55 protein-coding genes and 1 pseudogene are annotated in these 56668 nt (G+C 58.6%); 41 read left to right on the top strand and 15 right to left on the bottom strand.

The window, feature by feature from the left end; translation table 11 throughout:
• Positions 1–91: 91 nt before the first annotated feature.
• The 27 genes from ACQRAQ_RS05335 to ACQRAQ_RS05205 all read left to right on the top strand — a co-directional run bounded on the left by ACQRAQ_RS05335 (position 92) and on the right by ACQRAQ_RS05205 (position 29022).
• Positions 92–1573 (top strand): DUF1846 domain-containing protein, encoded by a 1482-nt coding sequence (locus ACQRAQ_RS05335; RefSeq protein WP_154515227.1) that lies wholly within the window; start codon positions 92–94, stop codon positions 1571–1573.
• 193 nt (positions 1574–1766) lie between these two features.
• Positions 1767–2150: a hypothetical protein gene (locus tag ACQRAQ_RS05330; RefSeq protein ID WP_154515229.1), complete on the top strand. Its 384-nt coding sequence runs from the start codon at positions 1767–1769 to the stop codon at positions 2148–2150.
• A gap of 180 nt (positions 2151–2330) precedes the next feature.
• Positions 2331–3992 carry a CTP synthase gene (locus ACQRAQ_RS05325; protein ID WP_427794152.1) on the top strand — a complete coding sequence of 554 codons (1662 nt, stop codon included), beginning with the start codon at positions 2331–2333 and terminating at the stop codon, positions 3990–3992.
• Positions 3993–3994: 2 nt separating this feature from the next.
• On the top strand, positions 3995–4936 hold the full coding sequence (gene xerD, locus ACQRAQ_RS05320) for a site-specific tyrosine recombinase XerD (protein ID WP_427727632.1): 942 nt from the start codon (positions 3995–3997) through the stop codon (positions 4934–4936).
• 464 nt (positions 4937–5400) lie between these two features.
• Positions 5401–5835 carry a division/cell wall cluster transcriptional repressor MraZ gene (locus tag ACQRAQ_RS05315; RefSeq protein ID WP_035137949.1) on the top strand — a complete coding sequence of 145 codons (435 nt, stop codon included), beginning with the start codon at positions 5401–5403 and terminating at the stop codon, positions 5833–5835.
• 20 nt (positions 5836–5855) lie between these two features.
• The gene (rsmH, locus tag ACQRAQ_RS05310; RefSeq protein ID WP_154515233.1) at positions 5856–6821 is read left to right on the top strand and encodes a 16S rRNA (cytosine(1402)-N(4))-methyltransferase RsmH; all 966 of its coding nucleotides are present in this window, start codon (positions 5856–5858) and stop codon (positions 6819–6821) included.
• Between the two features lie 90 nt (positions 6822–6911).
• A complete protein-coding gene (locus ACQRAQ_RS05305) occupies positions 6912–7382 on the top strand; it encodes a hypothetical protein (protein WP_427719178.1) in 471 nt (156 codons plus the stop codon).
• Positions 7383–7621: 239 nt separating this feature from the next.
• The gene (locus ACQRAQ_RS05300; protein WP_427794151.1) at positions 7622–9265 is read left to right on the top strand and encodes a peptidoglycan D,D-transpeptidase FtsI family protein; all 1644 of its coding nucleotides are present in this window, start codon (positions 7622–7624) and stop codon (positions 9263–9265) included.
• A 124-nt stretch (positions 9266–9389) separates the two neighbouring features.
• Positions 9390–10814 (top strand): UDP-N-acetylmuramoyl-tripeptide--D-alanyl-D-alanine ligase, encoded by a 1425-nt coding sequence (locus tag ACQRAQ_RS05295; RefSeq protein WP_427794150.1) that lies wholly within the window; start codon positions 9390–9392, stop codon positions 10812–10814.
• A 3-nt stretch (positions 10815–10817) separates the two neighbouring features.
• Positions 10818–11837, top strand: a complete 1020-nt coding sequence (gene mraY / locus ACQRAQ_RS05290) for a phospho-N-acetylmuramoyl-pentapeptide-transferase (protein WP_154515238.1) — start codon at positions 10818–10820, stop codon at positions 11835–11837.
• Positions 11838–11846: 9 nt separating this feature from the next.
• Positions 11847–13253, top strand: coding sequence for a UDP-N-acetylmuramoyl-L-alanine--D-glutamate ligase (gene murD, locus ACQRAQ_RS05285; protein WP_427794149.1), 1407 nt, complete (start codon positions 11847–11849; stop codon positions 13251–13253).
• A 9-nt stretch (positions 13254–13262) separates the two neighbouring features.
• A complete protein-coding gene (gene ftsW, locus ACQRAQ_RS05280) occupies positions 13263–14783 on the top strand; it encodes a putative lipid II flippase FtsW (protein ID WP_427794148.1) in 1521 nt (506 codons plus the stop codon).
• Entirely contained in the window at positions 14773–15888 is a 1116-nt protein-coding gene (murG, locus tag ACQRAQ_RS05275; RefSeq protein WP_427794147.1) for an undecaprenyldiphospho-muramoylpentapeptide beta-N-acetylglucosaminyltransferase, read from the top strand. The genes ftsW and murG overlap by 11 nt, the downstream gene beginning before the upstream one ends.
• A gap of 96 nt (positions 15889–15984) precedes the next feature.
• Entirely contained in the window at positions 15985–17403 is a 1419-nt protein-coding gene (gene murC, locus ACQRAQ_RS05270) for a UDP-N-acetylmuramate--L-alanine ligase (RefSeq protein WP_427727623.1), read from the top strand.
• A 5-nt stretch (positions 17404–17408) separates the two neighbouring features.
• Complete coding sequence (murB, locus tag ACQRAQ_RS05265; RefSeq protein ID WP_154515248.1) at positions 17409–18320, top strand: UDP-N-acetylmuramate dehydrogenase; 912 nt, start codon at positions 17409–17411, stop codon at positions 18318–18320.
• Between the two features lie 187 nt (positions 18321–18507).
• Complete coding sequence (locus ACQRAQ_RS05260) at positions 18508–19542, top strand: cell division protein FtsQ/DivIB (RefSeq protein ID WP_427794146.1); 1035 nt, start codon at positions 18508–18510, stop codon at positions 19540–19542.
• A gap of 200 nt (positions 19543–19742) precedes the next feature.
• Complete coding sequence (ftsZ, locus tag ACQRAQ_RS05255; RefSeq protein WP_427719199.1) at positions 19743–20894, top strand: cell division protein FtsZ; 1152 nt, start codon at positions 19743–19745, stop codon at positions 20892–20894.
• 210 nt (positions 20895–21104) lie between these two features.
• Positions 21105–21905 (top strand): polyphenol oxidase family protein, encoded by an 801-nt coding sequence (locus ACQRAQ_RS05250; RefSeq protein WP_427794145.1) that lies wholly within the window; start codon positions 21105–21107, stop codon positions 21903–21905.
• On the top strand, positions 21902–22738 hold the full coding sequence (locus ACQRAQ_RS05245) for a phosphate ABC transporter substrate-binding protein (RefSeq protein WP_154515256.1): 837 nt from the start codon (positions 21902–21904) through the stop codon (positions 22736–22738). Before ACQRAQ_RS05250 ends, ACQRAQ_RS05245 begins: the two co-directional genes overlap by 4 nt.
• 1 nt (position 22739) lies before the next feature.
• On the top strand, positions 22740–23666 hold the full coding sequence (gene pstC, locus ACQRAQ_RS05240) for a phosphate ABC transporter permease subunit PstC (protein WP_427794144.1): 927 nt from the start codon (positions 22740–22742) through the stop codon (positions 23664–23666).
• 3 nt (positions 23667–23669) lie between these two features.
• A complete protein-coding gene (pstA, locus tag ACQRAQ_RS05235) occupies positions 23670–24575 on the top strand; it encodes a phosphate ABC transporter permease PstA (RefSeq protein ID WP_427727613.1) in 906 nt (301 codons plus the stop codon).
• Positions 24576–24587: 12 nt separating this feature from the next.
• Entirely contained in the window at positions 24588–25391 is an 804-nt protein-coding gene (gene pstB, locus ACQRAQ_RS05230) for a phosphate ABC transporter ATP-binding protein PstB (RefSeq protein WP_089571588.1), read from the top strand.
• A gap of 92 nt (positions 25392–25483) precedes the next feature.
• On the top strand, positions 25484–26341 hold the full coding sequence (locus ACQRAQ_RS05225; RefSeq protein WP_427719211.1) for a phosphate signaling complex PhoU family protein: 858 nt from the start codon (positions 25484–25486) through the stop codon (positions 26339–26341).
• A gap of 120 nt (positions 26342–26461) precedes the next feature.
• Positions 26462–27199, top strand: coding sequence for a YggS family pyridoxal phosphate-dependent enzyme (locus tag ACQRAQ_RS05220; protein WP_427794143.1), 738 nt, complete (start codon positions 26462–26464; stop codon positions 27197–27199).
• Positions 27200–27259: 60 nt separating this feature from the next.
• Positions 27260–27988 carry a cell division protein SepF gene (gene sepF, locus ACQRAQ_RS05215; RefSeq protein WP_154515266.1) on the top strand — a complete coding sequence of 243 codons (729 nt, stop codon included), beginning with the start codon at positions 27260–27262 and terminating at the stop codon, positions 27986–27988.
• A gap of 15 nt (positions 27989–28003) precedes the next feature.
• Complete coding sequence (locus tag ACQRAQ_RS05210) at positions 28004–28291, top strand: YggT family protein (protein ID WP_427727642.1); 288 nt, start codon at positions 28004–28006, stop codon at positions 28289–28291.
• 62 nt (positions 28292–28353) lie between these two features.
• Positions 28354–29022: a DivIVA domain-containing protein gene (locus ACQRAQ_RS05205; RefSeq protein ID WP_427794142.1), complete on the top strand. Its 669-nt coding sequence runs from the start codon at positions 28354–28356 to the stop codon at positions 29020–29022.
• A gap of 167 nt (positions 29023–29189) precedes the next feature.
• Here ACQRAQ_RS05205 and ACQRAQ_RS05200 read toward each other — a convergent pair whose 3' ends face one another.
• The 3 genes from ACQRAQ_RS05200 to ACQRAQ_RS05190 form a co-directional block, all read right to left on the bottom strand.
• The gene (locus ACQRAQ_RS05200) at positions 29190–29720 is read right to left on the bottom strand and encodes a nitroreductase family protein (protein WP_427794141.1); all 531 of its coding nucleotides are present in this window, start codon (positions 29718–29720) and stop codon (positions 29190–29192) included.
• Positions 29721–30005: 285 nt separating this feature from the next.
• Positions 30006–30629, bottom strand: coding sequence for a DUF47 domain-containing protein (locus ACQRAQ_RS05195; RefSeq protein WP_427719219.1), 624 nt, complete (start codon positions 30627–30629; stop codon positions 30006–30008).
• Positions 30630–30695: 66 nt separating this feature from the next.
• Positions 30696–31745, bottom strand: coding sequence for an inorganic phosphate transporter (locus tag ACQRAQ_RS05190; RefSeq protein WP_427719222.1), 1050 nt, complete (start codon positions 31743–31745; stop codon positions 30696–30698).
• A gap of 249 nt (positions 31746–31994) precedes the next feature.
• Here ACQRAQ_RS05190 and ACQRAQ_RS05185 point away from each other — a divergent pair, with 249 nt between their 5' ends.
• The 4 genes from ACQRAQ_RS05185 (at position 31995) to ACQRAQ_RS05170 (ending at position 35105) form a co-directional block, all read left to right on the top strand.
• On the top strand, positions 31995–32333 hold the full coding sequence (locus ACQRAQ_RS05185; RefSeq protein ID WP_154515278.1) for a hypothetical protein: 339 nt from the start codon (positions 31995–31997) through the stop codon (positions 32331–32333).
• 80 nt (positions 32334–32413) lie between these two features.
• Positions 32414–33109 (top strand): Bax inhibitor-1 family protein, encoded by a 696-nt coding sequence (locus ACQRAQ_RS05180; RefSeq protein WP_427794140.1) that lies wholly within the window; start codon positions 32414–32416, stop codon positions 33107–33109.
• A 136-nt stretch (positions 33110–33245) separates the two neighbouring features.
• The gene (locus tag ACQRAQ_RS05175) at positions 33246–34361 is read left to right on the top strand and encodes a TIGR02452 family protein (protein WP_427719227.1); all 1116 of its coding nucleotides are present in this window, start codon (positions 33246–33248) and stop codon (positions 34359–34361) included.
• Between the two features lie 84 nt (positions 34362–34445).
• A complete protein-coding gene (locus tag ACQRAQ_RS05170) occupies positions 34446–35105 on the top strand; it encodes an SGNH/GDSL hydrolase family protein (protein ID WP_427719230.1) in 660 nt (219 codons plus the stop codon).
• 73 nt (positions 35106–35178) lie between these two features.
• On the opposite strand, the gene thiD is transcribed toward ACQRAQ_RS05170, so the two are convergent.
• Together thiD and thiC are read right to left on the bottom strand one after the other, a co-directional pair.
• The gene (gene thiD, locus ACQRAQ_RS05165) at positions 35179–36009 is read right to left on the bottom strand and encodes a bifunctional hydroxymethylpyrimidine kinase/phosphomethylpyrimidine kinase (RefSeq protein ID WP_154515288.1); all 831 of its coding nucleotides are present in this window, start codon (positions 36007–36009) and stop codon (positions 35179–35181) included.
• Positions 36010–36186: 177 nt separating this feature from the next.
• The gene (gene thiC / locus ACQRAQ_RS05160; RefSeq protein ID WP_427794139.1) at positions 36187–37521 is read right to left on the bottom strand and encodes a phosphomethylpyrimidine synthase ThiC; all 1335 of its coding nucleotides are present in this window, start codon (positions 37519–37521) and stop codon (positions 36187–36189) included.
• Positions 37522–37692: 171 nt separating this feature from the next.
• Between thiC and ACQRAQ_RS05155 the strand changes: the two genes are divergently transcribed.
• Positions 37693–38208, top strand: a complete 516-nt coding sequence (locus tag ACQRAQ_RS05155) for a hypothetical protein (protein WP_427794138.1) — start codon at positions 37693–37695, stop codon at positions 38206–38208.
• A gap of 40 nt (positions 38209–38248) precedes the next feature.
• Here ACQRAQ_RS05155 and ACQRAQ_RS05150 read toward each other — a convergent pair whose 3' ends face one another.
• Positions 38249–39058 (bottom strand): YaaA family protein, encoded by an 810-nt coding sequence (locus tag ACQRAQ_RS05150; protein WP_427747771.1) that lies wholly within the window; start codon positions 39056–39058, stop codon positions 38249–38251.
• Positions 39059–39161: 103 nt separating this feature from the next.
• Complete coding sequence (locus ACQRAQ_RS05145; RefSeq protein ID WP_427794137.1) at positions 39162–40559, bottom strand: aminopeptidase; 1398 nt, start codon at positions 40557–40559, stop codon at positions 39162–39164.
• Between the two features lie 166 nt (positions 40560–40725).
• Here ACQRAQ_RS05145 and polA point away from each other — a divergent pair, with 166 nt between their 5' ends.
• Positions 40726–43476 (top strand): DNA polymerase I, encoded by a 2751-nt coding sequence (polA, locus tag ACQRAQ_RS05140; RefSeq protein WP_427727593.1) that lies wholly within the window; start codon positions 40726–40728, stop codon positions 43474–43476.
• Between the two features lie 272 nt (positions 43477–43748).
• Here polA and ACQRAQ_RS05135 read toward each other — a convergent pair whose 3' ends face one another.
• Positions 43749–44576, bottom strand: a complete 828-nt coding sequence (locus ACQRAQ_RS05135; protein ID WP_427727591.1) for an HAD family hydrolase — start codon at positions 44574–44576, stop codon at positions 43749–43751.
• A gap of 553 nt (positions 44577–45129) precedes the next feature.
• Between ACQRAQ_RS05135 and ACQRAQ_RS05130 the strand changes: the two genes are divergently transcribed.
• From ACQRAQ_RS05130 to ndk, 4 genes are all read left to right on the top strand, one after another.
• Positions 45130–46356 carry an argininosuccinate synthase gene (locus tag ACQRAQ_RS05130; protein ID WP_427794136.1) on the top strand — a complete coding sequence of 409 codons (1227 nt, stop codon included), beginning with the start codon at positions 45130–45132 and terminating at the stop codon, positions 46354–46356.
• 234 nt (positions 46357–46590) lie between these two features.
• Complete coding sequence (locus ACQRAQ_RS05125; protein WP_427794135.1) at positions 46591–46761, top strand: hypothetical protein; 171 nt, start codon at positions 46591–46593, stop codon at positions 46759–46761.
• 118 nt (positions 46762–46879) lie between these two features.
• Complete coding sequence (gene argH / locus ACQRAQ_RS05120; RefSeq protein ID WP_427794134.1) at positions 46880–48310, top strand: argininosuccinate lyase; 1431 nt, start codon at positions 46880–46882, stop codon at positions 48308–48310.
• 385 nt (positions 48311–48695) lie between these two features.
• Positions 48696–49100, top strand: coding sequence for a nucleoside-diphosphate kinase (gene ndk, locus ACQRAQ_RS05115; RefSeq protein WP_055251725.1), 405 nt, complete (start codon positions 48696–48698; stop codon positions 49098–49100).
• Positions 49101–49277: 177 nt separating this feature from the next.
• Here ndk and rpiB read toward each other — a convergent pair whose 3' ends face one another.
• Positions 49278–49745 (bottom strand): ribose 5-phosphate isomerase B, encoded by a 468-nt coding sequence (gene rpiB / locus ACQRAQ_RS05110; RefSeq protein ID WP_427719257.1) that lies wholly within the window; start codon positions 49743–49745, stop codon positions 49278–49280.
• Positions 49746–50014: 269 nt separating this feature from the next.
• Between rpiB and ACQRAQ_RS05105 the strand changes: the two genes are divergently transcribed.
• Positions 50015–51337, top strand: a complete 1323-nt coding sequence (locus ACQRAQ_RS05105) for a serine dehydratase subunit alpha family protein (protein ID WP_427794133.1) — start codon at positions 50015–50017, stop codon at positions 51335–51337.
• Between the two features lie 366 nt (positions 51338–51703).
• Here the strand turns inward: ACQRAQ_RS05105 and ACQRAQ_RS05100 are convergent.
• The 6 genes and pseudogenes from ACQRAQ_RS05100 to ACQRAQ_RS05075 form a co-directional block, all read right to left on the bottom strand.
• Positions 51704–51874 (bottom strand): annotated as a pseudogene (locus ACQRAQ_RS05100) (helix-turn-helix transcriptional regulator); the annotation flags it as partial.
• A gap of 196 nt (positions 51875–52070) precedes the next feature.
• Positions 52071–52424: a hypothetical protein gene (locus tag ACQRAQ_RS05095; RefSeq protein WP_161159771.1), complete on the bottom strand. Its 354-nt coding sequence runs from the start codon at positions 52422–52424 to the stop codon at positions 52071–52073.
• 100 nt (positions 52425–52524) lie between these two features.
• The gene (locus tag ACQRAQ_RS05090; protein ID WP_427794132.1) at positions 52525–52941 is read right to left on the bottom strand and encodes a hypothetical protein; all 417 of its coding nucleotides are present in this window, start codon (positions 52939–52941) and stop codon (positions 52525–52527) included.
• Between the two features lie 136 nt (positions 52942–53077).
• A complete protein-coding gene (locus tag ACQRAQ_RS05085; protein WP_427794131.1) occupies positions 53078–53230 on the bottom strand; it encodes a DUF4368 domain-containing protein in 153 nt (50 codons plus the stop codon).
• Positions 53231–53235: 5 nt separating this feature from the next.
• On the bottom strand, positions 53236–53865 hold the full coding sequence (gene mobV, locus ACQRAQ_RS05080) for a MobV family relaxase (protein WP_427794130.1): 630 nt from the start codon (positions 53863–53865) through the stop codon (positions 53236–53238).
• 183 nt (positions 53866–54048) lie between these two features.
• Entirely contained in the window at positions 54049–54444 is a 396-nt protein-coding gene (locus ACQRAQ_RS05075; protein ID WP_002588752.1) for a replication initiator protein A, read from the bottom strand.
• 353 nt (positions 54445–54797) lie between these two features.
• On the opposite strand from ACQRAQ_RS05075, the gene ACQRAQ_RS05070 reads away from it, so the two are divergent.
• Genes ACQRAQ_RS05070 through ant(9) form a run of 3 tightly spaced genes read left to right on the top strand, consistent with a single transcriptional unit; the run spans position 54798 to position 56576 of the window.
• Entirely contained in the window at positions 54798–54980 is a 183-nt protein-coding gene (locus ACQRAQ_RS05070) for a hypothetical protein (RefSeq protein WP_427794129.1), read from the top strand.
• Between the two features lie 24 nt (positions 54981–55004).
• The gene (locus ACQRAQ_RS05065) at positions 55005–55775 is read left to right on the top strand and encodes a nucleoside phosphorylase (RefSeq protein WP_002578723.1); all 771 of its coding nucleotides are present in this window, start codon (positions 55005–55007) and stop codon (positions 55773–55775) included.
• Positions 55776–55799: 24 nt separating this feature from the next.
• Entirely contained in the window at positions 55800–56576 is a 777-nt protein-coding gene (ant(9), locus tag ACQRAQ_RS05060; protein ID WP_052084611.1) for an aminoglycoside nucleotidyltransferase ANT(9), read from the top strand.
• Positions 56577–56668 lie beyond the last annotated feature (92 nt).

The following is a 56668-nucleotide window of genomic DNA, read 5'->3' as shown; positions in this document are numbered from 1 at the left end:
CAAATTAGCTGCCCCGGCCTCGTCGGTGGGGGAGGGTCTGCTCCGCTATAATCGCCTAGGACATTAAATGGAAACGGGACGGGAGCCATACATGCGCCAGGGTTTCGACAACGCGAAGTATATCGAGCTGCAGGCTGCTCACATTAAGGAGCGCATCTCGCAGTTTGGCGGCAAACTGTATTTGGAGTTTGGCGGCAAGCTGTTCGATGACTATCATGCGAGCCGCGTGCTGCCGGGTTTTGAACCGGACAGCAAGTTCCGCATGCTCAAGAGCATTGCCGACGACGTCGAGGTCATCATCGCAATCAATGCGAACCATATCGAGAAGAACAAAGCCCGTGGCGACTTGGGCATTACCTATGACGAGGACGTCCTGCGTCTGGTCGATCTGTTCCGCGGGAACGGATTTGCCGTTGCCGCTGTGGTTATCACGCAGTATGCCGGTCAGCCCGCTGCCGACGTCTTCCGCAATCGTCTAAACGCGCTCGGCATTCCCGCCAAGCTGCACTATCCCATCGAGGGCTATCCGCACGATGTCGACCTGATCGTTTCTGATGAAGGCTACGGCAAGAACGAGTTTGTCGAGACCACGCGTCCGCTCGTTGTCGTGACGGCGCCCGGCCCTGGCTCGGGTAAGCTCGCCACCTGCCTGTCGCAGCTGTATCACGAGCACAAGCATGGCACCGCTGCCGGCTATGCCAAGTTTGAGACCTTCCCGGTCTGGAATCTCCCCCTCACGCATCCGGTGAACATTGCCTATGAGGCTGCCACGGCAGACCTCGATGACGCCAACATCATCGACTCGTTCCACCTTGAGGCATATAACAAGACCACGGTCAACTACAACCGAGACGTTGAGGCGTTCCCGGTTGTTCGCGCCCTGATGGAAAAGATCTTGGGCGAGAGCCCCTATCAGAGCCCCACGGACATGGGCGTCAATATGGTCGGTTTTGCCATTACCGATGACGATGCATGCCGAGATGCCTCCAAGATGGAGATCGTGCGCCGCTATTTTGCCGCGGTTGAAAGCGTGCGCCGTACTGGCGTGGGCGATGAGCAGGTCGACCGTCTCAAACTCATTATGAAAAAAGCCGGCATCGACAAGAACTATTCGCCGGCACGCTCGGCTGCTCTCACCAGGGAGCAACTGACGGGCGGTCCCGTGGGTGCCATGGTGATGCCGGACGGTTCGGTAGTGACCGGAAAGACCTCAACGCGTCTGGGTGCCGCGAGCTCGCTCATCATGAACGCGCTTAAGCATGTTTCGGGCGTCGATCTTGAGCTCGAGGTCATCAGCGATGAGGCGATTGAGCCTATCAGCAAGCTCAAGACGCATTTCCTTGGCAGCAAAAACCCGCGTCTCCACACCGACGAGACGCTCATGGCGCTCTCTATCACCTCGGCCACGAGCGAGACGGCTACTCGTGTTCTTTCGGGTCTTGAGCAGCTGCGCGGCTGCGACGCCTTCTTTAGCGTGATTATCTCGCCTACGGACGAGACGGTGCTGCGCAAGCTGGGCATTAACGTGTGCTGTGAGCCCAAGTTTGAGCGCCGCGGTTTCTTCCATCGCTAAGATTGAGATGAGACGCCGCATCGGAGTGCGCACCCGATGCGGCACTTAGGGGTTTTTAGGGCTTAATTTGCCGAAATTTAGGCCGTTTACCTGCCCAAAAGCGATTTGCGCGGTATACAATTACCTCAGTGGATACATCTTTTGCGGGGCTACCCATGATGGATGTTGCCGGCCATCGAGGGATGCGCCGGTCATGCGCGGTGCTTTTGATGCTCGTGCTCGGTTTGAGGAGGCTGCCATGGCGGGCAAGGGTCGTGCGAGTGTCAACGATATGAAGCGTGTCGAGGTGCTGGTGCTGATGGAGATTGCTCGGCAATCTAAGGGAAACGGTGTGCCGTACGGTTTCTCGCGCAAGACACTCTCCGAGTGCGTAGGGGTTTCGCCGTATCGTGCCCGCGCTGCAATCGACCGTTTGGATTCTGATGGCCTTATCGAGGTCGTTTCTCGTTATAACGATGATGGCGGCCAGCTTGCAAACGGCATATGCCTGACCGGGCGAGGCGAGTGGTACCTTAAGGGTGTTCGTGCCGGCATGCTTGTTCAAGATATGTTGAAGGATGAGACTGCCGATCGGTAACAACACGGCAGTTTCGACGAGCCTGCACCGCCCAAAGCTACTTGGGCGGTGTTTTGTTTCGAGATGGAGAAATGCGGGCATGCGGGTGAAAAATAGCGAGCGGCTTGCTTTTCGAGTATTACAATGAAGACCCGTAAGATGTGAATGGAAAACTTCTACGGGAAGCGCAGGTAATTCAATATGACCAAGCATGTGTTTGTAACCGGCGGCGTAGTTTCGTCCTTGGGTAAGGGCATCACCGCGGCCTCGTTGGGCCGTCTGCTCAAGTCACGCGGCTACAAGGTGACGATGCAGAAGGCCGACCCGTATCTGAACGTCGACCCCGGCACCATGAGCCCGTTTCAGCATGGTGAGGTCTTCGTGACCGAGGATGGCTACGAGTCCGACCTGGACCTGGGCCATTATGAGCGCTTTATTGACGAGAATCTTACCCGTGATTCCAACTTTACGACCGGCGCTATCTACAAGAGCCTGATTGCCCGCGAGCGTCGCGGTGACTTTTTAGGCGGCACCGTTCAGGTGATTCCGCACGTCACCAACGCCATTAAGGATAAGTTCCGCCGCATCGAGGAGCAGACCGGTTCCGACGTGGTCATCACCGAGCTGGGCGGCACGATTGGCGATATCGAGTCGCAGCCGTTCGTGGAGGCCATCCGCCAATACCGTAAAGAGGCCGGTCCCGAGAACGTCTGCTACATCCACGTGTCGCTCGTCCCCTATATCGCCGCCGCGCACGAGGTCAAGACCAAGCCCACGCAGCATTCGGTCAAGGAGCTTCGCAGCTTTGGCATTCAGCCCGACATCATTGTGCTGCGTTCTGATCACCATATCGACGATGCCATCCGTGGCAAGATCGCAAGCTTCTGCGACGTTGATACCGACTGCGTCTTTACCAACGAAGATTGCGCGAGTATTTACGATGTGCCGCAGCTGCTCGCCGAGCAGGACTTTGACCTGCGCATTTGCGAGCGCCTGGGCTTGGACCCGCGCGAGCGCGACATGAGCGAGTGGAACGAGTTCCTGCGCAAACAGAATCATGCCAACCACCATGCCGACAAGGTCAAGATCGCCGTTGTGGGCAAGTATACCCAGCTCCCCGATGCCTACCTGTCGGTCATCGAGGCCCTGCATCATGCAGGCGTTTTCTATGATCGTCATGTGGACGTGCAGCTGGTCGACGGCGAGAGCCTCGACGAGCAGAACGTCTCCGAGGTGTTAGGCGACGCATCGGGCATTTTGGTGCCCGGCGGCTTTGGCAAGCGTGCCCTGGAGGGCAAGATTCTTGCTGCCGAGTTTGCTCGCGAGCATAAGATTCCGTATCTGGGCATTTGTCTGGGCATGCAGGTCGCCGTGTGCGAGTTTGCCCGCAACGTGGTCGGCCTTGCCGGCGCTAGCTCCTCCGAGTTCGATCCGGACGGTCCGTTTAGCGTAATTGACCTGATGAGCTCGCAGGAGGACGTGACCGAGAAGGGCGGCACCATGCGCCTGGGCGCCTATCCGTGCAAGCTCGCTGCCGATACCCTTGCGCGCGAGGCCTATGGCGAGGAGCTTGTCTATGAGCGCCACCGTCATCGCTTTGAGTTCAACAATGCCTTCCGCGACCAGCTCGAGGACGCGGGTTTGGTTATCTCGGGTCTTTCGCCTGACGAGCGTCTGGTCGAGATGGTCGAGCTGCCGCGTGACGTGCATCCGTGGTATGTGGCCACCCAGGCCCACCCCGAGTTTAAGAGCCGTCCGACCAAGCCGCAGTCTCTGTTCCGCGAGTTCGTGCGCGCCTCGATTGGCCAGCACGAGGGTGTCGATCGCCTGCAGGTGACGCCCATGAACCTCGCGACGGACTAAGGGTGTCAGCGAACGAAAGACATACCGAAGATACTCCCTCGTTGCTCGATACGGTGACGGGGGAGTATCTTGATTACCTTGCGGTCGAGCGAGGCTTGGCGCGCAATACGATCGCGGCATATCGTCGTGACTTGACGACTTACTGTTCCTACCTGGAGCGGGCCGGTGTTGAGTCCTTTGAAGGCGTGAACCGTCAGATAATAGAGGGTTTTGTCGGTGATCGGCGCGACGGGGGCTACTCCGATGCCTCGGTGGAGCGTGCAGTTGCGGCCGTGAAAGGCTTGCATGCCTTTTTGGTTCGCGATGGGATCGTCGCCCAAAACCCGACGGCTGCACTGCGCCTGCCCAAAAAGGCGGAGCGCCTTCCGGAGTATCTTTCGGTAGGGGATGTCTCGGCGCTCCTCGACCAAGATTTCCCGGAAGGGGAGATGGGTTTGCGGGACCATGCCATTTTGGAAGTGCTCTATGGATGTGGCCTGCGCGTGAGCGAGTTGGTGGGGCTCGATGTGGGCGACGTTCATTTTGACGACGGCTTTGTGCTGGTGCGCGGCAAGGGCTCGAAGGAGCGGCTTGCCCCACTCGTGGGAAGTGCCGCACGGGCTATGGCTCAATATATTGCTGATGGGCGTCGGCGCCTGGCCGCTCATGCCCGCGGGTCAAAGACACCGGCAGTCTTTTTAAATAAGAACGGTGGTCGCCTGTCGCGTCAGAGTGTTCATGTCATATGCGAGCGATACGGGCGTCAGGTGGGACTGGTGGGGCTTCATCCTCATACCTTGCGTCACTCCTTTGCGACCCATATGCTTGCGGGCGGTGCCGACCTGCGCGTGCTACAGGAGATTTTGGGACATGCCGACATTTCGACCACACAGGTCTACACGCATGTCGACCGCACGCAGCTGACCGAGGTCTACCTGGCGGCTCATCCGTTGGCGCATCGCTAGCGACTCTTTGACCTGCATATTTACAACTAATGGGGGACGGACCCCAGGTTGTCGTGACGCGGTTTTGTGCGCGTATCGGCAATCTGGGGTCCGCCCCATCTTTTGTCTTGCGCCGATGCGCCGGTGGGTCGCGCGTGACGTTGGCGGGGAAGTTTGGGGGGGCGATGTGAACGGTGCGTAAAGGGACACAAAATTCGCCTCAAGGTCAACTTGAAGGTTGAGGTTGAAAGCCGGGCTGCTACAGATGGCATCCCGGCTTTGCTGTAAACACAACATATTGTGTTTTCGAACATATGAACGAGGGTGTTTTACAGCATATAGAGGGTGGAGTGGTGGGGTGTTATGGGGGAAGGTGTGGGGAAAGATGTTGAAAAATGGGGCAGTTCCCCATATTATTAATGACGTCGACAGGCGGGGTGGTTCCCCGCGTACGTGCCATCTGAGTAACCGAGGGGAGGGCGCACATGGGAATGACGGGTGCATACGAGCGCAATCTCGATGCAAAAGGTCGTCTGTCCCTGCCTGCACCCCTTCGCGAGGAGCTTGGAGAGCATGTTCGCGTGTTCAAAGCCCTGGATGTCGATGCTCTGTACGTGTTCTCTGCCGAGGCCTTCGATAAGTGGGTCGAAGGACTCTTCGCGGGTCGTGAGGGCCACGAGGGTTTTAACCCGCGTGACATCAACGACCAGAAACTCATGAGGGCGATCAACAAGCGCACCACCTCGATGGATGTGGACAGCGCCGGTCGTATCGGTCTTTCTGAGTCTCTCCGCAAGCAGGCGAACCTCGACCGCGAGGTCACGGTTGTGGGCAACTACGACCACCTCGAGGTTTGGGACCGTGCTACGGCCGATGAGGACGATGACGATGAGGCTCTGCTGGACCTCTTCTTCTCGTAAGGGCAAGGCATGAGTAACGGATGGAGCGTGGGATCTTGACACAAGAATATCGGCATGAACCTGTCATGCTCGGCGAAGTGCTTGAGTCGCTGCAGCTAAAGAGCGGATCTGTCGTCTGCGATTGCACCCTTGGCGGTGCCGGTCATTCGGTAAAGATGGCCGCGCAGGTGGGGGAGACGGGTCTTTTGCTTGGCGTCGATCAGGACGACATGGCCCTCGAGGCCGCTGGTGCCCGTCTGGACCGCGAGGTCCCCGGCGTCCCGCATCAGCTGCTGAAGGGTAACTTTGGCGACTTGGACGAGCTGCTTTGCTCGGCCGAGGTGCCCGGGGTCGATGGCTTCCTGTTCGACTTGGGCGTCTCGTCACCGCAACTCGATATCCCTGGCAGGGGCTTTTCGTATAACGAAGATGCCCCATTGGACATGCGGATGGATCCGGGTAACAACACCCTAAACGCAGCTGAGGTCATCAACACCTATAACGAACACGACCTCGCCCGGATTCTACGCGTCTATGGCGAAGAGAAGTTCGCCTCGCAGATCGCACGCGAGATCGTGCGTCGACGCGAGTCCGAACCGATTGAAACCACCGGTCAGTTTGTCGAGATCATCAAGGCTGGCATTCCGGCTGCCGCTCGTCGGCATGGCGGACACCCGGCCAAGAAAAGTTTCCAGGCCATTCGCATCGAGGTCAATCATGAACTCGATGTGCTCGAGAGAGGACTTGACGCCGCCACCAGGTGGCTCAACCCGGGCGGACGCATCTGCGTCATCTCGTATCACTCGCTCGAGGACCGTATCGTAAAGAATCACTTTAAGGAGATGAGCCAGGGGTGCACGTGTCCGCCGGAGATTCCGGTGTGCGTGTGCGGCAACGTGCCGATACTCAAGGTCATCACCCGCAAACCCTTGGTTGCCCAACCCGATGAGGTTGCGCGCAACCCTCGGGCGAGATCAGCCAAAATCCGCGTGGCGGAGCGCTTGTAGCGTTACGCGCGCGATATTGGACCTCCCGCTCGCACCATAAACGAAGCTTAAACACACTACCAACGTACTCGGGATGGGAGGCGGCATATCATGGGCTACAACACCTCAAACGCAGCACTCGCCTATGATATGAACGCCATGCCCGCCTACCGCGAGGCACCGCAGGCGCCCGCTGCTCCCCGTGAGCAGCGCACACCGCGCTTTGATGTCTACACGGGCGCGGGCCGTCAGGCAAACCAGGCGGTAAGCCCGGTTTTCATGAGCGTTCTTAAAACGTTTTGCATCATTGCGGCTATCTTCATGACGATTGGCGTCGCCCGCGTGGCGCTTGCAAGCGTTACGGCCCAGGTGCTCAACAGCAACGCCGAGCTTACCAACACGCTCGAGAAGGCGACCGATGAGAGCTCTGACCTTGAGGTCATGCACTCTGTTTATGGTGCCGATACGCGCATTCGCGATCTTGCGGGCGCTTATGGCATGGTGGAGCCCAGCGAGAGCGTTACACTTGATTTTTCGCAGGATGCAGCCGCGGGCGCTAGCTCGGCTGCGGCTGTCCAGTAATAAGACGGTAGCTGAGTATGACAAATGATTATCGCCGCGGTCCAGACGGAAGTCGCGGGCAGGGACGTCCCTCTTCGCGGGGACGTTCTGGTTATCAAGGATCGGGTCGGTCATCTTACAACTTGGGGTCGAATCGTGGCAACGACCCAACGTCGCGCCTTCGCGGCTCGGATGACCCTCAAGTACGCAATAGCAGATCGAATAGACGATCTTCGACCGAATGGCTTACGGGGACGCCATTGCCTCGCCGTAATGTCGTCATGGGTTGTATCGGTTTGGGCCTGGCTGCGGGCGCCATCCGCCTTGCCGACTACCAGATTGTAAATGCCGATGAGTTGCGCGGGCGCGCCGATGCTCGACGCCTGCTTGCGGAGACGCTTTACGCCAAACGCGGCACGATCTACGACCGAAACGGCAACGTGCTGACGTCGTCGGTCGAGTGCAGCAATGTCGCCGTGAATCCACAGCTGATCGAGGATGTCGATAAAACGGTATCGGCCTTGGTTAAGGCGACTGGAATCGATAAGAAGACTTGCCGCAAGCTGGTTCAGTCCGATGGCACCTGGGTGTATATCAAGCGCCAGGTGGACGAGGACGATGCCGCGGCATTGAAGAAGAAAAATCTGCCCGGCGTGCTCTTTGAGCAGGCGATGAAGCGGGTGTATCCATACGGCAATCTGGCTTCGCAGGTTCTAGGCGTGGTGAACGTTGACAACGTGGGCCTAACGGGCCTTGAAAAGCAATATGACAAATTGCTGACCGGAACAAACGGCACGCTGGTACGAGAGCGTGCGAGGGACGATAGCTATATTGCGGGTGGCGCCTATAAAAAGGTTGCCGCCATCGATGGCGTTGACATCGTGACGACGCTGGATGTCAATATCCAGCGTGCAGCAGAGGACGCTCTGGCGGAGGCGGTTGAGAAGACCAAAGCCAAGAACGGTTCGGCTTTGGTGACAGACCCTACTACCGGCGAGATTCTGGCCGCCTGTTCGTATCCGACCTACGACCCGACCGATCTGGAGAACGCCAAGACCGAGGATATGAACTTGCGCTTGGTCACCGATGCGTATGAACCCGGTTCGGTCTTTAAGACGCTCGTTGCAGGTGCGGGTTTCGACTTGGGCGTCGTGCGCTCGAGTACGTCGTTTGAGGTGCCGGCGAGCATTAAAGTCGGCGACGATACCGTCACCGATGCCGATAAGCGTGACTACGCCATGACCATGGATGTGCGCGAGATGATGCGCCGCTCATCCAATGTTGGCTTTGTATTGGTCGGGCATAAGATCGGCGCGGACGATTTTGCCGCGTACGTGGACAAATGGGGCGTTGGACACAGTTCGGGCATCGATTTTCCCGGCGAGAGCCTTGGCATTGTCAAGGAGCGTGACCAGTATGACGGTGCCACGTTGGGCTCGATGAGTTTTGGCCAAGCGCTGTCTGTCTCGCCGATCGAGATTGCACGCGCCGTGGGCGGCATTGCCAACGACGGCGTGATGATGACGCCGCACTTTTATAAATCCAGCAAAGGCGAGGAGAAGGACTGGGGCGAGGGCGAGCAGGCGATTTCTGAGGACGCCGCCGCCCAGGTGATATCGTGCATGCAGACGGTCGTTTCCGAGGGCACGGGTGTCGGGGGCGCCGTCGACGGTTACGACGTGGCGGGTAAGACCGGTACGGCCGAGCGCGCCGATGAAAAAGGCGGCTACCTCAAAGCGAGCTATATGTCGTCCTTTATGGGGTTTGCCCCGGCGCAAGCACCCAAGGTTTTGTGCTATATCACGCTCGACGGAACGCCGAGCGGTTCGGATGCCGCCGCCGTGCCGTTCCAGGTCATTATGGCTAACGCGCTCGATGTGTTGGGTATCCCACGCACCAAGTAGGGGGTTACAATCCTGGAAAGGGCTGTCGATTAATCTGGAGGGTGTTCACATGCCCTGCACCACGCATGCGCGGCGCTGGGATACAATACGCCGATAGCATTATTAGGTTTACAGGGGAGCTGCAATGATAGAGATCGCCGTCAACAACCTCGCGGCCGCAACAGGGGCCCGGACCGTGACGGGAGAAGCCGATCGGGTATGCCGTGGGTGCGTTATCGACTCGCGCCAGGTTGAGGAAGGCACGATTTTTGTTGCCTTTCCGGGTGAAAAAGTCGACGGCAACGATTTTGCTTCCCGCGCCATCGAATCGGGCGCCGGCGCTGTTGTGATGACGCGCGAGCCCAACGCCGAGCTTGTATCGCTGGCTCAGCGTAAGGGCTGCGCCATCCTACACACCGATGATCCCGAGGAATTTTTGCTGCGCCTGGCACATGCCTATCGCACGCAGCTTGGCTGCCTCGTGGTTGGCATTACCGGCTCTATCGGTAAGACGACGACCAAGGATGTCCTTGCGGCAGTGCTTGCCAAGCGCTATCGCGTTTGGGCCACCAAGGGTAATTTCAACAATCTGATCGGTATGCCGCTCACGGTTTTGGCCGCTCCTGCCGACACCGAGGTGCTGGTTCTCGAGATGGGTATGAACCATTTTCACGAGATCGAGCGCCTTTCTCGGTCCGCCAATCCCAACCTTGCCATCGTGACCAAGATCGGCACCTCTCATATTGGAATCCTGGGAAGTCGCGAGAATATCGCCCGCGCTAAGTCCGAGATTGTTGGGGGCATGTGTGCCGCCGACGACCTTCTCCCGTTGCTGGTTTTGGGCGGCGAAGACGACTTCACCCCGTTCATTCGTGAGACGTTTGCCGAGCCCGCGGGTATCGACGTGATGCTGGCGGGTGTTTCGGATGTTGATGAGGTTTGCGCCCGCGGCATTCACATTGATGACGAGGGCCGCCCGGTCTTTACGCTTGACTTTGGTATGGGTGAGTCCGTTGACACCATGCTCGCCATTCCCGGCGTCCAGTCCGTTCCCAATGCCGTTAAGGCCGCCACAGTTGCCTATCGTTTGGGTGTGACTCCCGAGCAGATCGACGCTGCCTTTAGGGGTATCGCGATTACCGGTCATCGTCAGGAGATTAAACACGCCAAGAGCGGTGCCCGCATTATCGACGACTCGTATAACGCCAGCGCCGAATCCATGGCTGCTGGCCTTGACCTGCTGTGCTCGCTTTCGTGTTCTGGCTCTCGAATGGCGATTCTGGGCGAGATGGGCGAAATGGGCGACGAGGCCCCCCGCATGCATGAGCTGGTGGGCGCCTATGCCGCGGCTAAGAAGCTCGATATGCTGGCGTGCGTGGGCGGTGAGCTGGCCGCTCGTATGGCCGAAGCCGCGCGCATGATGGGCATGGACGAGGACCGCATCCAGGTGTTCTCCGATTATCAGCAGGTGCTCGACCGTATGGCCGGCGCACTTGAGAAACATGACGTTGTGCTGGTCAAGGGCTCTCGCTTTGTCGAGCTCGACCGCTTTGTGGAAGGTGTGTGCTAGCCCATGTTCGGGAACCCCGCGTATCCTACATACCAGGCCTTTTTGGGACTTGGCATCGCCGCCGCCATTGCGCTGCTGCTCATGCCGTGGTGGATCAAGCTTCTTAAGGTCGAGGGTATCGGCCAGCAGGTCCGCGCCGATGGACCCAAACGCCACCTGATTAAGCAGGGCACGCCCACCATGGGCGGCGTTGTCATTCTCGTAGCCGTTTCGCTGACGTGTCTTTTGATGGGCAAGCTCACCACCGAGCTTGTGCTCGTGCTGCTTGCCACGCTTGCAACCGGCGTTCTGGGCCTTATCGATGATTTGACCTCTGTCACGCACGGTCGTTCGCTCGGCCTGACGCCCCACGCCAAGATGATCGGTCTCACCATCATCTGCGTCACGTTTACCGTGCTTGCCGTCAGCTGGTGCGGCGTTGCCCCCGAGATTCGTTTTCCCGGCGGTCTGACGATTGACCTCGGTATCTTCTCGACCACCATTGGTGGCCTTACCTTTCCGTGGCTCTACATCGTCTTTTGCTGGCTGATGATCGCCGGTCTTTCTAATGCCGTGAACCTGACCGATGGCCTGGACGGCCTTGCCGGTGGCACCTCCATGATTGCCATGCTTGCCATGGCTGCCATGGCGTTTTTGCACGGTGACGTAAACCTGTCTATCTTCTGTACCGCATGTGCTGGTGCTTGCCTGGGCTTCCTTTGGTTCAACTGCTATCCGGCGAGCATCTTTATGGGTGATACCGGCTCTCTTGCCTTGGGTGCGGCCTTTGCCTGCACGTCCATTATGACCAACACCGAGGTCGTTTCGCTCATCATCGGCGGCCTGTTTATCGTCGAGACCCTGTCGGTCATGATTCAGGTCGTCTACTTCCACTTTACGCATAAGCGCGTCTTCCTTATGGCGCCCATTCATCATCATTTCGAGAAGAAGGGATGGGCCGAGACTAAGGTCGTCATCCGTTTTTGGATTGTCGCTGCCGCTTTTGGCGCTCTGGGCCTTGCCCTGTTTTTCCAGTTGGGATAGTGGTTTTTCATGCCTCTTGCAGATTCCTTTAGCCTGCTCGTCTTGGGCCAAGGTAAGTCCGGTCTAGATGTCGCTCGCTGGGCGCTTGCGCACCCCGAGCGCGTGAGTACCGTTACCGTGTACGGTGGCGGCACGTCCGAGCCCAATGATGCCACGCGCTCGCTCGAGGCGCGCGGGGCATCGTTTGTCTACGGAACCGAGCAGGTCGAGGGTGCGTTTGATGTATGCGTGACGTGTCCGGGCATCTCGGAGTTCTCGTCATTCTTTAAGGCTGGCCGCGATCACGCTGTCCAGATCATGGGTGAGCCCGAGTTTGCCTACCGCCTGTCTCCCCAAAATTGGATCGCCATTACGGGCACCAATGGCAAGACGACCACCACGTCGCTGACCGACTACCTGCTTAAGGCAGCGGGCGAGGCGAGCGTTGCTGTCGGTAATATCGGTGAGCCTCCGGTGAACGAAATCGACGACCGCGCGCATAACGAGTGGTTTGTAGCTGAACTTTCGAGCTATCAGATCGCAACGACCCAGGAGCTTCACCCCCGTGTGGCGGTGCTGCTCAACATCACCCCCGACCATCTGGGCTGGCACAAGAGCCATAAGAACTATGCGCTCGCCAAGATTAAGCTCTTCGAGAATATGGTCGATGATGACCTTGTGGTTATCGACGTCGAGGATGCCGGTATCCATGAATTCGATGAGTATGTCTACACGCCGGGTCGTCGCATCTGCAAGGTCGCCTTTGACGAGCCTGCGGGCGAGGACGCCGCATTTGTGCGTGATGGCAAGATGGTCATTCGCCTGAAGGGCGTCGAGACCCCGCTCATCGCCACGTCCGAGCTCAAAATCTCCGGACATCACAATGTCATCAATGCCCTGTGCGCTGCCACGGCTGCCCTGGCCGTCGGTGCCGATGTCGACGGTGTGTGTCGCGGCCTGGCCTCATTCCAGCCGCTGGAGCACCGCGTTGAGCCCTGTGGCGAGATCGATGGCGTGCGCTACGTCAACGATTCCAAGGCAACGAACACCGATGCGGTCGAAAAGGCCCTGACGGCGTTTCCCGACGACGACGTGATCTTGCTGCTCGGTGGTCACGATAAGGGCACGCCACTCGAGTCCTTCGCCCGCGTTGTCATGGACAACGTGCGATCGGTCGTCTGCTTTGGCGATGCGCGCGAGCGCTTTACCGCCGCTATGGACGAGGCCGATGTCGATGGTGACGTTGATATCGCTCAGGCTGACGACCTGCGCGACGCCGTCGACGTTGCCCGTTCGCTGTCGAGCCGAGGCGACGTGATCCTGCTTTCTCCCGCCTGTTCTTCGTTCGATGAGTTCTCGGGCTACGAGGAGCGCGGCCGCGTGTTTAAGGACTACGTGGCCCAGCTTGCCGCCGCAGCGAAATCGCAAATGGAATAGGGGCCGCCGGTGAGAGAGGAGAGCCCCCGACAAGGTATGAGGAGGCCCGACTCGGACCGTGCTTCCTCGCAGCGCAGTACGCCGCGTTCCGGTCGCGGCGGGCAGACGCTCAGCGAACGCTATATTGCCGGCGTCCCCGCCCGCATCATGCGCCCTCGTTTGATATTCATGGCGTGCCTGTTTACTTTAGTGTGCTTTGGGCTGCTGATGGTGTACTCGGCGTCATCGGTCGAGGCATTGCACGAGAACGGCTCGGCGACGTTTTTCCTGGTTCGACAGGCTACCTTTGCCGGGGTTGGCGTGCTTGCCATGGTTGCGATCGTTCGCGTCTTGCCGGACAGCTGGTTTGGGGAAAATGTACTTAGGATCTTCCTTATCGGCATGATTCTCTTGCTGTTTGCGGTATTTCTTGTCGGCAGTGGCAGCCGTGGCGCCACGCGCTGGCTCAACATCGCCGGTATTCAGTTCCAGCCGTCTGAGTTTTTAAAGCCGTTTGCCATCGCGTATTCGGCCATCATACTCGACCGTTTCTTTTCGCCCGGTGGCAACATCAACGAGTTCCTTCGTAAGATGGTCGTCTACTTGGGCATTTCGCTCTTTTTGATCTTTATCCAGCCCGATTATGGCACCGTCTTGATCATCTCGCTGACCCTCATGTGTATGGCGTTATTTGCGGGCCTAGACCCCAAGTTTATCATCGGCGTGATCATTCTCGTCATTGTCATGAGTGTGTTTGCGCTTGTTGCAGAGCCGTACCGCATGGTGCGTGTTCAGGTTGCCCTGAACCCTTGGGCCGACGAGTATGGCGATGGCTATCAGGCAACGCTTGCCATCATGGCGTTTGCTTCGGGCGGCTTGTTCGGCCGCGGCATCGGTAACTCCACCATGAAGTATTCGTATCTGCCCGAGGCACACAACGACTATATTCTGGCCATTATCGGCGAGGAGGTCGGTTTTGTCGGGACCGTGCTGCTCTTCCTGGTCTTTGCGATGCTGATTTACTCAGCGTTTCGCATTGCCGAACAGGCTGCGGACCGTCGCGGAGCGCTCATGGCATCGGGTTCCGCGGTCATTCTCGCGGTACAGTTTTTGATCAATGCGCTGGGCATCCTCAACGTGTTTCCCATGACGGGTAAGCCGCTGCCGTTTATCAGCTACGGCGGTTCGTCGATTATCGTATCGCTTATGCTTGCGGGGCTGATCTTGCGCGTCTCGCACGAGAGCGCCCGTCGTGATGAGTACGACCGTCGCCGCGAGAGCTTTGCCGTTATGGACGAGAGCACCGCCGGCGTGCCCCATGTGCGCGGCGATCGCCCTTCGCGCAACGGTTTTACCGTCTTGGATGGCTCTGCGTCCGAGCCGGCGGCTCGTCCGCGCCCGCGAACGGCTCCGCAGGGGCGTCCCCAACGCCCGAACCCCCGAAGCTCGGGCGGCGGATATAATCGAATCAATTTGAATTCGGACCCGTCGGCGCGTCTGCGCACCGACGATCAGGGACCGCGCGTACGAAGGGATTTTCATGACCGATAAGATGACCGTTGCTATCGCAGCCGGCGGCACGGCGGGACATATCAACCCTGCGCTTGCCTTGGCTGAGGAGTTGCGCGACCGCGGACATCATGTTGTGTTCGTGGGCCAGTCGCACAAGCTCGAGGGTCGTTTGGTTCCCGAGGCCGGGTTTGATTTTGTACCTATCACGGTCACGGGCTTCGACCGCTCCCGTCCTTGGACCGCGCTGAGCTCGCTGTGGCGCGTCAATAAGGCTAAGCGATCGCTCGCCAGCCATTTCTCAAAGGTTGGCAAGCCCGATGCTGCCATCGGTTTTGGTGCCTACGTCGAGGTCCCGCTGCTGGGCTGGTGCAAGGATGCGGGCGTTCCGTATCTGCTGCACGAGCAGAACTCTGTTCCGGGCCTGGCCAATAAGATGATGAGTTCCCATGCCGCCCGCGTGTGCATCTCGGTGCCGGCTGCGCGCTCTGTCTTTGAGCGCGAGGGCGACCCCGAGCATGTGCTCATGACCGGTAATCCGCTGCGCCGCTCGGTCATTGAGGGCGATCGCGCCCGCGGCCGCGAGGCACTTGGCATGCCCGAGGACGCTGTGCTGCTGCTCGTCTTTGGCGGTTCGCTCGGTGCCCAGCATCTCAACGAGCGCGTAGCCTCGCTCAAGAGTGAGCTGCTGACCCGCGAGAATCTCTACATTTTGCATTCGACGGGAGCCGACGGCTTTGAGGACACCGAGCGTGCTTTGGCGCTGACGTCCGATGAGACGAAGCGCTATCGCGTCCAGCCCTACATTGACAACATGGGCGACATGCTAGCTGCAGCTGACCTGGTGCTCTCGCGCTCCGGCGCCTCGAGCGTGGCCGAGATTGCCGCCCTCGCCGTGCCTTCGGTGCTCGTGCCGTATCCGCATGCCACGGCCGACCACCAGACGACCAATGCGCGTTATCTGGTCGATGCCGGTGCCGGCGTGCTTTGTGCCGATGCCGATATCGATGCTCCGGCGTTTGCCGAGGAGCTGCTGCATCTGGTCGATGACGCCGCGGCGCGCGATGCCATGCGTCAGGCGGCGCGCGGGTTGGCTCAGGACCGCGCCGCCGCACTTTTGGCCGATGCGGTAGAGGGTTTGCGTTAGTTAGACGGGATATCGAGCTTGCGCTCGCGTGGATGCGGTAGGTGCGGTACAGTTAACGGGTTACAGGCAGTGTTTACGCAAGGAGTACACGAGCACATGGCTGATTCCCAGACTGCAACCTCCGCGCCCGAGTTCAAGAGCGCCCACTTTATCGGTATCGGTGGCGCCGGCATGAGCGGCATCGCTCTCGTTTTGCACGAGCGTGGCTATGCCGTTACCGGTTCCGACCTTAAGACCTCGCGCTACATTCGTCAGCTTACCCGTGCTGGCGTGAAGGTTCATGTGGGCCACGAGGCCGCCACGATCGATGAGGTCAAGCCCGACGTGGTCGTGGTCTCTACCGCTATTCCCGAGTCCAACCCCGAGCTTGTGCGTGCTCGCGAGCTCGGTATTCCTGTGTGGCCCCGCGCCAAGATGCTCTCGGCTCTGGGCCACGGCTACACCACCATCGCTGTTGCCGGTACGCACGGCAAGACCACGACGTCCTCGATGTGTGCCACTATGCTCGACCGCATGGGTCTGGATCCCAGCTTTTTGATCGGCGGTATCGTCGAGGGTTACGATACCAACGGAAAGAACGGCTCGGGTGACTACTTTGTCGCCGAGGCCGATGAGTCCGACAGCTCGTTCCTGTTCCTGAACCCCAACGTGGTCATCGTGACCAACGTCGAGGCCGACCATCTCGACCACTACTCGGGCATCGAGGAGATCGAGGCCACCTTTGCCAAGTTTATGGGCCTGGTTGGAGAGGGCGGTACCGTCATCGTTTGCGGTGAGGACCCGCATCTGGTCGAACTCGCCAAGTCGACGGGTCGCCACGTGCTTTCCTATGGCTTTGCCGAAACCAACGACGTCGTCTGCGTGCATCCGGATGTCAAGGGCATTCAGAGCGACTTTATCGTTCGCTTTGAGGATGGGACCGAGCATGCTGTCGAGATCAAGAGCAACCCCGGTCGCCACAACATGCTCAACGCCACGGCAGTGCTAACCGTTGCCCATGTCCTGGGTCTCGACGTCGATGCCGCAGCCGAGGCGCTTTCGAGCTTTGAGGGCGTCCGCCGCCGCTTTACCCATGTGGGCGATATTGACGGCATCACCGTGGTCGATGACTACGGCCATCACCCCACCGAGATCAAGGCGACGCTTGCCGCCGCCTCGTCGCTGGGCTATAAGCATGTTGACGTCGTGTTCCAGCCGCACCGCTATTCGCGTTTGCAGGCGCTGTGCGATGACTTTGCCGATGCCTTCGCCAATGCCGATAAGCTGCTGCTCATCGATGTGTTCTCTGCCGGCGAGATGCCGATTCCGGGCGTAACCTCCAAGATGCTCGCTGATACTGTGCGCGCCAAGCACCCTGGCAAGGAGGTCGTGTACTGCTCCAGCCGTCTCGAGCTCAATCGTGAGCTCGAGAAGATGGTAGGTGAGGGCGATCTGCTGCTTACTATGGGCGCCGGCGACGTTACGACCGTTGGCCCTGAGTTCATCGAGTATCTGACTGCCAAGAAAGACGCTTAGCCCCTATGGGTCTGTTTAACGCCGTCATGGCGCTTTCGGGCATGATTGACACGGATGTAGTCGAGGATGAACGCCTTGCGCGTCATACGAGTTATCGTATCGGCGGCAAGGCCGACCTCTTCGTGACGTGCCATAGCTATCATGCCCTTCGTCGTGCCGTGGCAGTACTCGACCGTGAGCAGGTGCCGTGGGTCATTATCGGCAAGGGATCTAATCTGCTCGTTGCCGATGCGGGCTATCGCGGCGCCGTCATTTCGCTGGGGCGTGAGTTTCAGCGCACCGTTGTTGCCGAGGACGGTTGCACGCTGACCGTTGGCGCAGGCGTTATGTTCGCACGTTTGGTCAACGATGCCCTGTCGCGCGGGCTTTCGGGCCTTGAGTTTGCGGTTGGCATCCCCGGCTCGGTCGGCGGCGCCGTATCTATGAACGCCGGTACGCGTACCGAGTGGATAGGTTCGCTTGTCGAGGATGTGGTCACGTTTGACCCGGCATCCGGCATTAAGCATTATGCGGGGTCCGAGATTGCCTGGGGCTACCGTGAGTGCAGCCTGCCGCGTAACGAGATTATTCTCGAGTGCGTGCTTAAGCTCAAGCCTGCGCCTAAGGCCGACATTCGCGAGCGTATGGAGCGGTACCTGACGAGGCGCAAACGCACGCAGCCCATGGGTCGCGCTTCTTGCGGGTCGGTCTTTCGCAATCCACCCGACGCGAGCGTTGGCAAGCTGATTGAGGATTGTGGATTAAAGGGTTTTTCGGTTGGCGGTGCGGAAGTTTCGCCCGTACACGCTAATTTTATCGTTAATAACGGTACCGCCTCGGCCGATGACGTGGCCGCGGTTATCAGGCATGTGCACGGAAAGGTGAGGGAGGCGTATGGCATCGAGCTCAGACCGGAAGTCAAATTCCTCGGCTTCTAGAGCATCGAAACCTACCTTCCGCCGCGCCGGAGGGCGTTCCGGCGCACCCGTCCAGCCTCAACGCAAGCCCCCTGTGTCCTCCAAGCCCGCTGGATCCGTACGGTCCGCCAAACGTCCGGTCGTCGGCTCGCAACTTGGTGGACGCCCTGCCGCAAAAAAGACGGTTCACCCGGCTCCGCGCCCCTCGGTGACGTCTAAGTCGGCGATGGGTGCCAAGCCCTCTCGGCCCATAGTGACGCCCAAGCCCTCGCTGGGGGCTAAAGCGACGCATCCCGGTCGTACGTTGGGCGCTGCCAAGCCGCGTTCGTTGACGTCGGTGCCCGCCACTAAGGCACCTGCGACCAATAAGGGTATCAATCCGCTGTCGTCGCTTGGCGCCATGGCGAGTAAGACGTCCGAGGCCGCCTCTGCCGTTAAGGGCAAGGGCAAAATCGTGGGCGGTATCTTGGCGGCTGTGGCCGTGCTTGCCGTCGTTGCCATCGTCGTTATCAATTCCGGCCTGTTTGCCGCTACCGATATTCAGATCGAGGGCAGCGAGCATGTGACCAAGCACGATGCCATGCAGCTGATCAGTCTGCCCGAGAACACATCGCTCTTCAACGTAAATCCCGACCAGATTACCGAAGATCTCAAGCAGAACCCGTGGGTTTCGGGCGTGGACGTTCAACGGCAGTTTCCCCACACGCTCGTCATTACGCCGACGGAGCGCAAGGTCACCGCGATCGCTTATATAAGTTCCGACGATCTTGCCTGGGCCATCGGCGACGATGACACCTGGATCGCACCGCTTTCGACCTCTGTGGAGGTGGACGACCAGGGAAATGTCGTCACTTCGGGTGAGGGCGCCAACACATTGAGCGGTATCGATGCTGCGTTGGCGCTGGCCAAGCACTACGGGGCCGTGCTGCTTACCGATGTCTCGGCTGATGTCGAGCCGGTCTCGGGGCGGGTTGTTTCTTCCAAGGCCGTTAAAGCGGGCCTGGATTACGTGCGTGGTTTTTCCGGCGAATTCTTGGCGCAGATCAAGGATATTTCTATACCTTCGGTCGAGGCCATCTCGGCGAATCTTGATAATGGCGTTGAGGTCTCGCTGGGCGATTCTGATGATATCGCCAAGAAGGAACGCGTCGTGACCAAGCTTCTGTCGCAGGTAGAGGGCGTAACCTACATTAACGTTCGGTCTCCCGGCAACTATACGTTTAGAAACGCACCGACCGCTTAGCGTCGGTGCGTGGCTTTGTTGAGGGGCCATACCACGCCGTTTATCTGGTTTGTTTGGTTTTCACGGTCAATTATTTGACTGATACGTTCATAATGTGCAAACATAATACGGTTTACCTTTGCATTTACTTTCAACCTGAAGGTTAATGTGCGCAGGGGTCAACCCATGCTATGGCTATAACCTTTGTTCGGAGGACCGACATGCACGAGACAGAGATCAACAACTACCTTGCCGTCATTAAGGTGGTCGGCGTCGGCGGCGGCGGTACCAACGCGGTCAATCGAATGATCGAAGAGGGCATTCGTGGCGTCGAGTTTGTTGCCATCAACACCGATGCTCAGGCGCTCGCGATCTCTGATGCCGATATCAAGGTCCACATCGGTACCGACCTTACCCGCGGCCTGGGCGCTGGCGCCAACCCCGAGGTTGGTCGCAAGGCTGCCGATGAGTCCCGCGATGACATTGCCGAGGCGCTCGCTGGCGCCGACATGGTGTTCATCACCTGCGGTGAGGGCGGTGGCACCGGCACCGGCGCCGCTCCCATCGTTGCCGATATCGCGATGAACGAGGTCGGTGCGCTGACCGTCGCCGTCGTGACCAAGCCCTTCACCTTCGAGGGCCGCAAGCGTAAGAAGAGCGCCGAAGAGGGCATTAAGACCCTTTCCGATTGCGTCGACACCATGATCGTTATCCCTAACGACAAGCTGCTCGACATCGCCGAGAAGAAGACCACCATGCTCGAGGCCTTCGCGATTGCCGATGGCGTCCTTTCCCAGGGCACCCAGGGCATCACCGACCTCATCACCGTCCCGGGCATCATCAACTTGGACTTCGCTGATGTTAAGACCATCATGAAGCAGGCCGGCACCGCCATGATGGGTATCGGTACTTCTTCTGGGGACACCCGTGCCGTCGACGCCGCCCAGCAGGCTATTTCCAGCCCGCTGCTCGAGAGCTCTATCGATGGTGCTACGCGCGTCCTGCTCTCCATCGCCGGCTCCAAGGATCTGGGCATCCAAGAGATCAGCGACGCTGCCGACGTTGTCGCCAACGCCGTCGATCCCGAGGCCAACATCATCTTCGGTACCGTTGTCGACGAGTCCCTGGGCGATCAGGTGCGCATCACCGTTATCGCTACGGGCTTCTCCGACTCTAATGTCAACCGTCAGGACGAGCTCTTCGCTGCCCAGCAGTCCCAGAGCAAGGCTTCCGTTGTCGAGCCTCAGCGTACCGCTCCCGCTGCAAGCTCGGCTCAGTCTGCCCCGACCCGCAATGTCGGCGGTACGGAGCTTCCCAATTTTGGTAACGACCAGTTTGAGCTTCCCGACTTCCTTAAGCGTGGTAGCTTCTAGTTCGTTTTTCTCAACGACCTGCACGGGGTGTATCCATTTGGATGCACCCCGTTTTGTTTCTCATTTGTAAACGAAAGTCTCCAATCTCTTTACGTTCCCCTTACGTTTGGTTCCTACCGCTGCGGGTATCCTTTTGTAGAAGTATGGCAGCCGTATGGCACGGACTGCTGCGGCTTGGCCGCGATACTCGTGTTATTAGGAGGCTTTAGTATGGCAGCACGTGCGGACAACGTTTCGCGTGTCGACCATGATGGAGTTACGTTGGTAGAGGGCGCGACGCACGATGTCCGCTTTGCCTTCACCGAACGCACTGGCGGTGTTTCCGAAGATGCGTACTCCTCACTCAATCTGGGCTCGCATGTTGGCGATGACCCCTTTGCCGTTCAAGAAAATCGTCGCCGCGTACTCGAGGCCATGGGTGCCGCCGAGTGCGAGCACAACCTGCTTGTCCCCAATCAGGTACACGGTGACAATGTCGTGACGGTGACCTCGAACGGCGCCGATGATCTCGAGAACATTCGCGAGCAGATTGCCGAGGGCTGCGATGCCCTCGTCTGCACGGCGCATGAGGTGCCCGTGATGCTTTGCTTTGCCGATTGTGTTCCCGTTGTGCTGGTGGCTCCCGGCGGCTTTGCCGTGGTGCATTCTGGCTGGAAGGGCACGATTGCGCGCATTTCCGCCAAGGCGTGCCAAGCGCTCTGCGAGGCGGCTGGCTGCAAGCCAGACGACATCTCTGCCTATATTGGGCCCCATATCCTGGGTGACGAGTACGAGGTGTCCCAAGAACTTATGGACCGCTTTGCCTCCGAGTTCGCGTGCATCGATGCTGCCGCTTCTCGTATGCTCGATCTTTCCGCCGCCATTCGCGAGGCGCTGATGGACGCCGGCGTCGAAGCGAACGGCATTGTGGACACCAAGCTCTCCACCGTTCGTCAGAACGACCGCTTTTATTCCTACCGCAACGAGGGCGGCACCTGTGGGCGCCATGCTGCGATCGGCGTGATGCTATGAGAAAGATCGCATCGGTCCTAAGCGCGGCAGTGCTCACGCTTACGCTGTGTGCCTGCTCCTCGGGATCTTCCACGTCTTCTATCACCGTGGCCGGCTCGACCACCTGCCTTCCCATTGCCGAGATTGCGGCCGAGGGCTTTAAGGAGGAGACCGGCACCGACGTGCTCGTCTCTGGCCTTGGCTCTTCTGCCGGTATCGAGGCCGTCAGCAACGGCACGGCTGATATCGCCAGCTCGTCTCGTGGCCTCAATGCCGACGAGCAGAATCTGGGCCTGACCCCGATTGTAATCGCGCACGACGGCATCGCAGTCATCGTGAATGACGATAATCCGGTCGACAACCTCTCGACCGAGCAGCTTCGCGACATATACGCCGGTAAGATTACCAACTGGAAGGAAGTCGGCGGAGAGGACCTGAAGATTCAGGTTATTAACCGCGATGAGGCGTCCGGTACGCGCGAGGCCTTCCGTACCATCGTGATGGACGGCACGCCGTTCGATCGTCGCTCTGCCGTTCTTTCGGGCACGGGCCAGGTACGCGATGTCGTGTCCCGTTCGCGTGGTGCTATTGGCTACATCTCGCTGGGTTTTGTCGAGAGCCTCAACGCTAAGACTTCGGTTAAGGCTGTTTCGGTCAACCATGTCGAGGCATCCGAGAAGACGGTCGCAAGTGGCGGCTACCCCATCTCGCGCGACCTTTACTTCTTTGTGAAGGGTACGCCTTCGCAGCGTGCGCAGGACTACATTGACTATGTGACGTCGGAGAAGATGGACAAGCAGATTCGCGAGGCGGGCTTTATTCCCGTCACCAACGACGGAAAGGGGAGTGAGTAGCATGGAAGCACAGGAAACCCCCCAGATTGAGCGAGAGGCTCAGGCGCCCAAAAAGCGTGAGTTGGCGTTGGTGTCGCGCAGCACCTATCTCAAAGAGAAGGCGCTGCAGTGGATCTTCTTTGCTTGCGCGTTCTTGGCGGTCGTCACCGTCATCCTGATTTTTGTCTTTACCACGTACTCGGCGTTGCCCGTCTTTACCGACATCGGTCTGGCGGACTTCTTTAGCTTTACGTGGGCGCCCTCCGAGGGCCACTACGGCATCATGTCGCTGCTGGCGGGCTCTGGTCTGGTGACGGTCGGTGCGCTCGCCATGGGTGTGCCCCTGGGTGTGGGCACGGCCGTGTATCTGGTTGAGATCGCCGGCAAGCGCGTGCGCAGTCTCATCAGCCCCGCCGTCGACCTGCTGGCGGGTATCCCCTCCATCATCTACGGTTTCTTTGGCATGGTTATCATCCGTCCGTTTATCGCGCAGCTGACCGGCGGTCTTGGCTTTGGTGCGCTGACAGCGTGGTTCGTGCTCGCCATCATGATCGTTCCCACCATCACCACGCTCACCATCGATGCCCTCAATTCCATTCCCATGGGCATTCGCGAGGCATCCTATGCCATGGGTGCCACCAAGTGGCAGGCCATCTACAAGGTCGTGCTGCCTGCAGCCAAGTTGGGCATCGTCGATGCGATTGTCTTGGGCATGGGTCGTGCCATCGGTGAGACCATGGCCGTGCTCATGGTCGTTGGCAACGCTCCGGTCATCCCGGACAGCATCTCGAGCCCCATCTCGACGCTCACGAGCCAGATCGCGCTCGACATGAGCTATTCCTCGGGCCTGCACCGCTCGGCTCTGTTTGGCATGGGCGTGGTCCTGTTTATCATTTCCGCCGCATTGGTGGGCATCGTCCGTCTGATTTCCAAGAAGAAGAGGGGGTAGGCTATGTCCGATTCCGTTGACACGACGGTCGATACGACCTCGTCGCGCGAACGCATCAAGCGTGCCCTTTCCCATGGTAAGAAGGGCCGCATCAACAAGGATCTGTCCAACAAGATTATGCTCGGCGTGTTTCGCGCCGCGGCCTATATCACCACGCTGGTGCTGGTCGCCATCATCGCCTATGTAGTTATCAACGGTCTGCCGCACATCTCGCTCGACTTTATCTTTGGCTGGCCGCAGGGCGTAAACGCCGAGGGCGGCATTTGGCCCACTATCGTCTCGACCGTCTACGTGACGGCGCTCGCCATGCTCATCTGCACGCCGGTTGCCGTCTTGGCTGCGGTCTATCTGGCCGAGTATGCCAAGCAGGGCAAGGTTGTCGACATCATTCGCTATGCTGCCGATGCCCTGGCCTCGGTGCCCTCCATTGTTATGGGCCTTTTTGGCTACGCCTTGTTTGTCGAGGCCATGGGCCTGGGTCTTTCGATGGTTTCGGCCGCCCTGGCGCTCGCACTTCTGATGCTGCCCATTGTCATGCGTACCACCGAGGAGGCAATCCGCGCCGTTCCGCGCTATATCCGTTGGGGCGCATATGGCCTGGGTGCCACCAAGTGGCAGGTCGTCTCCAAGATCGTGCTTCCTTCGGCTTTTGGCCGCATCGCCACCGGCATCGTACTTGCCATCGGTCGCGCCATCGGCGAGACCGCCGTGGTGCTCTACACCATGGGCCAGGCCATTAACCTGCCTATTTCGCCGCTCGATTCCGGTCGCCCCATGACCGTTCACCTTTATCTGCTTGCCAATGACGGCATCAACATGAACGCAGCCTACGGCACCGCGCTTTTGCTGATGGCGATTATTCTGGCCTTCAACCTGTTTGCGCGTTATCTGTCGCGCAAGCGCCGCTAGTTAAGGAGTCCCATGTCCGTCTATCAGTCCGCTCCCACGCTGGAGCAAGCGGCCATCACGGCCAAGGATTTCAACTTTTGGTACGGTGACTTTCATGCGCTGACGGGGCTCGACCTCAACATCGCCAAAAACGCCATTACCTCGTTTATCGGCCCTTCGGGCTGCGGCAAATCGACGTTTTTGCGCTGTATCAACCGTATGAACGACCTTATCGAGGGCACGCGCGTCGAGGGCACCATGACGCTCGACGGCAACGATATCTATGCCGAGGGCGTCGACCCGGTCGACCTTCGCCGCCGCGTGGGCATGATTTTTCAGCAGCCCAACCCGTTCCCTAAATCCATCTACGAGAATGTTGCTTTTGGCCCTCGTCTGCAGGGCGTGACTAGCAAAAGCGACCTCGATGACATCGTGGAAGAATCGCTCAAGCGCGCCAACCTCTGGAAAGAGGTATCCAATCAGCTCAACAAGGATGGTTTGGCGCTTTCGGGCGGTCAGCAGCAGCGTCTGTGCATCGCGCGTGTGCTCGCGGTGCAGCCCGATGTCCTTCTGATGGACGAGCCCTGCTCCGCCATCGACCCCACGTCCGTCTCCAAGGTCGAGGATCTGATGGCCGAGCTGGCGCCCGAGATGACGATCATCATCGTCACGCATTCAATGCAGCAGGCAGCTCGCATTAGCGACTACACCGCCTTCTTCTTGCAGGAGGTTGCCGGCGAGCCCGCCACGCTCATCGAGTATGGTCAAACCGACGCGATCTTCACCAGCCCGGTGGATTCGCGGACGGAAGACTATATCACCGGCCGCTTTGGCTGATCGGTGCGACTAGTCCCAAGCCGATCGGACCTGGTCCGGTGCGTATTCACTGTGCGGGCGGCATGACCGCACCCAACTGATTGGAGTGAACCATGCGCAAACTGTTTTCCCGTCAGCTCGTCGAGGCTCGTCACGAGATGTTGAGCATCTACGAGGCTGTAGACCTGGCTCTTCACGACGCCGTGAAGGCCTATGTGACCGACGACCGCAAGCTCGCCACCAAGACCAAGAAGCGCACGCTTTCGATTGACGCGCGCTGCGCCAACCTGGAGGCCGTGTGCTACAACCTGATCGCTACGCAGTCGCCGGTCGCCTCCGACTTCCGCTTGCTGCAGACGATCATCTACGTTGACTTTAACCTGCAGCGCATGACCGATAAGGTTCGCCAGATCTGCCGTGCCACGCGTCATATGGTCAAGGCCGATATCTCGCTGCCCCAGGAGCTCGTCGGTACGGTTGAGGCCGAGGCCGAAGCCGTATACCAGGTGCTGGGCTCGTCGCTTTCCGCGCTCGTCACCAACGACATGTCCATCATCTGCAACTTGGCCGTCGAGGACGAGCCGGTGCATGCGGCCTATGAGAAGTTCTTCCGTACCTTCAACCGCATGGACGCGGGCGAGTTTATGGACGACGACAGCAACTATGACGATCTGCGCCGCGCCATCATGGTTTCGCGCTACCTCGATCGCATCGCCTCGATTTCCATCGATGCCGCCTGCCGTCTGACCTTCCTTTTGACCGGCCAGCGCATGAACGCCGGCGATATCGCCCGTACGGACGAGGATGAGCTCGAGAGCATGCGCGTACCTTCGGGCGAGGGCGTCATCATGAGGCCCGCTGTCGATGCGCGCTTTGTTGCCAAGGTGCCCGCTAACGAGGTGAGCGAGGGTCTTCGCTACCTGCTCGAGCACCTCGAGGACGAGGACGATACCGAGGATGACGAGGAGTAGGGTAGCTCCGTTCGTCAAAAGATTGTAAATACCTAAGTGAGCGCGGCCTTGCACATGCAGGGCCGCGCTCTTGCGTTAGCATGGGATTACTTGTATGGCTGTTAGCGGAGGCGATTGGCAATGGATAATTATTTGAACGTGATGCGCGCTCGCCGCGAGCAGATTCTCGAACGCTTTTATGCCGCACTCGATCGCGCGGGCCGTCCACACAATGCCGCACGTCTGATTGCCGTCTCCAAGACCGTTGGCGTCGATGAGACCGTTGCCGCCATCCAGGCAGGGTATCGTCATTTTGCCGAGAACCGTCCGCAGGAGCTTGTTCGCAAGCTTACGGGGCTGGCGGAGCATCCGGAGCTGCCCGAGGTGCGCTTCGATATGATCGGTAATCTTCAGACCAACAAGATCAATGCGGTGCTGGGTGCGGCCGAGCTGATTCATTCGGTGGGGTCGCTTCATTTGGCGCAGGCTATCTCGAGCCGTGCCGTCCGCAAGATTGAGGCGGGCGAGCTTGCCGGTCCTCAGCATGTGCTGATCGAGGTCAATGTAAGCGGCGAGGAGTCCAAGGGCGGCTTTTCGCCCGATGAGGTTCGTGCCTCCGCCGGCGAGCTTGCGGAACTTGAGGGAATTTGCGTGCAGGGGCTTATGACCATGGCGCCCCGGGGGAATAAGGATGTGGCGCGCCGAACCTTTGCCGGGCTGCGTGAGTTGAGGGATGAGCTGGAGACGGCACACCCCGATCTGTGTCTGCCTGAGCTTTCTTGCGGCATGAGCGAGGACTTTGAGCCTGCCCTTGAGGAAGGCTCGACGCTTGTTCGCCTGGGCAGGGTAGTATTTAGCCCGGAGTTTGAAGTAAAATAAGAGCCTGAAGTGCGCGCTGATTATCAGAGCGCCTGCATTAGACCGTGAGAGGACACAACCATGGGTTTCCTTGACGAAATTAAAAATAAAATGCACCTAGGCGGCCAGCAGGGTTATGACCAGGGTTATGGCCAGGATGATGACTACGGTTACGATGACGGCTATGACGACGGCTATCAGAACAACGGCTACAGCGGTGCTTCGGGCGAGGGCTTCTACACGCAAGATGAACCGAGCAATGGACTGCTGGGGCAGACACGCCGCGGAGAGGCTGAGTCGGTTGCTGTGTACACGCGTTCCGGTCAACTGATCGGCGACGACTCCCGTCACGCTACGACGTACAATCCGCCTTCGCGCTCTCAGGATGCCGCTGCGGGCGGTTATCGTCCCGGCGCCTATGACACGCCGTCAAGCTACGCCGAGAACGCTCGGGTCCGCGCGGCCGCTGTGCCCGCCCCTGCTTCAACGCCGAGCGATGCCTCTGCCTATGCGAGCAATATCATCAACGCCACGCCTCAGTTGCCGGCCTACGTTCTTCGTCCGGAGAGCTATGACGACGTGGAGACGGTCGTGCGCCGCGTGCGTACCAAGCAGCCTGTCGCGCTGATCTTTGTGGGCGTTCGCACCGAGGTCGCCAAACGCGTCCTGGACTTTAGCTATGGCTTTGCCTGCGGCCTGGGCGCTTCGGTCAAAGAAGTGGGCGATCGCGTGTTTATGGTGCTGCCCGCCGGCTGCGAGGTCAAGGATTCCGACCTCAAGAAGCTCCGTGCCGACGGCTACCTCAAGTAAAGACAAGGCGAGGAGATTCCCATCAACATCTACACCATCGTTCAGCTTGTCAACACGCTGTTTAATTTTTATTCCACGTTGATTGTGGTCTACTGCTTTATGACGTGGATTCCCATGAAGCAGGGTGGTTTGCTACAGGATATCGCGGCGGTGCTCGACAGCGTTTGCGGCCCTTGGCTCAACCTGTTTCGCCGGTTTATGCCGCCGATGGGCGGTATCGATTTTTCACCGGTCGTTGCGATTATTGCGTTGCAGTTGGTGCAGAAGCTGATTCTGCAGCTACTTATAGGTATACTCGTATAGGACTGGCTCAGTAACCTATGTCGGGCGCTTAGCGCCAAGGCGATGATAAAGGAGAACTTGTTATGGCTATTACCCCTGCTGACATCCAGGCTCAGACCTTCTCTGAGGCCAAGCGCGGCTACGATCCCGCCGAGGTCGACGTCTTCCTGGAGACCCTGTCCTCCGAGGTCGACGCTATGCTTGCCAAGATCGTTGATCTTAAGGGTCGCCTGACCGCCACCGAGCAGCAGCTTGCCGATACGCAGGCTCAGCTTGCGCAGGCCCAGGATTCTGCCGCTCAGGCTGCCCCTGTCGCCACTCCCGCTCCCGATTTCTCCGCTCAGGAGCGTCAGATTTCCGCCGCTCTCATCGCGGCTCAGCAGACCGCCGAGGCGATTGTCAACGACGCTAACGAGAATGCTGACCGCATCCGCAACGAGGCCGACGCCAAGGCCCGCGAGGTCATCCGTCAGGCCCTGACCGAGAAGCAGGCCGAGCTCGAGGAGATTGACCGTCTGAAGGCTTCCCGCGAGGAGTTCAAGGCCGAGTATCTCAAGCTCATTCAGCACTTTATGGACGATGCTCAGAATTCCTTCCCGGCCGATCTGCTGGCTTCTACGCCGGTCGGTTCCGCGGCTTCTCCTGCCGTGACCATGCCTGCCGCCGAGCCGCTGCCTGTCGCTGATCAGGTTGTCCCCGTGGCCGACCCCTTCGCCCCGATTGACAACTTTGCCGCGGACGACCTGGACTAGCGCTAAAACTACAATCTAGCCCCTTAGAAGGAGCTCGCGCTTGCGAGCTCCTTTTTTGTAGCTGTATACGGGTTGGGAAGCAAAACGCCGAGCTCTGCGTGCGATAGGGCAGAACTCGGCGAACGCTTGAGCGGTAAAAGGTAGATTTTAGGGCATGGGCCAAAAAACTACTTGAGGAGGAAATTGGATAGGGGAATGGTGCGGGCCTCGCGATGCTCGGGGTCGGCGATATGGTCGGCGGGATAGCCGCAGACGAGCATGTGGTAGGGATAAACGCCCTCGGGCAGGTTGAACTGCTCGCGGGCTAGCTCGGGCTTAAAATGGCATACCCAGCACGTTCCCAGGCCTTGTTCCTCGGCCTCCATCATCATCTGATCGCAAACAATCGAGGTGTCGATAGCGCTGGAGTTCATCTGGTCATAGGGACGCACCCAAGCATCGTTGGTAACGCTGCAAATAAGGAAGATGAGCGGAGCGCCAAAGATGGACCCATCACGAGCAAACCGAGGCTGACAAGCAGCTGCCTTTTCCAGAAGCTCAGGCGTATCCAACACCATCACACGGGTTGGATGATTATTGCAAGCAGAAGGAGCAATGCGTCCAGCCTCAACAATGGTATCCACCACAGCCTGCTCAACAGAACGATTCTCAAACAAACGACAAGAATACCGAGACCGAGCCAGATCCAAATACGACATACAAGCCCTCCAACAATTAAAAATCAAACAAACCCAAAGTAACCCAAAGAGTACCCAAAGCAGCAATCAGCCAAACGCTCACCAAGGGCCAAAGTGTCCGAGCGGGTACCAAAGGTCCCTTCAGCCAAACCCCCATTGCGCTAAAACTATCAGCCAAAGTTCCAATAGTGATACACAAGGGAGCGGGCCCGACCACTAATAACCTTTTGAACGACTCTGCTTGCAGCCGGAGTGAAAAAAGGTTATCAGTGGTCGGGCCCGCGACCGGTGGGACGCGTACCCCAATTAACTGTTCTTCATGACAATCGAATCCACGACATCGGCCACATTCTCGCAGCAGTCGGCGCAGTACTCCAAGAAGGCGTACACGTCACGCCAGGCGATGACCTCGAGCGGGTCCTTGCCGTTGACGTGCAGGTTACGCATGGCGTTGATGTAGAGTTCGTCGGCCTCGGACTCGATGGTGTTGATCTGGATGACGAGCTCGCGCAGCGTTTTGGACTTGCGGTAGTTGGGCAACTCGACCATCAGGTCCTTCATGGCGCGGCAGGCGTCGGTCACCTTGTGGGCGATCACGATGGCATCGGGGTGGATGCTCTGGATGTTGGTGAAGTAGAGGCGCTGCACGACGCCCTCAATACGGTCGAGCACGGTATCGAGCGAGCAGCTCATTAGGTTAAGGTCCTCGCGCTCAAGCGGGGTGATAAAGGCCGTGAGTAGGGCGTCTTCGAGCTCATGGTGCTTCTTGTCTGCTGCATGCTCAATCGCATGCATCTTCTCGAGCATGTCGTGGATCTGCGCGGGGTCAAAGTTCTCAAAAATCTTGGTGAGCAGCTCGGCTGCCTGAACGGCGAAGTCGGCGCAGGCGACGTAGTTGTCAAAGTAGAACGAATCGGGTTTCTTTGCCATGAGTGGTCCTTTCGGGGCGAAGACGGGTGGGCGAGGTAATGCGGTCCGGATGGACGTTCGGTTTGACTAGAGGAACATCATGAACAGCCTGGCCATAACAAAGCTGATGAGTCCACAGGCGGGGAAGGTGAAGAACCACGTGAACATCATGTCCTTGACCACGCCGAAGTTGATGGCCGAGAGGCGCTTGACGGCGCCGACGCCCATGATGGCGCAGGTCTTGATGTGCGTGGAGGACACGGGGATACCGGTGAGCGTGGCAAGCAGCAGGTTTGCGGCTCCTGCCAGGTCGGCAGAGAAGCCCTGATACTTCTCGAGCTTAACCATGCTCTGGCCGACGGACTTGATGATACGCTCACCGCCCACGCTGGTGCCGATGCCCATGGTGGCCGAGCACAGCAGCATGATCCAGATGGGGATGCCGGCGTCGCCGACGCCGGTCTGTCCGTTGGCAAAGGCGACACCTAAAAAGAGCACGCCGATGAACTTTTGTCCATCCTGCGCGCCGTGCATAAAGCTCATGGCCGCGGCGCTCGCGATCTGAGCATATTTAAAGAAGACGTTGGCACGTCGCCTGTTGGCGGCAGCGAAAAGAATCGAGACGAGCTTGCACAGGACCCAGCCCATGACAAAGCCCAGACCGATGGAGAGCGCCAGGCCGTAGATGACCTTCATCCACTCGTGGACATTGACGCTGCTGGCGCCGCCGAGGGCGATGGCAGCGCCGGTCAGGCCGGCGATGAGGCTGTGGCTCTGCGAGGTGGGGATGCCAAAACGCGATGCCGTGGCGCCGTAGACGACGATGGAGAACAGGGCCGCGCAGAGGCACGCGAGCGCCATGGTGCTGTTTCCGCCAAAGTCGACGATATGGGAGATGGTGTTGGCAACGCTGGCATTAAAGTGCGTCATGATGAGCACGCCCAAAAAGTTGAACGCGGCACTCATGAGAATGGCGGCGCGGGCGGGCATGCAACGCGTGGTGACACAGGTCGCGATGGCGTTGGGCGCGTCGGTCCATCCGTTGACGAAGATGGCGCCGAGCGCGAGGAACACGGTGACGGCAAGGACTGGGTTCGAAACAAGTTGGCCGAGGAAGGCTGAGAACGTTACGTCCATATATGGGCTTTCTCGAAGTTTGCAGAAACGTTACAAAAACATGATAAATCGTATCACCTCCTGCGGGTTTCTTTACCGAGTTCTGACGGGAGAAGTGAATTTTTTGGCACTAAAATTGAATATTAGCCCTGTTGACCGCGGGTGTTCTTTTTGCTAACACGCCGTGAGGACACGTGCGCTCGCTCCGACACCCCAAAACCACAGTCTGTTCGCTTTACAATATGCAAACATGCGTTCGATAATAGGGGCATGGAATATCGACAGACAGATGGCAAAACTCGGCGCGTGCACAAGCAGTATGTGGACGTCGTGGCCCGCATCCTCGCGGGCGGACAAGTTGTGCCGGTTACCGTCTGCTGGGTCGACGGTCGCTGCTTTACGATTGACGAGATTGTCTCGTCTACCGGTTTTGGCCTGACGGTTCACGGCATTCGTACGGCAACCTATAAGGTTCGTTTTGGCGGACATACGACCGAGCTGTATCTGGAAGACCAGGCGCGTGAGCGACCGGATGGCTCGCAGGCTCATCTGATGCGGTGGTGGGTGTGGGCGTTCGACCGCACACTCGAGAGTGAGCGCCGCGGGTAAGAGCGCGCGCCATTCGGGTACAATGGCAGGAATCTTGTCACCTACGGCGCTGTCGCGGCGCTTTTTGAAAGGACGAAATTATGAACGATATCCAGGGCTATCAGAACGGCCCCATCGAGACCGGCGCAAGCCGTGCCAAGGAGATGTCGCCGCGCGCGTACAACCTTGCCATGTCTGCCCTGATCTTTTTGGGTTTTTGCGCTATGGGCGCAGGCGCCTACTTTACGGGCACCATGTCGTTTGCGCGCATGATGATGAGTGGCGCCGCCCTGCCGCTGGTCTTTGGCTCGTTTATCCTGACCATTGTCGGCATCGTCATGATGTCGGCCGCCGCCAGCAAACAGTCCGTGGGCCTGTCGCTCGCGGGTTACGCGATCTTTGCGAGCACCTTTGGTCTGACCGCGTCGTTTGGCCTTGCCAACTACGACCTGCCCACCATCAACGCCGCCTTTATCGCCACTGCCGCCATCACCTTTGTCTTTGGCGCACTGGGCGTGACCTTCCCCAAATTCTTCCAGCGTGTGTACGGCATTGGTTTTGGCATTCTGCTTGCCACGATTCTGGTCGAGATCGTGCTGATGTTCATGGGCGTCTCGCAGACCATCACCGACCTGATCGTGATTGTGGTGTTCGCCGGCTTTATTGGCTACGACACCTATGTGGCCACGACGGTGCCGCCCACGCTGCCCAACGCCGTGCTCATGGCGTCCAACCTGTTCGTGGACATTATCAACGTGTTCCTGCGCATCCTGAACATCCTTGGTCGTCGCGACTAGTGCCAGATTGCAGCGGTGCTTGCCGCGCGCAAATCAATGCGAAAGGCGGTCCTTCGGGGCCGCCTTTTTTGTACGCGGCGGGGTATCATGGATGGGAAAAGCCGATAGCGGCAGCGACCGAGAAAGGTGACCACTTATGGCAGACGTCGACAACAGGAACCGTAACCGTAGGCCCAACCGCGCGGGACAGCCCAATCCCAAGCGCGAGGCCCGTGCCAAGGCCGCCGAGCGTCACGTGGCGACTGTGTCCGAAGCGTGCGCAAAGGATATCGAGCGCTCGCTTGCCGGCGTGCGCGAGTTCGAGGGCATGCCTGCCGGATTTGTCGCGGCGATGAAGGCTAAGGCCCAGGTGGCTGCTGCCGAAGAGCAGGTTGCCGATGAGTCTGAGGCCGCCGAGGTTGTGCCTGCCGAGACCGAGGTCGTGGCCGAGCCTGTGCCCGCAGAGGAAGCCACGGAGACCGAGCCCGCGCCTGCTGCCGAGGAGCCCGCTCCGGTCCTGCCCGAGGTCACCGTGCTCGACGCCTCTGCCACGCAGGCCATTCTGGATAACGGCCGAGGCTACGCGCAGTTCTGCGACATGGCCGTGCTCGCCTTTGCCTCGTTCACCAACCCGGGCGGCGGCTACATCCAGGGTTATCTGGGTCAGGAGGCCACGCTCTGTGCCGATTCGTATCTGTACAACGTTCTCGATAAGCAGCGCAAATGGTACGGCGAGAACCGTCGCCGTAATATCAACTGCGAGCTTTACCGCAACCGTGCGCTGGTGGTGCCCGCGGTGCGCTTCGACCGCAACCACGTGCATGCGTATGCCGACGTGATCGTGGCCGCCGCGCCCAACGCCAAGCGCGCTCGCCAGGAGTATCGCGTGGGTGACGATGCCCTGCTGGACGCCCTGCGCGATCGCATCCGCTTTGTGCTTGCCATCTGCGACGAGCTGGGTCGCGAGAAGCTCGTGCTGGGCGCTTGGGGCTGCGACAACAACGGCTTTGACGCCGAGGCCGTGGCCGAGCTCTTCCGCAAGGAGCTCGCATCGGGCGACTTTAAGGTCAAGCAGGTCTTTTTTGCCGTGCCCTCTACGCGCTGGGACGAAGATTTTGCCAAGTTCGAGCACGTGCTGGCAAACTTCCCCGAGCGCAACGAGGAGTCCTATGCCCAGGTTGCCGCTCGCGCTGCGGCTGTCCGCGCCGCCGAGCAGGCCCAGGCTGCCGCCGAGGACGATGAAGACGATGACGATTGGCGCAAGTACCTGTAATCGGTATGTGCTGACAGATAGGTCGATCCGACGGGAGAGACTGCTCCCGCCGACTTTTTCTTTTTACTAGAGGAAGGGCTTACGATGAAAAACGTTCTATGCTTTGGCGACAGCAATACCTACGGCTATGATCCGGCGGGCATGCGCGACGGCACCGCGGTACGCTATGCGCACGATGTGCGCTGGTGCGGCGTGGCCCAGCGCGACCTGGGCGAGGGCTGGCACGTGATTGAGGAAGGCCTCAACGGCCGCACGACGGTACGCGACGACATGTGCCATCTGGACACTAATCTCAACGGCATCCGCGCGTTGCCGATGCTGCTCGAGGCTCATAAGCCGCTGGATGCGATCGTGATTATGCTGGGCACCAACGACTGCAAGACGGTCTTTAGCGTGGGGGCTGCCGATATCGCTGACGGTGCCATGGCGCTGATTCGCACCGTCCGCGCGTTTCCCTGGACCGAAGCCGCGCCCTGCCCGCGTATTCTGCTGATGGCGCCTATCAAGATTAAACCGCAGATCGCCGATGTGTACATGACCGACTTTGACGAGCGCTCCGTCGAGGCCTCGGAGCATTTTGCCGAATACTATGCGTATGCTGCTAAACAGTTTGGCTGCGACTTTTTGAATGCCGCTGATTTTGCCGAGCCGGGCGATATCGATTATCTGCACATGATGCCCGAAAGCCACGAGAGCCTGGGCCATGCCGTGGCAGCCAAGCTCCAAGAGATGCTTGGTCAGTAGCGCGACCCCAAACCACCACAAAGGGACAGGCGCCTTTGTGGTGGTTTGTGCGGTGGTTTTGGCTGCTGGCTTTTTAGTACTGCCACATGTGGTTGACGGGGCCGGAGCCCTTGCCCATGTTCAGGCCGGCGGCGAGAGCGCCGGTTAGGTAGGCCTTGCCGGCGTTGACGGCATCGGCAAGATCCATGCCCTGGGCCAGCGCGCAGGCGATGGCGGACGAGAGCGTGCAGCCGGTACCATGCGTGTTGGCGGTCTCGATGCGCTTGTGGCGGAACCACGTGGTGAGCGGATCGCCCAGGTGGTTGCCCTCGTCATCGAGCGGCGCGGGCTCTGCTAGCACATCGTTGGCCTCGTTGACAAAATGCCCGCCCTTAACGAGGGACGCGCAGCCAAAACGGCGGGTGAGGAGCATGGCGGCATTTTGCTGTGTGCGCTCGGAATCGACCTCGTAGTCGAGCAGCGCCATGGCCTCGGGAATGTTGGGCGTGATGACGGTCGCCAGCGGGAACAGGCGGCGTGTAAGCGCTTCGGCGGCGTCCTCGGCGATGAGACGAGCGCCCGAAGTGGCGACCATGACGGGATCGACGACGATATTTTGTGCGTCCCAGGCGCTCAGGCGGTCGGCTATGACTTCGATAATCTCGGCAGAAGAAACCATGCCGATCTTGACGGCACTGGGGCGGATATCGTCAAAAACGGCATCGATCTGCGCCGCGACAATATCCGGGGAGATGTTCTGCACGGCGGTGACGCCTAGGGTGTTCTGTGCGGTGATGGCCGTGATGACCGTCTCGGCATACAGGCGGTGCGCCGTGATGGTCTTGATGTCGGCCTGAATGCCGGCGCCACCGCTGGAATCGGATCCTGCGATGGACAGGACGGCTGGTACCTTACTGCGATCCATGTTCGCTCCCTTGTTCGGTCGGATTCAAATGGGTCTCCTGCCCGCATTATAAAGTTGCCCGGGCCGGCTGTATGCCGATCCCGGGCGGGTGGCGCAATCTTTACGTAAATGTAAGAAAATGTTCACACGTCAACAATTGACGAACGCCTTGTGGCCGATTATGGCTCCGGTGACGAGTTAGTCCTCCATGCCGAGGTCGATCGTCGTGCCTTCGAACACCTTGTTGACGGTGCGGACGGCGCACATCTTGCCGCACATGGTGCAGGTGCCCTCGGTGGCGGCGCGGGATTCCTCGTAGCGCTTCTTGCCGGTGACCGGGTCGAGCGCGCACTTCCACATGGCGTCCCAGTCGAGCTTGCGGCGTGCCTGGCCCATCTTGTCGTCCATGTCGCGGGCGTGGGGCACCTTTTTGGCGATGTCGGCGGCGTGTGCGGCAATCTTGGTGGCCATGAGGCCGTCGAGCACATCCTGGGCGTTAGGCAGGCATAGGTGCTCTGCCGGTGTCACGTAGCACAAAAAGTCGGCACCCGAGCTCGCGGAGATGGCGCCACCGATGGCTGCGGTGATGTGGTCGTAGCCCACGCCGATATCGGTCACCAGCGGCCCGAGCACGTAGAACGGGGCGTTGTGGCACAGGCGCTTCTGCAGTTTCATGTTGGCGGCGATCTCGTCGAGCGCCATGTGACCCGGGCCCTCGACCATGACCTGGACGCCGGCGGCCCAAGCGCGCTTGCACAGCTTGCCCAGCTCGATCATCTCGGCGGTCTCGGTGGCGTCGTTGGAGTCGTAGAGGCAGCCCGGGCGGCAGGAGTCGCCGAGCGAAATCGTCACGTCATACTCGTGGCAGATCTCGAGCAGCTCGTCAAAGTACTCGTAGAAGGGGTTCTCGTTGCCGGTGACCTCCATCCAGCCAAACAGCAGTGAGCCGCCGCGGCTGACGATGTTCATGAGACGGCCGGTCTCCTTAAAGGTTTTGGTGACCGACTTATTGATGCCGCAGTGGATGGTCATAAAGTCCACGCCGTCCTCGGCGTGCGCGCGCACGACCTCGAACAGGTCGTCCTTGGTAAGCTTGACAAGCGGCTTTTCCATGTAGCCGATGGCGTCGTACATGGGGACGGTGCCCACCATGAGCGGCGTCTCGTCGATGAGCTGCTGGCGGAATTGGCGCGTCTTGCCCGAGTTGGAGAGGTCCATGATGGCGTCGGCGCCAAAGTCCTCGGCGATCTTGACCTTCTTCCATTCCTCGGCGGCATCGGCCTTGTCGCCCGAGATGCCCAGGTTGACGTTGACCTTGGTAGACAGGCCCTCGCCGACACCAAAGGCGCGCATGCCCTTTTTGATATGCACGATGTTGGCGGGAATGGCGATGCGGCCGTCGGCCACGCGCTCGCGGATGTACTCGGGGTCGCGATGCTCGCGCTCGGCAACCTCCTTCATCTGCGGTGTGATTTGTCCGGCGCGGGCGAAATCGATTTGCGTGACGAGCTTGGGCTCGGTCTGTGTGCTCATTGGCACGGCTCCCTTCGTTGGCATTACCCATATCAGGTTTGCGGGTCAGGGCGGGCGCGCCCAGTCTCAGCCTGCCGTCTTGTCCTGCAAGCTCCCCGTTTATGTGGTGGGCTCAAGTATAGCTCGAATGGGTACGATTGACGCGACGAGCATGCCCGCGGGGAGGCGAACATGGAAGACAAGCATCTGTATCGAGAGACGCAGTGGGATGTGTCGGCCGAGGAGAGCCGTGCCCATCATGGGCTGGTCGCAATTGGTTTCGCGATTCTTGTCGTGATGGTGATTGCCTGTTGTATCTGGACATTTGGCGGGCGTGGGGGAGTTTCCTGGACGTTTGAGGCGGACGATAGCCTGCTGATTATGACGGCGAAGGTCGCGGGTGGCAATACTGTTGCCGCGCCGGGCGACTATTGGTATCCGCGCGACAAGTTTGTGCAACTGCAGCTGAGCGGTGGTTCCATTCCTGGTGAAGAGATCGAGCGTGTGACCTTCGATGCGTCGCTTAGGACGCTGTCGGTCGAGCTCAAAGATCAGGGGGATGTACCCACGACCATGGATATAGCCCTGACGGAATGGCGCCTGGAGCCTCCGTCGGATGTTGAGGCGTCCGAGGTGGAGCACGTTAAGGTTACCTACCAAGATGGCTCGACGACCGAGATTGCAAAAGCCGACGGCCTGGCGGAATAGACGCCGTGCCTAGGCAGCACATTCAAAAGTAGCGGTAGTCCTACAAGGCCTGTTCGTTCAGGAAGACCAAAGTGTTTTTATTTGAAAGCTCGGGAAAGTAACGATAACCAACGTCGAACGCGGTGAGCCCGCTTACATCCTCGAACTTGTTTTCTGCCATCCAGCGCACCATGGAGCCGCGCGCTTTTTTGCTGGCGGTCGAGCGTTGGATGGGCTTGCCGTTGCGGATGCCTTCGCCAAAGAGACATGTGACGACCGTGGCGTCGGTGGTGAGGCGGGTCAGAACGGCTTTGGCGTATTCCGCGCTGGCGAGGTTGACGATCGTGGCGTTGGAGCCTGCCGGAGCGATGACCCGTGCGAGCTTGTCGCCCCAAAACGCGTAGAGGTCTCGGGCATCGTCGACGGCAAGCTTCGCGCCCATCTCCAGCCGATACGGTTCAACGGCATGAAAGGGGCGTACGCATCCGTAAAGGCCCGAGAGGATCCACAGATGGTCTTGCAGCCATGCGAGCTGTGCGGAATCCATCACCTCGGGCGCCATGCTTTGGTATTGAATGCCGTGATAGGACATGACGGCAGGGGAGAGGTGACGGGCGAGTGCGGGATTGTCGAGATCGCCGTTTTGCAAGATGGGCTCGAACTCATGCAGGGTGTTGAGGCAGGGCCCCAGCAGTTTGTCACTCACGTTCCACAGCGCCTGCAGGCTGCCGCTGCCTTCATTCCGCTCGATATCTAGCAGTGCGCGGTGGAGGCGAGCCGTCTCGCGCACAAAGGGTGGAATGCCCAGGACTTCAAAAGCATCTTGGGCCGCGCGCATCTGCTTGGCGGGCGAAATGATGACCTGCAGCATGGACTCTCCTCTGCCAAAAAGGAAGTTGCGGTGTAATACGGTCTGTTTTGGCCGTTTATGGGCCAGTTTAGTCCGTATCTCACCGCAACTGATGAAGGGTTGATTATGCGCGCTCGAGGAAGGCCTTGTAGCCGCGATAGGCCTCGTAGATATCGGCCTTGTTGGCGACCTCCCACAGGGCGTGCATGGACAGGACGGCAACGCCGGAGTCGATGACGTTCATGCCGTACTTGGCCATGATGTAGGCGATGGTGCCGCCGCCGCCCGCGTTGACGCGACCGAGCTCGCAGGTCTGGAAGTCCACGCCGGCCTCGTCCATAATGTCGCGGATGAGGGCCATATACTCGGCGTCGGCGTCGTTGGAACCGCCCTTGCCGCGGCTGCCCGTGTACTTGTTAAAGCACAGGCCGCGACCCATAAAGGCTGCATTCTTGGTCTCGAACTTGCCGGCGTAGCCCGGATCGAAGCCGGCGGATACGTCAGAGGAGAGCATGCGGCTGCGGGCGAGTGCGCGGCGCAGGGCCAGCGGGCTGCCCTCGCCGGCGAGCGTCATGATCTCGGCGACGGTGTTCTCGAAGAAGCGGCTTGTCATGCCGGTGGCTCCCACGGAGCCAATCTCCTCCTTGTCGACGATGAGCGTGATGCTCGTGCGCTCCACGTTGGCCACATTGATCTGGGCGAGCATGGAGGGGTAGGCGCAGACGCGGTCGTCGTGGCCATAGCCCAAAATCATGGAGCGGTCGAGGCCCATGTCGCGGGCGGGGCCGGCGGGCACGACCTCGATTTCGGCGGAGAGGAAGTCCTCCTCCTCGACGTCGTACTGCTCCTTGAGGATATCCAGGAACATCTGCTTGACGGGCTCGGTGGGAGCGTCCTTGTCGTCCTCGTCAAATTTTACGGGACGGCCGCCCACGATCACGTCGAGGATCTCGGCGTCGACGGCGTCCTTGGCGGGCTTGGACATCTGCTCGCTCGAGAGGTGGATCAGCAGGTCGGAGATGGTAAAGACCGGATCGTCGACCTTGTCGCCGATGTTGATGTCGACGGTGGTGCCGTCCTTTTTGCAGATGACGCCCACGAGTGCGAGCGGGGAGGCCACCCAGTGGTAGCTCTTGACGCCACCGTAGTAGTGCGTGTCGAGGTAGGCCATGTCGCCGGCTTCGAACGCGGGATTCTGCTTGAGGTCCAGGCGCGGCGAGTCCACGTGGGCACCCAGGATGTTAAAGCCCTGCTCGAGCGGGGCGGTGCCCAGGTTGACGAGCATAAGATCCTTGCCATGGTTGGCGGCGTACACCTTGTCGCCTGCCTTGAGCTCGCGGCCTTCGGCGATCACGGTCTCCAGGTCGACGTATCCCGCCTCCTCGGCCATCTTGATGCCGGTCTTGACGCACAGGCGCTCGGTCTTGTTCTCGCTCAAAAACTGCTTATAGCCGCGGCAAAGCTCCTCGAGCTCCTCGATTTGCTTTGGCGTGTACTTTTTCCATGCGCAGGGACGCTCCATGACGCAGGCTCCTTTCGGATTGGTCGTGCTGGTTGTAGTACCGTGAGCCATCGTATCACGCGCGGGCTCACGGTGGCGGGGGAGCTTGATGTGCGGTGGCCGCGGGGCGGGGAGCGTGTAAACTGGGGTGAGCAAACCGTGTCCAGTCCAAAGCGAGGTATTCAATATGTCTGACAAGCGCCGCACCTTTGCCGTTATCGACGGCAACTCGCTCATGCACCGCGCCTTCCACGCCGTGCCGCCGACCATGAACGCGCCGGACGGTCGCCCCACCAACGCGATCTTTGGCTTTCTGAACATGTTTCTTAAGATGATCGATGCCTTTAGCCCCGACGGTGTGGTCGTGGCGTTTGACAAAGGCAAGCCGCGCGTGCGCATGGAGATGCTGCCGCAGTATAAGGCGCAGCGCCCGCCCATGGACCCCGATCTGCATGCGCAGTTTCCCATGATTAAGGAGCTGCTCACGGCGCTCAACGTGCCAATTCTGCAGTCCGAGGGCTGGGAAGGCGACGATATCCTGGGAACCATGGCGCGCCTGGGTGAGGAGGCCGGCTGCGACATGCTGCTGGTGACCGGCGACCGTGACATGTATCAGCTTGTGACCGAGCACGTCAACGTGGTCTCGACTCGCAAGGGCCTGTCCGACGTGGCGATCATGACGCCCGAGAGCGTGGACGACCTGTATCACGGCATTACGCCGGCGCTCGTGCCCGATTTTTACGGCCTGAAGGGCGATACGTCGGACAACATTCCCGGCGTACCGGGCATCGGCCCCAAAAAGGCGAGCGCGCTCATCGCGCAGTACGGCAGCTTGGACGAGGTCATTGCGCATGCTGACGAGGTCAAGGGCAAGATGGGCGAGAACCTGCGTGCACACATCGACGATGCGCTGCTGAGTCGCAAGGTTGCGACCATCCGCACCGATGCACCTGTCGAGCTCGACTTTGACGCGACGTCCTTCCCATCGTTTTCTGCCGATGAGGTGTCCGCGGCGCTGGGCGCACTTGGCATTACGGCCATGCAGAACCGCTTCCTGGCGCTGATTGGCGGCGAGGGCGGGGTCGTGCCCGCTGCCAGCGCGCTCGAGATACCCGCGGTTTCGCGTGCCGCCGCCGGCGATGCTGAGGCACTTACTGCTGTGGCGGCCGAGATCTCTCGCGCGATTGAAGCGGGCGAGTGGGTCGCCGCCGTGGTGGACGATGACAAGGAGGAGGGTGCGCTCTTTGGCCTGACGCGTACGCTGTGGCTGGCGACGTCCAAGGGACTCTTTGCGCTCGAGGAAGCCGATGACGGCACGCCTGCCGCTGTCGAGGGCTTCAATTCTGCCCACGGCGTTATCGCTGGCGTGCTCGCGCGCCTGTTTATGGAGGGCCGCGTGGCGAGCCCGGACATGAAGGCGTTGCTGCATGAGCTTTCGCCCATCGATTCTTCTGAGCCCGAGCTCATGGACCCGCTGGCAGTCGATTCCGTGCGCATCTTTGATACCGTGGTTGCCGCGTACCTGTTGGATTCCGACCGCTCCGAGTTTGACGAGGCATATCTGGCCGATACCTATCTGCAGATGGCGCTGCCTGCGGCGCGCGGTGCGGATGGTGCTGGCGAGGACGCTCCTGCTCCTGCTGCCCGTACCGTGGCGTTGACGCTGGCACTCGTGGCGCCGCTTCGCGACCGCATGGCCCGCGAGAACGCCGCCAACGTGTTCGATGGCATTGAGATGCCGCTCGTGCCGGTGCTTGCCAAGATGGAGCGCGCGGGCATGCTCGTAGATCCTGACCGGCTGCGCAGCCTGTCCGAGGGCCTGGCGACCCAGATCACCGAGGTCGAGCGCAGCATTCGCGACCTGGCAGGTGATGAGACGTTTAACATCGGCAGTCCCATGCAGCTCTCGCACGTGCTCTTTGACGTTATGGGGCTTCCGACCAAGGGCCTCAAAAAGACCAAGCGCGGGTACTATTCGACCAACGCCAAAGTGCTGAGCGACCTTGCGCGCGACCACGAAATCGTGCGCCTGATTTTGGACTGGCGTGAGAAGTCCAAGATCAAGTCGACCTATCTGGACACGCTAGGTCCGCTGCGCCGTGGTGACGGTCGCGTGCACACCACGTACAACCAGACCATCACGGCAACGGGTCGCCTGTCCTCGAGCGACCCGAACCTGCAGAACATCCCGACGCGCTCTGAGCTGGGCCGTACCGTTAAGACGGCGTTTTCGGCAGGCGAGGGCAGTGTCTTTTTGGCGGTGGACTACTCGCAGATCGAGCTGCGTCTACTCGCGCATCTCTCGGGTGACGAGCACCTGGTGCGCGCCTTTAACGAGGGCGAGGACTTCCATGCCGAGACGGCCGCGCGCGTGTTTGGCGTTCCCGTATCCGAGGTAACGCCCGACTTGCGCAGTCGCGCCAAGGCCGTGAACTTTGGCATTGTGTATGGTCAGCAGGCGTACGGTCTGTCGCAGTCGCTACATATCTCGATGGCCGAGGCGCGTGGCATGATCGATCGCTACTACGAGGCCTACCCGGGCGTGCGCACGTTCCTCGACAACGTGGTGGCGCGCGCCAAGCAGACGGGCTACGCCGAGACCATGTATGGCCGTCGTCGCCATATTCCGGAGCTCAAGGCCAAAAACCCGCAACTCCGTGGCTTTGGTGAGCGTACGGCCATGAACCACCCCATGCAGGGCACCGCCGCCGACATCATCAAGATCGCGATGGCCCGCGTAAGCCGCCGCCTGGAAGAAGAGGGCTTTGCCGCCCACATGATCTTGCAGGTGCACGACGAACTGGACTTTGAGTGCCCCGTCGACGAAGTCGAGCGCCTCACCGCCATGGTCCGCGACGTCATGGAACACGTAGTAGACCTCCGCGTACCCCTCATCGCCGAAGCCAGCACCGGCATAACCTGGGCCGACGCGAAATAGGAAAGCAACCACAGTTCCAAAGTAACTAAAGGCAGAAGGGGGCTCCTTGCCAACAAGGAGCCCCCTTCATTCCAAAAAATCAGCCAAGTATCTAGACACCCAAGACGCCATCTAGGCGGCAAGCAAGTCAACATAGCCATGCCCGGGGCCGGCCGTTTGATTTTTGTAGATTCCGCACGAGCCGAAGGCCACTTAATGTGGCCTTCGAGCGAGCCCAGGACCTGACCGAGCAAAAATCAAACGGCCGGCCCCGGGCATGGCGACGAGATAGATTACCGAGCCGCCAAGATGGCGTCGATGAGCGTCAGTACGCCCCCGTCGTTGTTGCTCGGAATGCGCCACTTGGCGTGCGCGTTCATATGCTCCTCGGCATTGTCCACGATAAAGCTATGCCCGACGCGCTCGAGCATAGGGATATCGTTGTAGGTGTCGCCCACGGCGGCGGCATCGGCGATATCGATGCCCAAGTGCTCGCACAGGTGCGCGACGCCGGCGCCCTTGTCGACGCCCAGGTTCATAAAGTCGATCCACTCGCGGCCCGCATTGGTGACGTAGAGCTGATCCGAGAACGCGGGGTTATAGGTCTCGCGGAACGCAGGCTCGGCGTCGTAGGCGGGGAAGAAGATCGAAATCTTGTTGGATTCGACGTCAAGACCCTCAAAGGTGTCGATGTAGTTGATGGCAGAATAGTAGATGCTGATCTCGTCGTGGTACTTGTGGTCGCGCGCCAAAACGTAAGCATCGTCATAGCAGCACAGGACGGGAACGGCACGCGGGTCCTCCACGGCATGTGCCAGGACCTTGTGGTAGAGCGCCACATCGATGTTGCTCTTATAGATATAGTTGCCGCGATATATCACGCACGCGCCGTTATCGGGGCAAAAAGCGAGGCGGTTCTTGATGTCCTCGAACATCTCCTCGAGCTTGGGGGCGGGACGTCCGCTGGCGGGGCAGAATACGATGCCGGCTTCGGCGAGCTTGTCCAGGCGTTCGTCAAGGCCTTGCGGCAGCACGCGCTCGTCGGTCAGCAGCGTCTTGTCCATGTCGACGGCGATGAGCTTAATGTTTCCGATATTGGCGTCCGATTCGTAAGTTTGCATAAAACGCGCCTTTCGTTTCGAAATTGTTTCAGACGTTATAACCATCAACTCGTAACCAGGCGTATTTTCGCAGGAACGGAGCGTATTTGCACTGCATTTCACAAACTAATGAAAAAACTTTTCAGAAATTTGAATTTGTCGCTTGTGCAGCAGGCACTTTAGCGTAATATAGCGACCATCGAAAACGGAGGCGGCAAAAGAGCCGCTTACCGAGGAAAAGGTACCGTTTGCGATATTAGAATTGCGCCCGGCGATAGGTGAAAGGAGAGGCAGATGCAGTTCGTAAAGATCATCACCACTGCAGACAATGCCATCCGACGCCAGCGCGCAATTTCCCGACGACGATAACAATCGTCTCTGTCCGCATGGGGCGAATTGCCTCAACAGAGTCATTTTAAGGTCGTTGGGTTTTAGCACGACATTGCTGCATGTTTCTAGGGCATGTATGTGCTGATTTTTGCTATTTAACCTGATATTGCACGGTACGTGACCTTGAAATGACTTGCAACTGACCGATGTTCTAACTAGCTACCAAGGGCGAAAGGAAACAGCCATGAGCAAGGAAAAAGTCGTTCTCGCATATTCCGGTGGTCTTGATACATCCGTATGTGTCAAGTGGCTCCAGGACGAGAAGAATCTCGATGTCGTTTGCGTCTGCGGCAACGTGGGCCAGGAGGAGACCGGCCTGGATGCCAAGAAACAGAAAGCGCTCGACCTGGGCGTTCTTGATTGCCAGGTGCTCGACCTGCGCGATGAGTTCTCCGATGAGTTCCTGACCAAGGCCATCGCCGCAAATTCCATGTACGAGAACAAGTACCCGCTGCTTTCCGCTCTGTCTCGCCCGCTGCTCGCCAAGAAGCTTGTCGAGGTCGCCCACGAGTTTGGCGCGACCTACGTCGCCCACGGCTGCACCGGCAAGGGTAACGACCAGGTTCGTTTTGAGGCTGCCGTCAAGGCCCTCGACCCCGAGCTTAAGGTTTTCGCCCCGGTTCGCGAGTGGGATCTGAAGTGCCGTCCCGACGAGGTCGCCTATGCTCACGCCCACAACGTGCCGGTTCCCGAGGGTGCCAACGACAACCCCTATTCCATCGACGACAACCTGTGGGGTCGTGCCATTGAGTGCGGCCACCTGGAGGATCCCTGGAACGAGCCGCTCGACGACGCCTGGGTTATGACCAAGAATCCCGAGGACACGCCCGACACCCCGACCTACACCGAGATTGAGTTTGAGGCCGGCAAGCCCGTCGCCGTCGACGGCAAGAAGATGAAGCTCTCCGAGATCGTCATCGCCCTCAACAAGATTTCGGGCGATAACGGCTTTGGTCGTCTCGACCTGGTCGAGGATCGTCTGGTGGGCCTCAAGAGCCGCGAGTGCTATGAGGTTCCCGGCGCCCTGACGCTTATCACCGCCCACAAGGCGCTCGAGGATATTTGCGTCGAGGGCGATCTGCTCAAGACCAAGATTAAGCTCGAGCAGGATTGGGCCACCGCCGTGTACAACGGCCAGTGGTACAGCCCGCTCAAAAACGCACTCGACGCCTTTATGGCCGATACCCAGAAGTTCGTGACCGGCACCGTCCGCCTGAAGTTCTTTAAGGGCAACTGCCATGTTGTCGGCCGCAAGAGCCCCTTCAGCCTCTATGACTACGGTCTGGCCACCTACGACCGCGACACCACGTTTGACGAGAAGGCCAGCGCCGGCTTTATCGAGATCGACACGCTGTCGCTCAAGACGTGGGCCAAGGTCCAGGGTCCCAGCTCTGCTGCCGCCCAGGCTTAAGTCTTTCTCCCTTGGTATCCGCGCGGCCCATCCGCGTGATACATAACGGGCGCATGGGGTCCCTACCTTTCGTTATGCTTGCTGACACTTCTTAACATCGGTGGCCCCTACATTCCGCCCGCATATATGATGCCGCGTCTGCGGCTGAGTCCGAGCCCCGCCGGGGTTGTCCGGCGGGGCTCCTTCTATCAATTTGGCGGCTCTGCGCCTATATATATCTGAGGAGTATCCATTATGTTCAATGCTATCGCGCATGCTTTACTTGCCCTCGCGCCCGAGTTCGATGCTGCAAAGGTCGAGGATGTCCCTATGAGCCTGGAGGCATGGATTGACGGCTCGGCAAGCAACGGCTGGCGGGAGTCGATGGGCGCCAAGTGCCTGGTGCGTCACTTCTTTGCAAATTAGCCACATGGTCTCGCGCTCGGTGGGGAATGTGCAAAACTAGCGGTTGATAAATCGCTTTAGCGACATGGCGCTTTGCTTTGGGCGCTTGTTTTGGTATTTAGAGAAAGGGGACGGTTCCATGGCTCTTTGGGGCGGTCGTTTTGAGACAGGCGTGGCCGAGGTCACGCAGGAGTTTGGCGCGTCGCTGCCGGTCGACAAACATCTCTATAAGCAGGATATCGCTGGCTCTAAGGCACATGCCAAGATGCTGGCGGCCCAGGGCATTATCAGTGCAAAGGACGAGCAGGCGATTGCCGAGGGTCTGACCGCAATCGAACAGGATATCGATGCCGGCAACTTCACCTTCGATATCAACGACGAGGACATTCATATGTCCATCGAGAGCGAGCTGACCCGTCGCATCGGCGAGGCGGGCAAGCGCCTGCATACCGGGCGTTCGCGCAACGACCAGGTGGCGACCGATACGCGCCTGGGCGTCAAGGCGCTGGCCAAGGAGCTCATGGAGGCCAATCTTGAGCTGCGCCACGTGCTGGTGGATGCGGCCAAACAGTACGACAAGGTGATTCTGCCGGGTTACACGCACATGCAGCATGCTCAGCCCGTGCTGCTGTCGCATCATCTGCTGGCGTATTCTTGGATGTTCGCGCGCGACTTTACACGCCTGAAGGCCGCCTTTGATGCTGCCGACAACTGCCCACTGGGCGCTGCCGCGCTTGCCGGTACGAGCTATCCGCTCGATCGTCAGATGACGGCCGCCGAACTTGGCTTTGCGGGCGTGATTCCCAACTCGCTCGATGCGGTTTCCGACCGTGATTTCCTCCTCGACCTGCATTACGCCGGCTCCGTCATGGCGATGCACCTGTCGCGTCTTTCCGAGGAGATCGTGCTGTGGTCGAGCTCCGAGTTTGGCTTTATCACGCTTTCCGACTCGTATTCCACTGGCTCGTCCATCATGCCGCAGAAGAAGAACCCCGATTTTGCCGAACTTATCCGCGGCAAGAGCGGCCGAGTCTATGGCAACCTGGTGCAGCTGCTCGTGACCATGAAGGGCCTGCCGCTCGCTTATAACAAGGACTTGCAGGAGGACAAGGAGGGCGCGCTCGATACCGCCCATACGATCATGCAGTGCCTGTCCGTTATGGCCGGTATGATTTCGACCTGGACCGTCAACGAGGATGCCATGGCGCGCGAGTGCGGCGTGGGGCACCTTGCCGCCACCGATGTTGCCGATTACCTGGCCAAGCGTGGCCTGCCGTTCCGCGAGGCCCACGCCGTGGTGGGCCATTTGGTCCTGATGTGCGAGAAGCGCGGCTGCAATCTTGAGGACCTGCCGTTTGAGGTGTTCCAAGAGGCAAGCCCGCTCTTTGAGCACGACATTACCGAGGCGCTCGACATCCCGTCGATTGTCGCTGCACGCACGACCGAGGGCGGTACCGCCCCTGCCGCCGTTGCCGTGCAGCTGCAGCGTGCCCAGGCACAACTCGTTGCCGACGAAGGTGTGCTTGGATCGCTGACCAAGGTCGTCGAGATGGGCCACGGGGCAAAGTAAGGGTTTAGTTGAAGCGGCTTTGGCTATTTATTGATAAATCGTTTTTGCTTTTACGGGCGTCTGTTGCTGCGGGCGCCCGTATTTTGTTGTAATGGGGAAGGGGCTTATCGAGAACTTCTGTAGGACCTTTGGGCAGGTTGTGAAGGGGGTACGTTCACGGGCGGCAACCGACCGTCCGCTCGGTTCGGTGCGGTTGATGCGCGGTCGGATGGTACTCTAATCGGGCTTCGAAACAGAAGTGACGCATATGGAACGTTTTAATAAATTGTAGTGTTTCAATAAACAGTTTTTTGTTTAACTGCAGCTAAAACTCTGTTACGATGCAGTCCAGGCGGGTGCCGGAATGGGACTTGGGCACGCGCGAACCTACTTGAAAGGCTACCTTATGGCTATCGAGAAGACCTTCATCATGATTAAGCCCGACGCTGTGCGCGATCGCAAGATCGGCGAGATCGTCGCTCGCATTGAGCGTAGCGGCCTTGTCATCGAGCGCATGGAGATGACCACGCTCGAGCGTGCTACCGTCGAGGAGCACTACGCCCATCTGGCCGACAAGCCCTTCTTTGGCGGTCTCTGCGACTTTATGACGAGCGGTCCGGTCGTCAAGATGGTCGTTTCCGGTCTCTCCGCTGTCTCCAAGATGCGCACCCTTATGGGCGCTACCAACCCGCTTGACGCTGCCCCCGGCACCATTCGCGGCGACTTCGCTGTCGATGTCAACGCCAACGTGATCCACGGCTCCGACTGCCTGGAGAACGCCGAGATCGAGATCAAGCGCTTCTTTGGCTAAACCAGCTTTGACTCCTCAAAGCTGTTAGCGTGTGGCTTTGGCGCCGCGGAATTCCATCCGCGGCGCCCTTTTTATTCCAGTAGATTTCTAGGTATATCCCAAAAAACTACTAAACAGCCCCCGTCCGGATGTTTCTTCCGGGCGGGGGCTGGCGTTAGCGTATGGCTTTGTAGGTCTTTAAGCCTCGTCGACGACCTTGAGTCCGCGGGTCTGGTCGATCTCGTTGATGAGATTGACGCGACGCTCGTGGCGGCCGCCCTCAAACTCGGCGTCGAGCCACTCGTCGACAATCATCTTGGCGAGTTCGGAGCCCACGACGCGGGCACCAAAGGCGAGCACGTTGGTGTTGTTGTGCATGCGGGAGAGCTTGGCGCTGAAGGGCTCGGAGCACACGACGGCGCGTACGCCCTCGACCTTGTTGGCAGCCAGGCTAATTCCGACGCCGGTGCCACAGATGAGGATGCCCAGGTCGACGTCGCCGTTGGCAACGGCCTTACCCACCTTGTAGCCGGCGATGGGGTAGTCAAAGCTCTCGGAGGTGTCGGTGCCAAAGTTCACGACCTCGCAGCCGCGCTCCTTCAGGTGCTCGGAGATGATGTTCTTGAGCTCGACGGCGGCGTGGTCGTTACCGATACCGATCTTCATGGATGCTTCCTCTCTGGTCTGTGCGGCGAGATTGCTAAAGGTTTTACCGCGTTCGACTGCATGATAGCGCGACTTTTGTGTAAACGCTCGGGCGTTTTTTGCTCAAACGCTTTAGCATGCAATAAGACCGGCTTATCATAAATAATGCCGCCAATTTGTGCTCGAGCGCCGTCCGCCGGAACCATGGTTGTGGTTTTTGATGCATTGTTATCAAATAAAATAGCGAACTATTTTGAGAGCCCAGCCCGTTATACAAGTAGGAGATACCTATGCCTGCCGATTCCCTTCGTGATACCGCGTTTTGCGATGTTTTGAACCGCGAGCTTGTCTGTGCGCTCGGCTGCACCGAGCCCATTGCCGTTGCCTATGCAGCGGCGCTGGCGAGCCAGACGCTCGGCTGCGAACCCGACCATATGGATGTTGCCTGCTCGGGCAACATCATCAAGAACGTAAAGAGCGTGACCGTGCCTAACTCGGGCGGTATGCATGGTATTGAAGCCGCGGCCGTGCTGGGTGCTGTGGGCGGCGACGCCAAGAGCGCGCTCGAGGTGCTCGAGAGTGTTGACGATAAAGACCGTGCTCGCGTGGCCGAGCTCCTCGCCGATGCCGGCTACTGCGATGTGTCGCTTGTCGAGGGCGTGCCCAACCTCTACATCAAGGTGACTGCCACGGCCGGGGGGCATACCGCGGTCGTCGAGATTACCGACCACCACACCAATGTTACGTGCCATACACTCGACGGTATTCCGGTGTGCGGCAAGTCGGTGGGGGAGTGTGCCGCCTGCGCCGAGCGCGTGGTGGCCGAGCGCGCGGCAGATAGCGCCGACACGCCCATGTCGATTGAGACCATCATCGACTTTATTGAGGACGGCGATGTTGAGGGTGCTCGCGCTGCCGTTGAGCGTCAGATCGAGCTGAACGGCGCCATTAGCGCAGAGGGCTTGGCGCACGCTTGGGGCGCCGAGGTGGGCCGTACGCTGCTGGGCGCTCGTGCCGATGACGTCGCCTGCCGTGCCCGTGCCCGTGCAGCCGCCGGGTCCGACGCCCGCATGAACGGCTGCGCACTGCCGGTCGCCATTGTGTGCGGCTCGGGCAATCAGGGCATTACCTGTGCATTGCCCGTTATGGAATATGCCGAGTACCTGCGCTGCGACCACGAGCGCCTGGTGCGCGCCGTGATGCTGTCCGATCTTATTGCCGTGCATATCAAAAGCTATATTGGTGCACTTTCGGCGTTTTGCGGTGCTATTTGCGCCGCGTGCGGTGCCGGCGCTGCGATTACCTGGCTGTGCGGTGGCACGCGTGATCAGATCGGCGCGACGGTCTCGAATACGCTCGGCAACGTGGGCGGCATCGTGTGCGATGGCGCCAAGGCGAGCTGTGCCGCCAAGATTTCCGCAGCCGTTGATGCGGCGATTCTGGGCCACGATATGGCCATGCAGGGCCGCGGCTTCCGTGCCGGCGAGGGCCTGATTCAGGATACGGTGGAAGAGACGATCGCCAGCATGGGCTATGTGGGCCGCGTTGGCATGAAGGATACCGACGTCGAGATCCTCAACATCATGATCGGCAAGACCATCGTCGACTGCTAGGGGCTCTGGGGCACTGCATCTTGTTGTTGAAACTATCGCGCTTGTGGCTGTAAAGCACCTGTCTGCATTGCGGACAGCGAGGATCTCGCGGTATGTCACCAGGTCGTTCTCGCGCTTGATGCGCTCGAGGACGGTCGCGACAACAAGCGCCGCTATCGCCGGCAGGAACGCCGCAGCCGCGGCGACGCCGGCGCCCCAGGTGCCCTCCATCCAGTTAAACGCCGGCGACAGTATCAGTGCGAACGCCACCGCCAGCAACGCGAGCATCAGCACGGCCAGCCATAGCATCCGCGTTCCCATGCGCTTGCGATCTCTTTCGACTGCCTCTTCCATAACGGTCACGTCTCCCTTCACGAGCGTGTCTATGGAGGTGCCGAATAGGATGCTCAGCATGAGCAGGCTCTGGACGTCCGGATACGTCTTGTCCCGCTCCCAGTTCGAGATCGTCTGACGCGACACGTAGAGTTTCTCGGCGAGCTGTTCTTGGGAGAGCCCCATCGCCTCGCGCCTCGTCTTGATCTGGTTGCTGATGTCCATCGTCACCTCCCGGTCGTGAAGGAGCGTCCCGCGAACACGTAGGGTGCGCTATCGAATCTGTTGTACATCATATGCGGCATGGCTTGCCGGGCGCTGCGAAAACTGTTTTGCACGGGGTTTACCCGCATGATTGTTACTGCGATGCGTGCCATCGCCGCGGGGAGATCTGGCTTGTGGAGGCTTGCGGGGCGATGGCTTAGCGATGCTGTCGAGCAATCGTCCAAGTGCGCAGGCCCATGGCGGCGTAGCCGATTGCGGTATAGGCAACCCCATGGAACGCAAGGTCCCGGCTGCCCTCGACCGCGAGGGGAAACAGGAGCGCGGATCCGATTCCGAGCGCCGCGGGTATCCAGAAGAGCGTCCTCGCGGAGTTCGCGGCGAGCAGGCCGAGGGCGATCGCAGTTACGGGGAGCACGAGGTAGATCAGCGTCATCATGGCGATCATGCCGGCATCGGATGGGACGACCCTCACCAGGAGGACGGGGATTGCCCAGCAGGCGCCAACGATTGCGATCAATGCGATGAGGGACGCGCGTACGGTGACGTTCATGGGGCACCTCCTAACGGGAATCGCCCCCATTCTGGCATACATCTTCAGAATGGGGGCTAAGGGGGATACCATTTCGGGGAACGGGCGCGTACCCGCGCTTTTAACTCAGCATCTTGGCGAGCATGCCGATGCCGACGCCCACCAGTCCGCCGGCGATGGCGCCGATGATGATCTGCACCGCGTTGCGCGTGCCCTTGACCCAAGGGTTCATCTCGCGCTCACGGCGCCCCTCGAGCGTGTCGCGATCGACCTGCTCGCCGCGGCTAAACGCCAACACCTCGCGGTACGTGACGAGGTCGTGCTGCTTCTTCATGCGTTCCATATACACGAACGCCACGAGCATCACGACGAGCGCCACGGCGGCAAACGCCGCGGTGGGCGCGATGTGCATGCCCCAGCCCCATTCGAGCTGGAACGCCGCCCACGCGCTCAGCACCAAAAACACGACCGCGCTCACGACCGTGATTGTGGAGAGGGCGTTGTACTTCTTGACCGCTTCGTTCATTACCTGTGCCATGGTTTCTACATCTCCTTTGATGAGGGAGTCCACGGTCACCCCGAACACGTTGGAAAGCAGCAGCAGGCTCTGGACATCCGGATACGTACGGCCAGTTTCCCTTAGTTAAAGATATTGTTGGGTATCTCAAGATGTGTCATTCGATTTTGCCGATAAAGCGGTAGAAGATTTCCACTTCCTGTTCCCGGCTTCCGTCCTCACTTTTGACCGCTTCATGGACAAGGATTTTTTCAATCAGCGTATTCAGAAGTTCAGCCGTCAATTCTGTGGGATTGACATACTGTTTCATCAGACCTATCCACTTTTCAGCGTCAACCGCTGTCTGGGCGGCGACCTCCATCGCTTCGTGAAGCCGTTCAATTTTTGCTTCCGGCCTGTCCTGCTGGCGCTCTCCCCACGCTCCAAGTCAGGATATTTCTCCACCATATAGGCGTGAAAATCGTCCTGCCACTTCGTCAGGTTTGCCCGGTTGCCGATAATCTCCTTTGCACACAGGCGGTTGTCCTTTGTCAGCGGAACAAAGGTCAAATGCAGGTGGGGCGTTTTCTCGTCCATGTGTACCACCGCCGACACGATATTTTCCCGTCCTACCCGGCCAATGAGGAAGTCCGCCGCCCTCTGGAAAAACGCCTGTATCTCCTTTGGGGATTTCCCCTTGAAAAACTCCGGGCTGGCAGTTACCAGCGTATCGACAAACCGTGTGCTGTCCTTGCGGGTTCGGCACCCGGCCTGTTCAATGCGGTTTTGAATGAAATGATAGTACCTGCCCTCTGGCTTGACGATATGAAAGTTGTACTTGCTCCGGCTTGTGTCAATGTCGGGGTTGCTGGCGTATTGTTCTTTCTGTCTTTCGTGATGGGCTTCCAGCGGCCTTGCCGGGTTGCCCTTGTGCTTCTCAAACCGCAAAATTGCGTGTTGTGCCATTCTGCTCCTTTCCCCATTCCTTTCCTATCCGGGGTTTTCCACAGGGAAAATCCCGCAGAAATTAGCTCGGATAGGATTGGAATGGATAGAATATAAATAAATCTTTTTAATCTTTGTATTTCTATATACCGTCCGGTTTTCGTACTTCCGGGGAGTGATTTCCTCACTTCATAAGTACGGTTTTCAGCCCTCCGGCGTACCAGAACCGGATTTCTTGAAGTCGGTGTTTGGAACCGCTTCATAGGATTTTGGGAAAATGCGGTTGGGTTTTCCACAGCCCTGCTTCTGGATCTCCACCAGCCCGGCGTATTGCAGTTCCCGCAGGGTGTTTACCGCTTTCTGCCGCCCACAGTGGAGCAGGTCAACCACCTCGCAGATGGGATAGTACAGATAAATCCGTCCGCAATCATCCGCCCACCCATTCTTGCGGGATAACTCTGTCCGGCGCAGGATAAAGGCGTACAGAACCTTTGCCTCGTTGGACAAGGGCTTGAATGTGGGGGCTTCAAAGAGGAAATTCGGGAGCCGGGTGAAGCTGAACGCCTTTTCCGGCTGATGGATATAGATGGTATTTGTCATAGTGCGTTTTGTGGACGGTTAGAAGCCCGTTTTCCGGGGCGGGCGATACTTTATACCACCAGCCCCGGTTTGGGGCTTGCGAAGCCTGATAAATCAAGGCTTTTTTCGCTCCTAACTGTCCACAGCAGACCTCCTTTTCCGTTCACTTTCTGTTTTCTGCCGCCTGTGAACTCTGGCGGCACAGCCGGGGCAGTATTTTGCCCGGTTGGATTTGGGGACGAACACACCGCCGCAGACCTCACAGCGTTTCAAGTCCTTATCCCGGAAAATCTCCGCTTCCAGCGTCCCGTCCAGCGGCAAGACCGCCCAGCGGAACCAAAGACATTGACAACGGGGAACAGCCGGGAGAAGCTGTGACCGCCGCTATGTTCCAAGCCATGCGGGACGCACTGGCGGAACAGAAACAAAAACCACTTTCCATTGACGATGTAACGGCGATGATAGCTGGACAGATCGGACAGCTTGCACCGATGGATGAAGAAACTGCCGACCTGTTCAAGCAGTTGGCAAAAAAGATGATGAAAGGAATAGAATAATAGCCTGTTATTCGAGATAATAATATGCCATTAGTAAAGCATGACTACCCTGTTTTAGAGTACGATACCGCATCAAAAGCTGTTTTTCAGCCGGGAAATGGGAAAAAATGTTTTCCTGCAAAAGCAGTGTTTGCTTTTTTAGGAGACGAGGTTGAAAATTATGCACATACCCATGATGGAATACAGATAGATGAATTTGAAAGTGCAACAAGACGATATCCTATTTATGAATGTCTTTATAATCAGGAGAAAATATGTCTATGTCCGGCTCCTGTGGGAAGTGCTGCTGCCGTCCAAGTTTTAGAATATTTAATTGCAGGGGGTGTAACAAAGATTATTTCCGTCGGCTCCTGCGGCGTATTGGAAGACATCCCGGAAAATAGATTTTTGATACCTGTTTCTGCATTGAGAGATGAGGGAACATCTTACCATTATCTTCCTCCCTCCCGAGAAGTAGAGATTTCAAAGGCTGGTATAAATGCGATTGAATCTGCTTTAAGCCAAAAGAATATACCATATTGGGAAGTTAAAACATGGACAACAGACGGTTTTTATCGAGAAACAGTAGAAATGGTTCAGTATCGGAAAGAAGAGGGATGTCAAGTAGTAGAAATGGAATGTTCCGCATTGGCGGCGTGTGCAAAATTTAGAAAAGTTACATGGGCTATGCTGCTTTTTTCAGCCGATACTCTTGCAGACCCTCATAAATACCAAGAAAGAGAATGGGGAAAAACAAGTATATCCATAGCCTTAGAATTAGCCTTAGACGCTGTTTTATCAGTTGTTGAGGAGTAAAAATAAATACATATAGGAGTTACAATGAATATAAATGAATTTCCACAACAAGTAAATCAAGTTATTTCAATAGCAGAAACCATATTACAAGGTCAAATATTGGGGATATATTTATATGGTTCAGCAACAATGAATGGGCTGCGTCCAGATAGTGATATAGATATACTGATAATTACTAAACAAGAATTGAGTAATTCAATCAGAGCAGATCTAACAAAGCAATTATTGAAAATTTCTGGCTCCGTAGGCTGTATTGAAAAAAGACCTTTAGAGGTAACTATTATCAATCAATCTGATATTGTTCCGTTGCAATTTCCGCCAAAATGTCAGTATATGTATGGTGAATGGCTAAGGGGAGAGATGGAAGCAGGAGAATATCCGCAAGCCTGCAATGACCCAGATATAATGATTTTATTATGGCAAGCAAGAAAAAATAGCATAACTTTGAAGGGGGCGGAAAGCAAAGAGCTTATTCCCGCTATCCCATTTCACGAAATTAAAAAAGCAATTCGATTTTCTTTACCTGGTTTGATTTCCAGCTTTAAGGGTGATGAAAGAAATGTGTTATTAACCTTATCACGAATGTGGTTTACTTTAGTAACAGAAGAAATCACGACAAAAGATGTTGCCGCAAAATGGGTAATTTTAAAATTGCCGGAGAGATTTTCCCCCCTGCTAACAACGGCAAAGGAAGCTTATTTGGGAAATTTGTCTGATGAATGGGAGACAGTAGAAAAGGAAGCGATGGCACTTGTAGAATATATGAAAAAACAAATTGAGGAATTACTTAGAACAGAGTAGCAAAGTTAGCGGGGCCAATCAACGGTCAAGATGAACGGCGCATAAATGCGCCGCCGTTGACAGTCCCGCCCGTCTTTGCTGATGGGCAATCA

Origin of the sequence: Collinsella sp. SGI.178 (assembly GCF_050313495.1) — a bacterium.
Lineage (GTDB): Bacteria > Actinomycetota > Coriobacteriia > Coriobacteriales > Coriobacteriaceae > Collinsella.
The sequence above is the reverse complement of the archived record's forward strand: the minus strand, read 5'-3'. Positions and strand labels throughout refer to the sequence as shown.

What these genes read in the sequence shown, in the direction of transcription:
- ACQRAQ_RS05125 (WP_427794135.1), top strand. Translation starts at nt 46,591, where the DNA reads ATGTTCAATGCTATCGCGCATGCTTTACTTGCCCTCGCGCCCGAGTTC.
- ACQRAQ_RS05220 (WP_427794143.1), top strand. Translation starts at nt 26,462, where the DNA reads ATGGATAATTATTTGAACGTGATGCGCGCTCGCCGCGAGCAGATTCTC.
- ACQRAQ_RS05145 (WP_427794137.1), bottom strand. Translation starts at nt 40,559, where the DNA reads ATGGAGCGTCCCTGCGCATGGAAAAAGTACACGCCAAAGCAAATCGAG.
- rpiB (WP_427719257.1), bottom strand. Translation starts at nt 49,745, where the DNA reads ATGAAGATCGGTATCGGTAACGACCACGCCGCCGTCGAGCTCAAGAAC.
- ACQRAQ_RS05335 (WP_154515227.1), top strand. Translation starts at nt 92, where the DNA reads ATGCGCCAGGGTTTCGACAACGCGAAGTATATCGAGCTGCAGGCTGCT.
- ACQRAQ_RS05250 (WP_427794145.1), top strand. Translation starts at nt 21,105, where the DNA reads ATGGCAGCACGTGCGGACAACGTTTCGCGTGTCGACCATGATGGAGTT.
- ACQRAQ_RS05105 (WP_427794133.1), top strand. Translation starts at nt 50,015, where the DNA reads ATGCCTGCCGATTCCCTTCGTGATACCGCGTTTTGCGATGTTTTGAAC.
- ACQRAQ_RS05130 (WP_427794136.1), top strand. Translation starts at nt 45,130, where the DNA reads ATGAGCAAGGAAAAAGTCGTTCTCGCATATTCCGGTGGTCTTGATACA.
- ACQRAQ_RS05330 (WP_154515229.1), top strand. Translation starts at nt 1,767, where the DNA reads ATGCGCGGTGCTTTTGATGCTCGTGCTCGGTTTGAGGAGGCTGCCATG.
- ACQRAQ_RS05200 (WP_427794141.1), bottom strand. Translation starts at nt 29,720, where the DNA reads ATGTCGTATTTGGATCTGGCTCGGTCTCGGTATTCTTGTCGTTTGTTT.
- murB (WP_154515248.1), top strand. Translation starts at nt 17,409, where the DNA reads ATGGGTCTGTTTAACGCCGTCATGGCGCTTTCGGGCATGATTGACACG.
- mraY (WP_154515238.1), top strand. Translation starts at nt 10,818, where the DNA reads ATGTTCGGGAACCCCGCGTATCCTACATACCAGGCCTTTTTGGGACTT.
- polA (WP_427727593.1), top strand. Translation starts at nt 40,726, where the DNA reads ATGTCTGACAAGCGCCGCACCTTTGCCGTTATCGACGGCAACTCGCTC.
- ACQRAQ_RS05155 (WP_427794138.1), top strand. Translation starts at nt 37,693, where the DNA reads ATGGAAGACAAGCATCTGTATCGAGAGACGCAGTGGGATGTGTCGGCC.
- mobV (WP_427794130.1), bottom strand. Translation starts at nt 53,865, where the DNA reads ATGGCACAACACGCAATTTTGCGGTTTGAGAAGCACAAGGGCAACCCG.
- thiC (WP_427794139.1), bottom strand. Translation starts at nt 37,521, where the DNA reads ATGAGCACACAGACCGAGCCCAAGCTCGTCACGCAAATCGATTTCGCC.
- pstC (WP_427794144.1), top strand. Translation starts at nt 22,740, where the DNA reads ATGGAAGCACAGGAAACCCCCCAGATTGAGCGAGAGGCTCAGGCGCCC.
- ACQRAQ_RS05195 (WP_427719219.1), bottom strand. Translation starts at nt 30,629, where the DNA reads ATGGCAAAGAAACCCGATTCGTTCTACTTTGACAACTACGTCGCCTGC.
- ACQRAQ_RS05185 (WP_154515278.1), top strand. Translation starts at nt 31,995, where the DNA reads ATGGAATATCGACAGACAGATGGCAAAACTCGGCGCGTGCACAAGCAG.
- ACQRAQ_RS05205 (WP_427794142.1), top strand. Translation starts at nt 28,354, where the DNA reads ATGGCTATTACCCCTGCTGACATCCAGGCTCAGACCTTCTCTGAGGCC.
- ACQRAQ_RS05135 (WP_427727591.1), bottom strand. Translation starts at nt 44,576, where the DNA reads ATGCAAACTTACGAATCGGACGCCAATATCGGAAACATTAAGCTCATC.
- ACQRAQ_RS05190 (WP_427719222.1), bottom strand. Translation starts at nt 31,745, where the DNA reads ATGGACGTAACGTTCTCAGCCTTCCTCGGCCAACTTGTTTCGAACCCA.
- murG (WP_427794147.1), top strand. Translation starts at nt 14,773, where the DNA reads ATGACCGATAAGATGACCGTTGCTATCGCAGCCGGCGGCACGGCGGGA.
- ACQRAQ_RS05305 (WP_427719178.1), top strand. Translation starts at nt 6,912, where the DNA reads ATGGGCTACAACACCTCAAACGCAGCACTCGCCTATGATATGAACGCC.
- sepF (WP_154515266.1), top strand. Translation starts at nt 27,260, where the DNA reads ATGGGTTTCCTTGACGAAATTAAAAATAAAATGCACCTAGGCGGCCAG.
- ACQRAQ_RS05225 (WP_427719211.1), top strand. Translation starts at nt 25,484, where the DNA reads ATGCGCAAACTGTTTTCCCGTCAGCTCGTCGAGGCTCGTCACGAGATG.
- ACQRAQ_RS05095 (WP_161159771.1), bottom strand. Translation starts at nt 52,424, where the DNA reads ATGAACGTCACCGTACGCGCGTCCCTCATCGCATTGATCGCAATCGTT.
- ACQRAQ_RS05180 (WP_427794140.1), top strand. Translation starts at nt 32,414, where the DNA reads ATGAACGATATCCAGGGCTATCAGAACGGCCCCATCGAGACCGGCGCA.
- ACQRAQ_RS05175 (WP_427719227.1), top strand. Translation starts at nt 33,246, where the DNA reads ATGGCAGACGTCGACAACAGGAACCGTAACCGTAGGCCCAACCGCGCG.
- thiD (WP_154515288.1), bottom strand. Translation starts at nt 36,009, where the DNA reads ATGGATCGCAGTAAGGTACCAGCCGTCCTGTCCATCGCAGGATCCGAT.
- ACQRAQ_RS05065 (WP_002578723.1), top strand. Translation starts at nt 55,005, where the DNA reads ATGCCATTAGTAAAGCATGACTACCCTGTTTTAGAGTACGATACCGCA.
- rsmH (WP_154515233.1), top strand. Translation starts at nt 5,856, where the DNA reads ATGGAGCGTGGGATCTTGACACAAGAATATCGGCATGAACCTGTCATG.
- ACQRAQ_RS05315 (WP_035137949.1), top strand. Translation starts at nt 5,401, where the DNA reads ATGGGAATGACGGGTGCATACGAGCGCAATCTCGATGCAAAAGGTCGT.
- murD (WP_427794149.1), top strand. Translation starts at nt 11,847, where the DNA reads ATGCCTCTTGCAGATTCCTTTAGCCTGCTCGTCTTGGGCCAAGGTAAG.
- ACQRAQ_RS05090 (WP_427794132.1), bottom strand. Translation starts at nt 52,941, where the DNA reads ATGGCACAGGTAATGAACGAAGCGGTCAAGAAGTACAACGCCCTCTCC.
- ndk (WP_055251725.1), top strand. Translation starts at nt 48,696, where the DNA reads ATGGCTATCGAGAAGACCTTCATCATGATTAAGCCCGACGCTGTGCGC.
- ACQRAQ_RS05085 (WP_427794131.1), bottom strand. Translation starts at nt 53,230, where the DNA reads ATGAAACAGTATGTCAATCCCACAGAATTGACGGCTGAACTTCTGAAT.
- argH (WP_427794134.1), top strand. Translation starts at nt 46,880, where the DNA reads ATGGCTCTTTGGGGCGGTCGTTTTGAGACAGGCGTGGCCGAGGTCACG.
- ACQRAQ_RS05245 (WP_154515256.1), top strand. Translation starts at nt 21,902, where the DNA reads ATGAGAAAGATCGCATCGGTCCTAAGCGCGGCAGTGCTCACGCTTACG.
- ACQRAQ_RS05325 (WP_427794152.1), top strand. Translation starts at nt 2,331, where the DNA reads ATGACCAAGCATGTGTTTGTAACCGGCGGCGTAGTTTCGTCCTTGGGT.
- murC (WP_427727623.1), top strand. Translation starts at nt 15,985, where the DNA reads ATGGCTGATTCCCAGACTGCAACCTCCGCGCCCGAGTTCAAGAGCGCC.
- pstA (WP_427727613.1), top strand. Translation starts at nt 23,670, where the DNA reads ATGTCCGATTCCGTTGACACGACGGTCGATACGACCTCGTCGCGCGAA.
- ACQRAQ_RS05150 (WP_427747771.1), bottom strand. Translation starts at nt 39,058, where the DNA reads ATGCTGCAGGTCATCATTTCGCCCGCCAAGCAGATGCGCGCGGCCCAA.
- ACQRAQ_RS05295 (WP_427794150.1), top strand. Translation starts at nt 9,390, where the DNA reads ATGATAGAGATCGCCGTCAACAACCTCGCGGCCGCAACAGGGGCCCGG.
- ftsZ (WP_427719199.1), top strand. Translation starts at nt 19,743, where the DNA reads ATGCACGAGACAGAGATCAACAACTACCTTGCCGTCATTAAGGTGGTC.
- ACQRAQ_RS05075 (WP_002588752.1), bottom strand. Translation starts at nt 54,444, where the DNA reads ATGACAAATACCATCTATATCCATCAGCCGGAAAAGGCGTTCAGCTTC.
- pstB (WP_089571588.1), top strand. Translation starts at nt 24,588, where the DNA reads ATGTCCGTCTATCAGTCCGCTCCCACGCTGGAGCAAGCGGCCATCACG.
- ACQRAQ_RS05170 (WP_427719230.1), top strand. Translation starts at nt 34,446, where the DNA reads ATGAAAAACGTTCTATGCTTTGGCGACAGCAATACCTACGGCTATGAT.